General features: G+C 32.8%; 41 protein-coding genes (1 of these 41 only partly in view). 13 read left to right on the top strand and 28 right to left on the bottom strand.

All coding sequences use genetic code 11. From position 1 onward, the window contains the following. The 3 genes in view from QYZ68_RS04375 to QYZ68_RS04365 are tightly spaced (at most 24 nt apart) and all read left to right on the top strand, a layout consistent with a single transcriptional unit that may run on beyond the window. Positions 1–799 carry the 3' portion of a hypothetical protein gene (locus tag QYZ68_RS04375; RefSeq protein ID WP_301384339.1) on the top strand. Its footprint begins 788 nt before the window's first position, so 799 of the gene's 1,587 nt are visible here — the last part of the coding sequence; the start codon falls outside the window, past its left edge; the stop codon is at positions 797–799. 6 nt (positions 800–805) lie between these two features. Beyond that, complete coding sequence (locus tag QYZ68_RS04370; protein ID WP_301384338.1) at positions 806–1,399, top strand: ribonuclease H family protein; 594 nt, start codon at positions 806–808, stop codon at positions 1,397–1,399. A 24-nt stretch (positions 1,400–1,423) separates the two neighbouring features. Then, positions 1,424–1,960: a hypothetical protein gene (locus tag QYZ68_RS04365; RefSeq protein WP_301384337.1), complete on the top strand. Its 537-nt coding sequence runs from the start codon at positions 1,424–1,426 to the stop codon at positions 1,958–1,960. Positions 1,961–1,994: 34 nt separating this feature from the next. Here the strand turns inward: QYZ68_RS04365 and QYZ68_RS04360 are convergent, their stop codons facing one another. The 3 genes from QYZ68_RS04360 to uvrB are packed head-to-tail and all read right to left on the bottom strand — an operon-like array spanning position 1,995 to position 10,247. After that, the gene (locus QYZ68_RS04360) at positions 1,995–5,456 is read right to left on the bottom strand and encodes an LPS-assembly protein LptD (protein ID WP_301384336.1); all 3,462 of its coding nucleotides are present in this window, start codon (positions 5,454–5,456) and stop codon (positions 1,995–1,997) included. Beyond that, a complete protein-coding gene (gene uvrA, locus QYZ68_RS04355) occupies positions 5,411–8,254 on the bottom strand; it encodes an excinuclease ABC subunit UvrA (RefSeq protein WP_301384335.1) in 2,844 nt (947 codons plus the stop codon). Before uvrA ends, QYZ68_RS04360 begins: the two co-directional genes overlap by 46 nt. Before the next feature lie 28 nt (positions 8,255–8,282). Continuing rightward, positions 8,283–10,247 carry an excinuclease ABC subunit UvrB gene (gene uvrB, locus QYZ68_RS04350; RefSeq protein ID WP_301384334.1) on the bottom strand — a complete coding sequence of 655 codons (1,965 nt, stop codon included), beginning with the start codon at positions 10,245–10,247 and terminating at the stop codon, positions 8,283–8,285. A 115-nt stretch (positions 10,248–10,362) separates the two neighbouring features. Between uvrB and QYZ68_RS04345 the strand changes: the two genes are divergently transcribed. The 4 genes from QYZ68_RS04345 (at position 10,363) to QYZ68_RS04330 (ending at position 18,248) form a co-directional block, all read left to right on the top strand. Continuing rightward, positions 10,363–12,072: a phospho-sugar mutase gene (locus tag QYZ68_RS04345; RefSeq protein WP_301384333.1), complete on the top strand. Its 1,710-nt coding sequence runs from the start codon at positions 10,363–10,365 to the stop codon at positions 12,070–12,072. Between the two features lie 94 nt (positions 12,073–12,166). After that, positions 12,167–14,290 carry an AAA family ATPase gene (locus QYZ68_RS04340; RefSeq protein ID WP_301384332.1) on the top strand — a complete coding sequence of 708 codons (2,124 nt, stop codon included), beginning with the start codon at positions 12,167–12,169 and terminating at the stop codon, positions 14,288–14,290. Positions 14,291–14,301: 11 nt separating this feature from the next. After that, positions 14,302–17,442, top strand: a complete 3,141-nt coding sequence (ileS, locus tag QYZ68_RS04335) for an isoleucine--tRNA ligase (protein ID WP_301384331.1) — start codon at positions 14,302–14,304, stop codon at positions 17,440–17,442. Then, entirely contained in the window at positions 17,430–18,248 is an 819-nt protein-coding gene (locus QYZ68_RS04330) for a hypothetical protein (protein ID WP_301384330.1), read from the top strand. The genes ileS and QYZ68_RS04330 overlap by 13 nt, the downstream gene beginning before the upstream one ends. Before the next feature lie 12 nt (positions 18,249–18,260). On the opposite strand, the gene QYZ68_RS04325 is transcribed toward QYZ68_RS04330, so the two are convergent. Genes QYZ68_RS04325 through sbcD form a run of 5 tightly spaced genes read right to left on the bottom strand, consistent with a single transcriptional unit; the run spans position 18,261 to position 26,404 of the window. Beyond that, positions 18,261–20,711: a glycogen/starch/alpha-glucan phosphorylase gene (locus QYZ68_RS04325; RefSeq protein WP_301384329.1), complete on the bottom strand. Its 2,451-nt coding sequence runs from the start codon at positions 20,709–20,711 to the stop codon at positions 18,261–18,263. Between the two features lie 25 nt (positions 20,712–20,736). Next, entirely contained in the window at positions 20,737–21,357 is a 621-nt protein-coding gene (locus QYZ68_RS04320; RefSeq protein WP_301384328.1) for a copper homeostasis protein CutC, read from the bottom strand. Position 21,358: 1 nt separating this feature from the next. Beyond that, complete coding sequence (locus QYZ68_RS04315) at positions 21,359–22,297, bottom strand: ROK family protein (protein ID WP_301384327.1); 939 nt, start codon at positions 22,295–22,297, stop codon at positions 21,359–21,361. Between the two features lie 47 nt (positions 22,298–22,344). Further along, positions 22,345–25,272 (bottom strand): AAA family ATPase, encoded by a 2,928-nt coding sequence (locus tag QYZ68_RS04310; RefSeq protein WP_301384326.1) that lies wholly within the window; start codon positions 25,270–25,272, stop codon positions 22,345–22,347. Next, positions 25,172–26,404, bottom strand: a complete 1,233-nt coding sequence (sbcD, locus tag QYZ68_RS04305) for an exonuclease subunit SbcD (protein ID WP_301384325.1) — start codon at positions 26,402–26,404, stop codon at positions 25,172–25,174. The genes QYZ68_RS04310 and sbcD overlap by 101 nt, the downstream gene beginning before the upstream one ends. 83 nt (positions 26,405–26,487) lie before the next feature. On the opposite strand from sbcD, the gene topA reads away from it, so the two are divergent. The 4 genes from topA (at position 26,488) to QYZ68_RS04285 (ending at position 33,700) form a co-directional block, all read left to right on the top strand. Further along, entirely contained in the window at positions 26,488–29,037 is a 2,550-nt protein-coding gene (gene topA / locus QYZ68_RS04300) for a type I DNA topoisomerase (RefSeq protein WP_301384324.1), read from the top strand. 3 nt (positions 29,038–29,040) lie between these two features. Continuing rightward, positions 29,041–31,539: an ATP-dependent RNA helicase gene (locus tag QYZ68_RS04295; RefSeq protein WP_301384323.1), complete on the top strand. Its 2,499-nt coding sequence runs from the start codon at positions 29,041–29,043 to the stop codon at positions 31,537–31,539. 119 nt (positions 31,540–31,658) lie between these two features. Then, the gene (locus tag QYZ68_RS04290; protein ID WP_301384322.1) at positions 31,659–33,098 is read left to right on the top strand and encodes a PTS transporter subunit EIIC; all 1,440 of its coding nucleotides are present in this window, start codon (positions 31,659–31,661) and stop codon (positions 33,096–33,098) included. A gap of 89 nt (positions 33,099–33,187) precedes the next feature. Continuing rightward, positions 33,188–33,700: a hypothetical protein gene (locus tag QYZ68_RS04285; protein WP_301384321.1), complete on the top strand. Its 513-nt coding sequence runs from the start codon at positions 33,188–33,190 to the stop codon at positions 33,698–33,700. Between the two features lie 205 nt (positions 33,701–33,905). Here QYZ68_RS04285 and QYZ68_RS04280 read toward each other — a convergent pair whose 3' ends face one another. After that, complete coding sequence (locus QYZ68_RS04280) at positions 33,906–34,445, bottom strand: hypothetical protein (protein ID WP_301384320.1); 540 nt, start codon at positions 34,443–34,445, stop codon at positions 33,906–33,908. Between the two features lie 81 nt (positions 34,446–34,526). On the opposite strand from QYZ68_RS04280, the gene QYZ68_RS04275 reads away from it, so the two are divergent. After that, on the top strand, positions 34,527–34,886 hold the full coding sequence (locus QYZ68_RS04275; RefSeq protein WP_301384319.1) for a hypothetical protein: 360 nt from the start codon (positions 34,527–34,529) through the stop codon (positions 34,884–34,886). A 173-nt stretch (positions 34,887–35,059) separates the two neighbouring features. Here QYZ68_RS04275 and miaA read toward each other — a convergent pair whose 3' ends face one another. Genes miaA through panF form a run of 8 tightly spaced genes read right to left on the bottom strand, consistent with a single transcriptional unit; the run spans position 35,060 to position 42,294 of the window. Then, entirely contained in the window at positions 35,060–35,962 is a 903-nt protein-coding gene (miaA, locus tag QYZ68_RS04270; RefSeq protein ID WP_301384318.1) for a tRNA (adenosine(37)-N6)-dimethylallyltransferase MiaA, read from the bottom strand. After that, complete coding sequence (locus tag QYZ68_RS04265) at positions 35,949–36,146, bottom strand: DNA-directed RNA polymerase subunit omega (protein WP_301384317.1); 198 nt, start codon at positions 36,144–36,146, stop codon at positions 35,949–35,951. Before QYZ68_RS04265 ends, miaA begins: the two co-directional genes overlap by 14 nt. A gap of 31 nt (positions 36,147–36,177) precedes the next feature. Beyond that, positions 36,178–36,711, bottom strand: a complete 534-nt coding sequence (gene cmk / locus QYZ68_RS04260; RefSeq protein WP_301384316.1) for a (d)CMP kinase — start codon at positions 36,709–36,711, stop codon at positions 36,178–36,180. Then, a complete protein-coding gene (locus QYZ68_RS04255; protein WP_301384315.1) occupies positions 36,708–37,589 on the bottom strand; it encodes a YicC/YloC family endoribonuclease in 882 nt (293 codons plus the stop codon). The genes cmk and QYZ68_RS04255 overlap by 4 nt, the downstream gene beginning before the upstream one ends. Positions 37,590–37,600: 11 nt before the next feature. After that, positions 37,601–39,007 (bottom strand): UDP-N-acetylmuramate--L-alanine ligase, encoded by a 1,407-nt coding sequence (murC, locus tag QYZ68_RS04250; RefSeq protein ID WP_301384314.1) that lies wholly within the window; start codon positions 39,005–39,007, stop codon positions 37,601–37,603. A gap of 14 nt (positions 39,008–39,021) precedes the next feature. Continuing rightward, on the bottom strand, positions 39,022–39,945 hold the full coding sequence (locus tag QYZ68_RS04245) for a hypothetical protein (RefSeq protein ID WP_301384313.1): 924 nt from the start codon (positions 39,943–39,945) through the stop codon (positions 39,022–39,024). Then, entirely contained in the window at positions 39,917–40,870 is a 954-nt protein-coding gene (locus QYZ68_RS04240) for a pseudouridine synthase family protein (RefSeq protein WP_301384312.1), read from the bottom strand. Before QYZ68_RS04240 ends, QYZ68_RS04245 begins: the two co-directional genes overlap by 29 nt. A gap of 5 nt (positions 40,871–40,875) precedes the next feature. Beyond that, positions 40,876–42,294 carry a sodium/pantothenate symporter gene (gene panF / locus QYZ68_RS04235; RefSeq protein ID WP_301384311.1) on the bottom strand — a complete coding sequence of 473 codons (1,419 nt, stop codon included), beginning with the start codon at positions 42,292–42,294 and terminating at the stop codon, positions 40,876–40,878. A gap of 346 nt (positions 42,295–42,640) precedes the next feature. Between panF and coaBC the strand changes: the two genes are divergently transcribed. After that, positions 42,641–43,822 (top strand): bifunctional phosphopantothenoylcysteine decarboxylase/phosphopantothenate--cysteine ligase CoaBC, encoded by a 1,182-nt coding sequence (coaBC, locus tag QYZ68_RS04230; protein WP_301384310.1) that lies wholly within the window; start codon positions 42,641–42,643, stop codon positions 43,820–43,822. Here the strand turns inward: coaBC and QYZ68_RS04225 are convergent. From QYZ68_RS04225 to infB, 11 genes are all read right to left on the bottom strand, one after another. Further along, the gene (locus QYZ68_RS04225; protein ID WP_301384309.1) at positions 43,819–45,231 is read right to left on the bottom strand and encodes a HEAT repeat domain-containing protein; all 1,413 of its coding nucleotides are present in this window, start codon (positions 45,229–45,231) and stop codon (positions 43,819–43,821) included. The genes coaBC and QYZ68_RS04225 overlap by 4 nt on opposite strands. Continuing rightward, the gene (gene murJ, locus QYZ68_RS04220) at positions 45,228–46,748 is read right to left on the bottom strand and encodes a murein biosynthesis integral membrane protein MurJ (RefSeq protein ID WP_301384308.1); all 1,521 of its coding nucleotides are present in this window, start codon (positions 46,746–46,748) and stop codon (positions 45,228–45,230) included. Before murJ ends, QYZ68_RS04225 begins: the two co-directional genes overlap by 4 nt. After that, a complete protein-coding gene (tgt, locus tag QYZ68_RS04215; protein WP_301384307.1) occupies positions 46,741–47,868 on the bottom strand; it encodes a tRNA guanosine(34) transglycosylase Tgt in 1,128 nt (375 codons plus the stop codon). Before tgt ends, murJ begins: the two co-directional genes overlap by 8 nt. 16 nt (positions 47,869–47,884) lie before the next feature. Further along, the gene (locus tag QYZ68_RS04210; RefSeq protein ID WP_301384306.1) at positions 47,885–48,949 is read right to left on the bottom strand and encodes an LptF/LptG family permease; all 1,065 of its coding nucleotides are present in this window, start codon (positions 48,947–48,949) and stop codon (positions 47,885–47,887) included. Then, positions 48,946–50,235, bottom strand: a complete 1,290-nt coding sequence (locus tag QYZ68_RS04205) for an LptF/LptG family permease (protein ID WP_301384305.1) — start codon at positions 50,233–50,235, stop codon at positions 48,946–48,948. The genes QYZ68_RS04210 and QYZ68_RS04205 overlap by 4 nt, the downstream gene beginning before the upstream one ends. Continuing rightward, positions 50,210–51,688, bottom strand: a complete 1,479-nt coding sequence (locus QYZ68_RS04200; RefSeq protein ID WP_301384304.1) for a ligand-binding sensor domain-containing protein — start codon at positions 51,686–51,688, stop codon at positions 50,210–50,212. Before QYZ68_RS04200 ends, QYZ68_RS04205 begins: the two co-directional genes overlap by 26 nt. Positions 51,689–51,697: 9 nt before the next feature. Next, positions 51,698–53,848: a polyribonucleotide nucleotidyltransferase gene (pnp, locus tag QYZ68_RS04195; RefSeq protein ID WP_301384303.1), complete on the bottom strand. Its 2,151-nt coding sequence runs from the start codon at positions 53,846–53,848 to the stop codon at positions 51,698–51,700. Between the two features lie 13 nt (positions 53,849–53,861). Beyond that, positions 53,862–54,128 (bottom strand): 30S ribosomal protein S15, encoded by a 267-nt coding sequence (rpsO, locus tag QYZ68_RS04190; protein WP_301384302.1) that lies wholly within the window; start codon positions 54,126–54,128, stop codon positions 53,862–53,864. Between the two features lie 110 nt (positions 54,129–54,238). Beyond that, on the bottom strand, positions 54,239–55,084 hold the full coding sequence (gene truB / locus QYZ68_RS04185; protein WP_301384301.1) for a tRNA pseudouridine(55) synthase TruB: 846 nt from the start codon (positions 55,082–55,084) through the stop codon (positions 54,239–54,241). Between the two features lie 15 nt (positions 55,085–55,099). Beyond that, positions 55,100–55,453: a 30S ribosome-binding factor RbfA gene (gene rbfA / locus QYZ68_RS04180; RefSeq protein ID WP_301384300.1), complete on the bottom strand. Its 354-nt coding sequence runs from the start codon at positions 55,451–55,453 to the stop codon at positions 55,100–55,102. 21 nt (positions 55,454–55,474) lie between these two features. Beyond that, positions 55,475–57,671 (bottom strand): translation initiation factor IF-2 (infB, locus tag QYZ68_RS04175; protein ID WP_301384299.1); only part of this gene is annotated, 2,197 nt, incomplete at its 5' end.

The following is a 57,671-nucleotide window of genomic DNA, read 5'->3' as shown; positions in this document are numbered from 1 at the left end:
AAATGTAAAAAACAACAATAGCCTAATTCCCAACATCATAGATCCAGACACAGGTACAGAAATAACACCACACAAGTTAAGAGCCCTCTTATCAAATGGAGATATAATACTAATAAAACCAAAAATCGATTGGACTGAGTTTTTCTATTTTTGGCAACACGTAGGGGTATTCGATGCGGCCAAATATGACAGCACAAAAAAAATTATATTTAAAGGAGAAGACAGTTTTGATATAAAATCTGTAATTACAAGCAATCAAATTAAGTTTGAAACAGCCTCTGTCCAAGGGTCAGGATACGAGAAGCTTTCAACTTATGTGCAGGCAAGAATATTGAAAATATTATCACCTATAGCGGATAATAGAACCATCCAAAAGGCAATGAATTTTGGAAGAAATAGATATGTTGACAATAATTTCGGATACATGGTTCCCTTGCTATCTTCTAATATGTGGTCTGACTCATTTAATCTTGAAGAAATTCACCATAAAACTTATTGTTCATTAGTAGTTGAAAGAATATACAGAGCAGCTGGGCTTGATGTCTCGCGCAACTACGAAATATCTGGCTTGGTAACTCCTGGAGAAATAAATGCAGCTGCGTATGATTTTTATATGTCGTATACCATAGCAGGAATATTTCCAAGTGTATTACCCAAAAGAGTAATAGCCCCTACCCTTAAGGAAAAATTTATAGGATACAACAAAGAAATAATAGATAAAATAGAAATAAAACGTTCAAATGAAAAAATCTTTGGAAAACCCTGCAATGTAACTAATGTTTGGTGCTTAGGAGGTTAATTTAATATGGAAAAATACTATGCTTGTATTTTCCCCGACAAAAATGAAAAAACTATTTTTACATCTTGGGAGGAATGTAGAAACAGAATTATAGGGAAAAAAAATAAAATCAAAAGTTTTAAATCAAAAGAAGAAGCAGAAAATTGGTTAGAAAGAGACTCAAATAGCAACACCTATCCAGTAGGAATCTATTTTGACTCAGGTACTGGAAGAGGTAAAGGAGTAGAGGTTAGAGTTGTAAATGAGGAAGGAATCTCTATACTAAACAGAGTAATGGACCAGAGCTTGATTAATGACCATGATAATTATTATGTAAAAGATTTTGACGGAATTAGCAATAATTACGGAGAACTTCTTGGATTATATATTGCACTAAAAATAGCACTAAAAGAAGATGTAAAGAATATATTTGGAGATAGTAAATTAGTAATCGACTATTGGTCAAAAGGATTTTACAGTAGAAAAAAATTAAAAGAAACTACTATCAAGCTAGTCAAAAATGTAATCAAGCTAAGAAATGATTTTGAAAACAAAGGTGGCCAGGTGCTGTTTATCCCTGGAGATAATAACATTGCAGATCTTGGCTTTCACAAAAGATGAATTAGTATTTTTGTAAGTAAATCTATGCAGATAAAGACCATTATTAAAACAACGTTTTTGTTATCGTTAGTAGTTTCGTGCACTACAGTGGAATTCCAAAAAGAATACGAAACGAAGTTTGACATAGTAGAATCCACTGAGGACTATATTAATGTAGATGTCATTAGGGCAACAGACGAATATATTTGCATCCAAATCACAAATAGAAGTAATGAAATTGTAAAAATAGACTGGAAGAATACAAGTTTAAACTCAAAGAACATTGTTACAACAAAGGCAGATCTTACATTGATAAACAACCTAAAACAATACAACAAGAAATACAAAGAATTTTTTATTGGACCTGAGACCTCTCAAAAATTTACAATTTACTTACTAGACAGTCCTAATAAAAATATGCAAATCTCAACTAACAAAACAGAAAAAAACAGCTACTCACTCAACAAAATTAAATATCCAGCTGTCCTGAAACTTAGCATAGTAAAATCCCATGTTGACACAGTCAAACCCATCAACATCTTGATATCAAGAATTCCAAAGCCGTCCCTTAGCACAAGGTAAGTTCATTTTAAGAGCTTAACCCTTCACGATGATTCTACTTCTTAGTCTCGCGATTAATTAAAAGCTCATAATCCGTGCTTGAATTACTCTCAAATGAAGCCTTGACGGGTTCAAAGAAATTCCAGGAAATATAGATTGAAAAATTATTTCTCCATATAGAAGAATACTTACCACTGCTAGAATCCTTTAAAATATCAGGATTTAAATCATATTCTCCTACAAATTTCCAGTCATAAAAATTAAACTTAAAACCTGTACTGATCTTTTTAATCTTAAATAATGACTCCTTTCTATCCTGCACATCAAAAAAATTGAACGACTTGAGTAAATCTGAAAAAATGTTAACCGCTTCAAGATCAACCTGATTCATGTATCCTCCAAAATATTTAAAAGTCTTTGTGTTAATGGAGCGCGTAGAAAAGTACAATTCAAAAAACTCAGTATATTTAAACCTAAGACTAAATTCAGCCCAAAGTTCATTATCATCAACAAATCTTTGCAAGTTCATTTTCCACCCAGCATCTATTCCTAATCCAACTGAAAATTTTTCTTCAAAAAATTTGAAAGTATATAAATCCCTTTTATACCGAGAATCCAAAAGATATGGAACAAGCTTAGTAGTAGTCCCCACCTTTGAAAAATCACCCAGCATTTTATCATATCTATACTCAAATTCATCCTTCATTGCAAACGTGAGTTCAAAATCGTAAGCATTTAGCTTAAATGAAAGTTCAGAAACTCTATTAATCAAAGGGTCATAAGCAGCTAACAAGGCAATCTTAAAATAATCCAAATACTTTGGCTCTATTTTATAGTATAGTGCCGGACTCATCTCCAAACCCTTATAAGGAGAAGTTGGCCTTAAAGATTCCTCTGGACTAGTAGCTGACTTCGCAAGCCTAGATTTATCATCTTCCTTAAATTTTTTATCATACTTCACCCCAATGCCTACTTCCTGCAGTAAATAAGGAAACTCCAAAGAAAATTTAAGTTCAGAAGACGCATATATATTCTCAAAGGTATTCTTTAGCAAGCTAGAAAGACTAGTAGTAAAATACCTGTAATCGTAAATCAAGTTGACGTTTATCTCCTGATGAAAGGTTTCGGGGCTCTTCCAAAAAACACTACTACTCTTCCCATCCAAAATTTTAGCTTCCTTATCATATTTTTTATCAAATAAATAAAGAGTAATTTTGTTTTCCACCTTAACACTACTTCTAGAAAAAGCAGGATACATAATGAAAGGAAGCAATTCTAAATTTATTTTATTAATGACTGAATGCTCCCCCTTCTTTTCTTTATCCACTAAAGTGTAATCCTTGTCTAGAGGATTATACTCAGCAGTATTTAAATAGACAACTTCTTCAAAAGTAATAAGTCGGTTGTAAAAATCAGCATGAAGTTTTAAATCTATTTTATTTTTAATATCAAACAAATAGCTTTTTACATCATATTTAAATTCTTGGGGAGATTTAACTTTAGAATCATCAAAGAATATATTATTTTTAAAATAAGGATTAATTCCAAGTCTAATGTAGAAAGAATCTGGATTAGTAATGTCGTTTGACGATATTACTTCAGGAGACACATATAAATCCTTACTTAAATCACCCTTTTCTTTAATTTTCTTGGCTTCGTCTTTCTTTTTTTTATCCTGTACATCATCGCTCTCCTCTCCAATATTTTTGACCTCGGGAGTAATAATCATTTCTTTATCTTTATTACCAGCCAAAGGGGCCCAGCTATTGCTGTAAAGATCTTTTTGAAAATTGATGTCAACATAAGGAATATAAACCCTCTCTAGATAAAACCACTTCCTGGTCGGATCCATAATGTCCTTTGGTTTTACTAAAGGGTCCTTACTATAAAGGTTATCAGAATCTGCCAATTTAAAACTAAACCCGAGGTTATTTAGCTTATAATCAACGATGGTGTTATCATCAAAAGTTCGATTATAAAAAGAAGATAAATTCCAATCAAATGTCTTTATCATGTTTTCCGTTTCTGAATATTCTTTCTGAGATCCAAGCAGGGAAAGAAGTGTCGAATTTTCTAGCCTATTCTTAAAGTCAATTACCACATAAGGATCTGAATAGTGCTCAAAACCCACTGAAAGAAGCGCATCACTTATTAAAAATTCCGCCTTGGTTTTCAATAAATACCTAAAAGGAACCTCAAATCCAAATATGTCGCCCTTGTTTAAATTATCAAAATTAAAAATAGAATAATTTACACTTTGCTCTTCAAAAGGCCGATAAGCTCCAGTACTACTATGTTTGTATAAAGTCCTTGTAAACCCTAACCCAAAACTACCTTCAAAAGTCTTAAAATTGCCTAAAGTAGCACCGACATCAAAATCGAGACCCGAATAAAATCCTAAATTAGAATAAATATCAAAAATTAATTTAACATGTTCCTTGCCTACTTTAGAGGTAGCATCCTTAGAAAAAAAATAAGTCAAGTAACCGTTTCTAATATAAGGATCCTTACCCGAATTGTAAACTGAATTAAAGTCAAAATCTAGGAAAGAAGCATCTTCATTACTAACAGTCCTCTTTCCAAATAAATAGACAGTGTTAAAAAGAGTAAAACCCTTTCTTGAAGAATATCCCAAAGACGGATTGAAAAATAAACTATCACCCGGTTTAAAAAAGAATGGAATATATAATATGGGGACCTTGCCCATATAAAATAAGGCATTTACAACTCCAAAGTCTCCAGAAGGCAAGACCCATATTTTGGAAGCCCTAATAGAATAATAAGGATCTGGGATTTTACTAGTTGTAATGAATGCCCCTTCTAGTATATTTGTATCGTTATCCAATCTCTTTAAAACCTCTCCCCCAAATGAAACAATATGATTAATTAAATTTTTATGCATTCTCTTTTGAATAATTCCATTTTTTAGAAGAAAATTCTGGGAATCAAAATCAACAAACAATTCGCTACCGTAAAAATATAACTTCTCATCAGGGGTTAAATTAAGCGTATAGTCAACATTTCCACTAGCAAAGAGCTTTTTAGTATTCCTATTAAAAATAATTTGATCACCCTTGATGTTATGCTTTTTATTATCTTTAATATCCTCAATAACAAGATTAACTTTCCCCTTAAATACAATATTCTCATCCTTAGTAAGCTGGTATGTAAAATTTTCAAGATTGTCTGTACTCTTAATGATTATTTTATATCTGCCTCCATCTTGCCCTCCATCTTTTGAAAAAAAATTGGGAGACAACCCAAATTTTTTCAAGAGTAACTCTCGTATCCTAGAAACATCTTCTTCTTCAATACCCTCTTTTAAGGCCCACTTTTTTAAATCTTCATCACTAGAAAGTTCAAGCTCCTTCAAATTGGCTTTTTGCATTAAAGTTAACTTTTGATTCTCTGTTGATTTTCCCTTCTCGCTTTGAGCAAACAGAATAAAAGAATGAGCAATACTTAGTAATATTACAAAAGATTTTTTAAAAACATTCCTGTATAGGAACTCTTGCATTTTGAAACCTCTTCAGGGGTTCCTGATATAACAATACCACCCCCAGCCAATCCACCCTCAGGTCCTAAATCGATTATGTAATCTGCCTGTTTTATTACGTCTAAATTATGCTCTATAAGAACTACCGTATTTCCATTTTCAACAAGAAGCTGCAACACTTCCAACAATTTTCTTATGTCATCAAAATGCAAACCCGTTGTGGGTTCATCAATAATATAAAAAGTTTTCCCTGTGCTCCGCTTTACAAGTTCAAAAGCCAATTTAACGCGCTGAGCTTCCCCTCCCGAAAGAGTTGTTGATGATTGACCTAATTTAATATACTCAAGACCAACTTCCTTTAATATTTTCAAATAATGATTTACTTTTGGAATATTTTCAAAAAAATCTTTAGCTTCAATTACGCTCATTTCTAAAACATCATAAATATTTTTACCCTTGTATCTTATCTCTAGGGTTTCTTCATTAAATTTTCTACCCTTACACAAATCGCAAGGAATAAAAACATCCGGCAAAAAGTGCATTTGAATGTTTAAAGAGCCTGCCCCTTGACATTTTTCGCACCTGCCCCCCTTAACATTAAAAGAAAATCTTCCAGCCTTAAATCCCCTAGCCTTGGATTCTGGAAGCCTTGCAAAAAGTTCTCTTATTTCTGTAAAAAACCCAACATAAGTCGATGGATTTGACCTAGGCGTCTTACCTATTGGTTTCTGATTTATCTGAATGATCTTATCGACCTGTTCATACCCAGTAATATCTTTAAATCCATCAAAATAATTCACATTACCTTTTAACCTACTATCAAGCGCTGGGTATAATATCTCATTTAAAAGAGTACTCTTCCCACTCCCAGAAACTCCTGTTATTACAGTAAAAAGACCTAAAGGAACCATAACATCAATATTTTTTAAATTGTTTTTATTGGCTCCTAAGAGCACAATTTCTCCCTTCCCCGCTTTACGTCTTGCCTTTGGAACATCTATTTTAAGTAATCCACCTAAATACTTCCCAGTAAGACTATTTTCATTGTTTAAAACATCAGACAAAATCCCCCTAGCAACTATTTCACCTCCATGAATTCCAGCCCCAGGACCAATGTCGACAATATAATCAGCAGTACGCAGAGTTTGTTCATCGTGTTCTACAACGATTACTGTATTTCCAAGATTTTTTAAATTAATAAGAGTATTTATTAATTTTTCATTATCTCTTTGATGCAATCCAATACTAGGCTCATCAAGCACATAAAGGACCCCAGCAAGTGCTGAGCCTATTTGAGTAGCAAGCCTAATGCGTTGCGCTTCACCCCCCGAAAGGGTTCCAGATATTCTATCCAGATACAAATAAGAAAGCCCCACATCCACTAAAAATTTAAGTCTATTTTTAATTTCTTTTAAAATTTCCTTAGAAATTTTTGTATCGACCTCATCAAGATCAATAGTCTCAAAAAATGAATAAGAATCCGTAACAGAAAGATTGCTAAGCTCCTGAATGTCCTTCCCACATAACTTAACAGATAATGCCGCTATGCTTAGCCTCTTACCTTTGCATGCATTGCAAATCTTGCGAGACATTAAACCCTCATAAAAAAGCCTAGCACTCTCAGATTCCGTTGTAAGATAACGTCTCTTTAAAATAGAAAGAAGTCCCTCAAACTCCTTAGAATAATGAAACCCCCCGTCTATTTCCTTTCCCTCCACTTCCCTAGACTGATAAATAAATTCTATTTTTTCATTTGCCCCATACAAAATCTTTCTGAGAACATCTTCTGGGATATCCTTAACAGGTGTATCTAGGTTAAACCCATAATGATTGGAAAGCCCCCTAAAAATTGCCACAGCCCATGAGGAAGTAGTTTTAAATGTAATAAATGCATCATCATTAAAAGAAAGTTTCAAATTAGGACAAATCTTTTCAAAATCAAATTCAAGTGTAACTCCAAGACCAGAACACTCACTACAAGCCCCAAATGGACTGTTGAAAGAAAAAAGTCTTGGCTCTATTACGGGCAGAGAAAATCCACATAAAGGACAACTATTATGCTCTGTAAAGATCTTATCTATCTTTTCTAAACCATTTTCAATTTCTACCCGCAAATACCCACCAGAAACAGACAAAGCAGTTTCAATGGACTCTGAAAGTCTAATTCTTAAATCTCCAACTAATTTTATTCTATCTACTACGATTTCGATATTGTGCTTCTTATTTTTGTCTAAACTTAAACCAATAGCATCTTCTATTAAATAATCTTTAAAATCCACTCTTACTCTATTAAATCCTTGATTTAATATTCTCTCAAGCTCCTTTTTATGAGTACCCTTTGCTCCCATAACAATGGGCGCAAATAAGACAACTCTAGATCCTTCCTCAGCATAATTTACAACAGTATTGATTATTTTATCTAGAGATTGTTCTTCTATCAAACTCCCATCATTTGGACAATATGGCTTTCCAATTTTTGCAAACAATAATCTGTAATAGTCATAAATCTCAGTTATTGTTCCAACTGTTGATCTTGGATTATTACTTATTGTCCTCTGCTCAATAGAAATAGCAGGAGAGAGTCCACCTATGTAGTCAACGTTGGGCTTCTTCATTACTCCTAAAAATTGCCTTGCATAAGCCGACACAGACTCCATGTACCTTCTCTGCCCTTCTGCAAAAATCGTATCAAAAGCCAAAGAAGACTTTCCAGAACCACTCTTTCCAGATATTACCACCAAACTATTTCTTGGAATATCGATGTCAATATTCTTTAAATTGTGTTCCTTTGCACCTCTAACAGTAATTTTTTCATTCAAAAAATCACACTCCTAGCCTAAATAAATTTTAACCCTTAGTTAGTTCTTTTATTTTATCTCTTAAAAAGATGGCATCTTCAAATCTCTCATCACTAACTGCCTCTTCGAGTTTAAACTTAAGTTTACTGATAAGGTTCTTTTTGGATAATTTTTCATCTGAAACAATTCTTCTAATATCTTCACCAACAGTTTCTCTTTTTAATTCTTTTTCCAAAATACGTTGCACTTTCTTAACAATAGTCCTTGGAGTAATATTATTCCGTCTATTGTAATCTATTTGAATATTCCGTCTTCTATTAGTCTCATCAATAGCCTCTTGCATTGAAAAACTTACCTGATCATAGTACATAATAACACATCCATTTGAGTTTCTAGCGGCTCTCCCAATTATCTGGATTAGGGATGTAGAAGATCTTAAAAATCCCACTTTATCTGCATCCAGTATTGCCACAAGAGATACTTCCGGAATATCTAAACCCTCCCTTAACAAATTAATCCCTACAATAACATCAATCTCTGATTTCCTAAGCGATGTAATAACATCTACTCTCTCAATAGCGTTAAGTTCTGCATGTAAATACCTAGCTTTAACATCAAGACCCAGTAAATAATCAGTCAAATCTTCTGACATTTTTTTAGTTAAAGTCGTAATTAAAACTTTTTCGTTCAAAGCAACTCTTTTCTGTATTTCATTGTAAAGATCTTCCATTTGACCTTCCGAATTCTTAAGAATAATTTCTGGATCTACAAGTCCCGTAGGACGAATTATTTGCTCAATAACAACGCTACTCTTCTCCCTCTCTTCAGGCCCAGGAGTAGCTGAAATAAAAACAGCTTGATTAATAAGAGATTCAAATTCAGGATACCTAAGCGGCCTATTTTCAAGTGCCGATGGAAGCCTAAATCCAAAATTTACAAGATTAAGTTTCCTTGCATAATCTCCATTGTACATCCCTCTAACCTGCGGCAAAGTGACATGTGATTCATCAATGAAAAGCAAATAATCTTTAGGGAAGAAATCAAAAAGACAATAAGGCCTCCCTATTTCACTTCCGCTAAAATACTTAGAATAATTTTCTATACCTTGACACGTTCCCGTTTCCCTTAACATTTCAATATCATATTCCACCCTCTGTCTAAGCCTCTCAGCCTCAACAATCTTGCCGTTTTCTTTAAAATAATGATATTGAATCTTTAAGTCAGCATATATTTTAGGAAGAGCATCTAGTATATTCTCATAAGGAATAACGAAATACGACTTAGCAAAAAGAGTAAACTCATCAATGATACCTAAAACCTTTTTTGTAAGAGGACTAATTCTGCTAATTTTAACAACCTCATCAAAATCCAAATAAATCCTATAAGCAAAATTGTCATGTTCATTACTAGGCCATACTTCAACGATATCTCCCTTGATAGAAAATTTATCATGCTCAAGGTTCGTAAGAGTTCTTGCGTACTGCAATCTTACAAAAATATCTGCCATTTCCTTAATAGAAATTTTTTGTCCTACGAAAAAAGCATGAGCTGAGCTTTTAAAAAATTCTGGAGAGCCTAATGCATATATTGAAGATACTGTAGCTACTACTACAACGTCTCTCCTTCTAGAAAGAGATGTTACCGTTCTTATTCTCTTTATCTCAATCTCTTCATTAATGGTGGCTTCCTTTTCTATATACAAATCTCTTGCAGCAATATAAGATTCGGGTTGATAATAATCATAATAGGAAACAAAATACTCAACTGCATTCTCTGGAAAAAAATCCTTAAATTCTCTATAAAGCTGCGCAGCTAAAGTTTTATTATGACTGACTATCAAAGAAGGTCTATTTAAATCCCTAATAATATTAGCTACTGTAAAAGTTTTACCACTTCCCGTTACTCCCTTCAAAGTCTGATATTTATTGTGAGCCAAAATAGACCCTTTAATATCTTCAATTGCTCTTGGTTGATCGCCAGCAGGAGAATAGTCAGACTTTAAACAAAACTTCATTAAGACCTCAAATAAAATAGAAAATAAGAATTTAATTAGTTATTTTACATTCAAACTATAAAATAATATATATAATTTTATGTGAAGTTCTTTAATACAAAGTAAAGGAAATGGGATGAAAGACAACAAACTCTTAGAAAGAGTAAAAGAATATATCCTTCTTGAGAAAAACAAATACTTTAAAGATGAGGCGTTTAAATTACTCAATGGAAACAATGAAAGCGAACTACTCAATAGATTTTATAAAGACCTAGAATTTGGCACCGCCGGCATGAGAGGAATTATTGGAGCCGGAACTTGTTATATGAACACCTACAACGTCACAAAAGCAAGTCAAGGGATTGCTAACTACATTCTTAAAATAACTGAAACCCCTAAAGTTGCAATAAGCTATGACTCAAGGCATTTTTCAAAAGAATTTGCATACAATGCTGCTGAAGTTTTTGCATCAAATGGTATTAAAGTTTATATATATGGGAAGATGAAATCGACACCTCAGTTGTCTTATACAGTTATAAAACTGGGGTGCGATATTGGCATAATGATAACGGCAAGTCATAATCCAAAAGAATACAATGGATACAAAGTTTATTGGAAAGGTGGTGCTCAAATAATACCTCCCCATGACTCACTCATAGTATCTGAGATTCAAAAGACATCCAATATTTTGAATCTAGTTACAAAGGAAGAGGGAATTGATAATCAGTTAATCACAGAACTTAACGATGAGATTGATATTTTGTACGTAGAAAAAATAAATGAAGTATTTCCTAACTTTAATGAAAAAAGTAGGAAAACAAAGTTAAGAGTGGCATATACTCCCTTGCATGGAGTAGGAGGAATGACAATAAGAGAACTATTTAAAGGAAGTGAAATAGATTTATTGTCTGAACCATCCCAGATAAAACCTGATCCAGAATTTGCTACGGTGGAATATCCTAATCCTGAAGAACACGCCGCTATGTCTAGAGTAATAAAATTTGCAAAGGCAAAAGAATGCGATATCGCATTCGCAACTGATCCAGATGCAGATAGAATGGGCATTGCCTTTAAGGAAGGTGAAATATGGAAAATTTTAAACGGGAATCAAATCGCGTGTGTTTTGATGAACTACTTATTGTCCAAAGAAAATAACCCTCAGAACACATTTACAATAGCCTCTTTTGTTACAACTCCAATGTTGGATAAAATAGCTAAAAAATATAACTCAACACTATTTAGAACATATACAGGATTTAAATGGATAGGAAACTTGATCAACGAGATGAAAATCAAAGAACCAAACAAAAAATTTATTTTTGGTTGTGAAGAAAGTCATGGATACCTAATTGGGGATGGAGCCAGGGATAAGGACGCATTTTCTGCCATTAAAGGTTGTTGTGATTTAGTGCTTACTCTTAAAGAAAATAAGAGCACAATAGAAGAATATCTTCAAGAAATGTACAAGGAATTCGGGTACTATGAGGAAATTACAATCACTAAGACTCTCAAAGGAGCTACGGGAGCACATTTAAGGGAAAACCTAATGGCAAGGTTTAGAAGTGAAGAACAAAAAATGTTTGCAGGTATTAAGGTGATCAAAAAATTAGATTATGCAACATTAATAGAAAAAGATATTAACGGAAATATTCGTGCAATATCAGATTATAAATACCCTACAAATGCAATAAAGTTTTTATTAGAAAATGAAATAGTGGTAACTGTTAGACCCTCTGGAACAGAGCCTAAAATTAAGTTTTATGTATCTATACATTCAAGAGACGGACAAAAAAACAGTATTTTTGATATAATCAGTAGAGTAAACATGGAGATAGAGGAATATTAATATAGCAGGGAATCTAGTCAACTTAGTTGAGGTATCCGCTAAAGAAGTTGCTAGAAAGAATAAAAACAGAGAAGTTTCGATTTGGCATCTGTTAATGTCCATACTTATCCGACCTAAAAGGTCTGAGCTGGATAGCATAGACGCTAAAACCTTAAAGAGCATAAAACAAGATACTTTGTGTGAAATAGAAAAGTTGGAAAAAGTTCTGGCAAGCCCTAGTGAGATCATAATTCCGAAAATAAGCAGAGAAGTTTTCAGTCTTATTGAAAAGGCAAAAAAAGAGTTTAAACCTAAAACTTCAATAGGAATAAAAGAAATTTTTTATCTAATACTGAAAACAAAAAAACTGCTAAAGAAGTATAAACTCAATAAATTAAGTTTTGGGTTTAGTGAAGAGAATATAATAACGAACATAGATAAGATAAGACTAATTGAAACATATAAAGAATTTGAAGATGAAATAAGACTTGATACTGACCACTTTGAAGTTGGAAAATATGTTAAAAACTTAACAACACTTGCAAAGGAAAATAAGCTTGAGCCTCTAATTGGTCGAGAAAAAGAAATTCAGGCACTAATCAACATACTTGAAAGACGAAACAAGAATAGCACAATACTGATAGGAGAACCTGGAATCGGAAAGACAGCAATAGTTGAAGGACTTGCTATCAAAATTGCTAATAAAGAAATAAAAAGTAGATTAGAGAACAAGGTAATATTAAAGGTTGATACTTCTGACTTAGTATCGGGAACGAAATATAGGGGAGAATTCGAAGAAAGACTAAACAACTTAATTAAATCCATTAAAAATAAAGATACGATAATATTCATTGACGAAATACATACGCTGGTAGGTGCTGGAAACTCCGAGGGCGCTCTTGATGCATCAAATATTTTAAAGCCCGCCCTGTCTCGCTCTGAAATACAAATTATAGGTGCAACAACTCATGATGAATACAGGAAACACATCTCTAAAGACAAAGCATTTGTCCGAAGATTTCAAACAATATCAATAAAAGAACCCAATGAAAAGGAAACTCTGAACATACTTGATAATATAATAAAAAATTTCGAAGCTTATCATGGCGTCACCTACAAAAAGGAAGCCATCGAAAACGTCGTTACCCTATCATCAAAATACCTGATTAATAAAAGATTTCCTGACAAAGCAATCGATCTGATTGATATTGCTGGTGCTAGTAAAAAACAAGAGTCGATGCCTAGGATAGTCGATGCTGAAGACATTAAAAGAGCAACAGATGAAATATTGAATGTTAAAACAAAATCTAGCCTGAAAGAAGAAATTGATACACTTAAAGAAGCAGAAATACGATTAAGGGAAAAAATAGTTGGACAGGAACATGCTATAAATGAGATGCTTAAAGAAGTAGTTAAGACGAAACTTGAAATCCACGACAGTGATAAGCCTTTAACATCAATGTTACTCATAGGCCCAAGTGGATGCGGTAAGACAATGTTAGCAAACGAAATATCAAACACCATTATGGAAGATAAAAACTCAATATTCAAGTCGGATATGTCGGAATACAGAGAAGAAAATTCTATTTCAAAACTAATAGGAACAAATCCGGGGTACGTAGGATACACTGATGGAGGGCTGTTGACAAATAGACTGAAACACAGTCCTAAATCGTTTATCATACTCGAAAACATCGAAAATGCTCACAATTCAGTGCTCAATGTAATTGAACAAATAATTGAGAATGGCGCGCTTATTGACAGCCAGGAAAACAAGGTATCTTTTAAGAATGCCATTATAGTTCTTATTACATCCATTGGGTCTAAAGTACTTCTTGGACAAGTAAGCATTGGCTTTAATAAAACAGGCAGTGATTTAAACATTAAAAGCGAAATAAATAATGAACTTAAAAAAAGATTTAAGACAAAACTATTAGATAAAATACAGAAAAAAATAGTATTTAATGCCTTAGAGGAAGAAGAAATCAAAACAATATACGATAATTACTGCAAGGAACTTATTGCGAAGTTTTGCTCCAAAAATATTAAAATAGAGATTGATGCAACGCTTAAAAATCATATGGTTAAAAAATTTTATGACAGAAACTCTGGAGCAAGAAGTATTTTAAATGCAATAAGAGAAGAAATAGAAGAAAAAATTGTTAATAAGATCTTTGAAACCCCCGATATTGGTCTGATAAGAGTATATCTAGAGAAGGGCAATATAAAAATAAAATAAAAGGAAATTTTATGTTTAAGAATGTAGATAACAAAATAGATTTTCCTAGGATAGAAGAGGAGATATTAGAATTTTGGAAGAATAATGATATTTTTCAAAAATCTGTTCAGCAGCGAAAAGGATGCGCAGAGTTTATATTTTATGATGGGCCCCCTTTTGCGACAGGACTTCCCCACTTCGGTCATTTTGTTCCAAATACAATTAAAGACATAATTCCAAGGTACAAGACAATGAAAGGGAAATATGTTAAGAGAAATTTTGGATGGGATACTCATGGTTTACCCGTAGAATACGAGGTAGAAAAATCCTTAGGAATCTCTGGAAGACATGAAATAGAACAATATGGAATCGAAAAATTTAACGAAGAATGTAGAAATACTGTTCTCAAATATACAAAAGAATGGGAAAAGACTATTGTAAGATTAGGTCGTTGGGTAGACTTTGAAAAAAATTATAAAACAATGGACACAAGTTTCATGGAATCTGTATGGTGGGTGTTTAAGACTCTATACGATAAGGGGTTAATTTATGAGAGTTATTATGTACTACCTTACTCTCCAAAGCTCGCAACTCCTCTCTCAAATTTCGAGGTAAACCTTGGCGAGTACAAGGAAGTTAATGATCCATCACTTACTGTCAAGTTTAAAATAAAAGACAAGAATGAATACTTACTTGCATGGACAACAACTCCTTGGACACTACCTACGAACCTTGGAATTGCTGTTGGTAGTAATATAGAATATTCCAAAATATTTGATAAGGAGAGGAATGAAACCTTCCTGATTGGAACAAAGAGGCTGGCTCACTACTACAAGTGTGAAAAAGAATATACAATACTGGAACAATTCAAAGGTGAGCATATTGTTGGCGTGGAATACGAACCCGTATTTGCCTATTTTTTAAAACAACGAAACAAGGGCGCTTTTAGGATTCACGCAGCAAAATATGTTACAACTGATGAAGGTACTGGAATTGTGCATATTGCCCCCTTCGGAGAAGAAGATTATCAGATACTTAAACGCAATACAAAAGTCGACATAGTAACTCCCATGGACTCCGAGTGCAGATTCACAAACGAAGTAAAAGATTTTGAAGGCTTATTTGTTAAGGACGCAGACAAGAGAATAATAGATAAACTAAAATCGATGAATCTGATCTTTAAGAGAGAAAATTTTTTGCACAGATATCCATTTTGTTATAGAACAAACTCACCTTTAATTTATAGGCCTATAAGTTCATGGTTTGTGAACATTGAAGCAATAAAAGCAAAGCTCATAAAATCAAATGAAAAGATTAACTGGATGCCTGTTCATTTAAAAAGAGGAAGATTTGGTAAATGGCTAGAAAATGCAAAAGACTGGGCAATAAGCAGAAATAGATTTTGGGGAAACCCAATACCGGTTTGGGTTTGTTCGAAGACAGGAAACAAAATATGTATAGGCTCTAGAGAAGAACTTGAAAGACGTTCGGGACAAAATATAAATGATCTACACAAGGATAAAGTTGATAAAATAACTTGGCCCAGTGAGTATGGTGGGGTATATATTCGAACAAGTGAGGTTTTAGACTGCTGGTTTGAATCTGGTTCAATGCCTTACGCAAGTAAGCATTATCCATTTGCAAATACAGATGGAGCTAGCCTAGATAACATTTTCCCTGCAGACTTTGTTGCAGAAGGGCTAGATCAAACAAGAGGCTGGTTTTATACATTAACAATATTAGGGACAGCTCTTTTTGAAAGCACGGCTTTTAAAAATGTGATAGTCAATGGTCTTGTATTGTCTAGCGATGGGAAAAAAATGTCAAAATCCCTTAGAAATTACACAGATCCAATGGAGGTAATAAATACATTTGGAGCTGATGCTTTAAGACTTTACCTGGTAATGAGTCCTGTAGTAAGAGCCGATGATCTAAAATACAGTGATGATGGAGTTAAGGATGTGCTTAAGAACATTATCATACCTATTTGGAATGCTTACTCCTTCTTTGTAACTTATGCGATAATCGATAAATTTGAAGCTACTGATGACATCAATTTATCTAAAACTAGTATCCTTGATCAATGGATAATTAGTGAAATTGAAAGTTTAAAAAAAACATTAAATGAAGAAATAGATAAATATAATTTAACAAAAGCAATAGAAGAACTTCTTGAATTCATTGACAAATTAAATAATTGGTACATTAGAAGGTCAAGGAGAAGATTTTGGAAATCTGAGAATGATACTGATAAACGAGATGCTTACGAAACTCTATATTATGCACTGAAAAACTTAATTTTAATGCTTGCCCCATTTATTCCATTTTTAACAGAAAACATTTATCAAAATTTAAAGACAGAAAATGAAAAAGAATCTATTCACCTAAATGAATACCCAAAAGAAATTGAGGAATTTATAAAAAAAGATCTTGAAGACAAAATGAACTTTACGAGAAAAGTAGTATCAATTGCAAGAGCACTTAGAGCTTCACATGACATCAAAATACGAAAGCCTATTAGTGCAATCTACGTTGTAACTAAGAACCAAAAGGAAAAAGAAATACTAAATGAAATGCAAGAAATAATACTTGAAGAGATAAATGCGAAAGCAATAAAAATAAGATCAAACGAAGAAGAACTTGTTACTTATAAAGCAAAAGCTAATTTTAAAGAACTCGGTAGTAAGCTTGCAAAAGACATGAAAGCTGTATCGTCAAAAATAATGAAACTAACCAACGATGATATATTGCAAATAATAAAAGGCAACACACATACAATTAAAATAGAAAGTAATACGTATGGCATTACGATAAAGGACATAATATTGGAGAGAAAAGAAAAAGAAAACTTAAGGGTGATAAATGAAGACTCTATTACAATCGGATTGGATGCTCTAATAACAGAGGAGCTGCATCTAGAGGGTATGGCAAGAGAACTTATACGAAAGGTTCAAAATTTAAGAAAAGAAAATAAATTCAATGTTAGCGACCGAATAGTGTTATATACAAATAACAATGAAACATCAACCAAAATAGTGGATAAATTTGAAGACTATATTAAAGCTGAGACGTTGGCTCTAAAAATAGAAGCAAACGAAGAAAAGGCGATAACCAGGGTAGATCTTGATGATGACATAGAAATAATGATAGGCATTAAAAGATGCGCAAGTTAATTACTGAAGTTTTAATAGTTATTTTTTTCCTAGGATGTTCAACATTAACTTATCACTCACCTAAAAGCAAAATATCTTCGATCATGTTGCTCGATCCCTCATCTGATGTTTATGCATACGTAGATCTATCTAGAAACAGATTTATATATGATGACTTAAGTTTTAAATACAAAATCGGGGCCAATTCCATTGGCAATCTGTATGTAAGTTATACAAAAAATCCAGAAAGTTTTTCCTCGGTAATAACAGGAAATTTTCCTAAAAATATTTTCTGGGGGATGCAAAATAATTCAAGCTTTGTCCCTAAGGGAAACATACTGACAAATCCAAAATGGAAAATTAAAAACTCAAACACATATATTACTCCTACTAAGGACAAAATCGGAATTTTAATAAATCAAAGAGAAATAACACACAAAAACGAAAATATCTTAACAGAAAAAATCGATGTACTTGAGAAGAATGAAATGTTCCTTTGGATAAAGGATATAGCTTCGTTATTACCGAGCAGCATAAGCAAAAAAAATCTAATTCCCTTCAGTGGTGCCACTCTTGTTGCAAATAGCATAAACTCCGTTGACTATGATTTAAAAGCTTATTTAAAGACTAGCAACCCAGCAATTTTATCAATTCTATCAAAAAAATTGGTACCAACTCTCTTAGAAAGTACAACGAAAATAATCATTTCAAGCCCCATACTATCTAAGATACAAGACAAGGACACCGTAGAGCTTGAATTTAGAGTTAAGAAAACAAGCGTTAAAGACTTTGTGTCAACTCTGTTATCAAAAAAACAAGAAGAATAAAAGGAACAACTGCTAGTTAAGTCTTTTCAATTTCCATATATCTTGGACATAATCCTCAATAGTTCTATCTGATGAGAATACAGAGCTCTTAGCTATGTTGACTAAAGATGAGGAGAACCAAGAATCTGAATCCATATATTTAGATTCAACTAACTTTTGGGCACATACATAACTTCTAAAATCTTTTAATACAAAGTACCTATCTGGAGCTCCTCCATAAGACTCGTAAAGCAAACTATCATGTATTTCCTTATAAACCTCATAATGCCCCTTAAAAAGTCTTCCATCAACCAGACTACTAATAAGTTCAGAAAGCTCAGAGTCACTCTCTAAAACAGAACTGGGAACATAAGAATGATTTTTATCATATGTCATAACTTCATCTTTTCTTAAACCAAAGATAAATATATGCTCATCCCCTACCTGATCATAAATTTCGACATTAGCTCCATCCATAGTTCCTATAGTCAAAGCTCCATTCATCATAAATTTCATATTACTTGTCCCTGAAGCCTCTTTACCGGCCAAAGAAATCTGCTCAGAAACATCAGATGCTGCAATAATTTTTTCTGCCCAAGAAACGTTATAGTTTGGAATAAAAATAACCTTAATTTTGTCATTAACATCGGAATCATTATTAACTTTATTTGATATATCATTAATAAATTTGATAATATTTTTGGCCATTCTATACCCTGGTGCTGCCTTTGCTCCAAAAATAAAAGTTCGAGGATAAATGTAAAAATTCTTATCTTTTTTTAACTGATTGTAAAGATATAAGATATGCAAAGCATTTAAAACTTGCCTCTTATACTCATGTAGTCTTTTTATTTGAACGTCAAAAACTGAATTGGGATCTATTTTAATTCCCAATTCACGACAAATAAGATTAGAAAAGTCCACCTTATTCTCATGCCTTATCTTTTTCAAAGAAGAAATTACATCTTTATCATCCTTAAAGACTAGAAATTTTTCAATATCATCAAACTTTTTAATCCAAGAATTACCTATTCTAGAGCTTACTAACTTTGACAGTCTAGGATTTGAAAGCAATAACCATCTTCTCTGTGTCACCCCATTAGTTTTGTTATTAAATTTATCAGGATAAAGATCATACCAGTGTTTAAGCTCATTTCTTGTCAATATTTCTGTGTGTAATTTCGCAACTCCATTAACAGAAAAACATGAATGAATTGCAAGCCATGCCATATTAATGACACCACTATTTATTATTAAATAGTCATCATAAACAAAATTAGAACCCATTTTGTTTTTAGCTTCTATTTCTTCAAAAAATCTTTTGTTTATTTCCTGAATTATCTGATAAATTCGAGGCAAAAGTTCTGAAAACATACGTAAAGGCCACTTTTCAAGTGCCTCTGCCAAAATTGTATGATTAGTATAGGCAAAACACTGCCTTGTAATCTTCCATGCCAAATTCCAATCAAATTTTTCTCTGTCAATCAAAATTCTCATTAACTCAGGTATTGCAACAACAGGATGCGTATCATTTAGCTGAAAAACCACATATTCCGGCAGTCTTTTAAGATCACTACTATAGTTCTGCTTAAAATCATGTACTACATCTTGAATTGAAGCACTACAAAAGAAGTATTGTTGCCTTAGTCTTAAAAATTTGCCTGCAAGGTCTTCATCATTAGGATATAGTATTTTGGTAATATTTGATACTTCCATTTCCTTCTTAGATGCATCAAAATATTGCATATTGTTAAACAACCCCAAATCAAATCCATCCTTTGCATATGCTTCCCATAATCTTAAAGTATTTATGGTCTTTGACTCATAACCAACTATGGGTGCATCATAAGCTATTGCATTAACAATGTAGGGATTTTTATGTGTAAAAATTTCATTGCCAGCAAAATCACGCTCAATTTCAATATGGCCTCCAAAACTAATATCATAAACTCTACTTATATTTTTAATAACCCAAGGATATTCATATTCACTCCACTTATCAGGCTCCTCAACCTGATATCCATCAACAAAACTCTGTTTAAAAATTCCATACCTATACTTTATTCCATAACCCAAAGCAGGATAATCAAGTGTCGACAGAGATTCTAAAAAGCATGCTGCAAGCCTTCCAAGGCCGCCATTTCCCAAGCCTGCATCAATTTCTACATTCTCAAGCTCATTAAAATCAATACCAAGCTCTTCTGCTAATGACTTTACAACATCAAAAGAGCCCATGTTAATTAAAGTATTACTTAAAAATCTACCCACTAAAAACTCAGCAGAGAGATAGCACACTTTTTTTTTTCGTTTTTTATCAAATTCCAATTTAGTATCGGCCCAATCTTCTAAAAAGTAATCAACCACCGTTCTGGAAAAACAATTATAAAGCTCAATGCTAGATAAATTTTTAACACTTTCGACCTGATAATAACATTTCGAATTCCTATTAAATCTTACCTTAAAATCTTCCTTACTAATATGCATAACTAACTCAACCTCCACCTTAAAATTACAAATTTAAATCACCAACAATAAGTCTCCCATGATAAGCTCTAGCCCCTAAAATAGAATCAAGACCATAAATATTTTGCTCAGTCACCTTTCCACAGACAACAATTTCTAACTTATCTCCTGCAAGCAATATTAAGTCTTTCAATAAGGCAAGAGAATCCTCTGCTCTCAATGCCCCACCTGAAGTCAATATTCTATGAACGCCAATGTTCATAAGTTCTAATACAGAAGCCCTAATATCGCAAGTATTATCAATTGCCTTATGAAAAGTTACTTTTAAAGGCTTAGCCAAATTTAATAACTCTTCAGTTCTAGCAATATCAATTTCATAACCATCCAAAACTCCAAAAACAACACCCTCTACTCCAAGGGTCTTGCAAATCCTAATATCTTCTTTCATAGCTTGAAATTCCAGATTAGAATATACAAAATCCCCACACCTTGGTCTAATCATTACAGCAATAGGAATACTCAGCTCTTCCCTCAAAATCTTTATGGTACCGTAAGAAGGTGTAGTCCCCCCACAAGTCGTATTCTCACAAAGCTCAACCCTATCAGCACCAAGTCTAAAAGCATTTATAGCTTCCTCTATATTAAAAACGCATGCCTCCCTTATCATGCTAAATACCCAAATTGCATAGCAACTTATTTTCAACAAAATAATGATACAATGCCCCAATTTTGCCAGAATCATTATTAAATTTAGTAGTTTCAAGTTTTACAAGGTTTCTAATATCATTACCATAGATATTAGCCAATTCCAAAGACCATAAGTTCTCCAATTTCTCGTATATTCTACTCAATAAATCAGGCCTTGTGCTTATTCCTCCTCCGATTAAAATCTTTTCAGGATTTAAAATAAAAGTTAAATTGAAAATTCCAAATGATAAAGTTTCAAAAAATTTTTCTACCTCATTACTAGCATGAATATTCCCATTATCCGCAAGTTCAAAAATATATTCTCCAGAAATCCTACTCAAGTCCACTTCTAAACGCTCCGCTACTCTCCTCCTTAAAGCTGCAACAGAAGCTATAGATTCCCACCTGCAGTTAAAAGGAATATTATTGCCGAGCCCCCTAGTAATCATAAACCCGACCTCACCAGACATAAAGGAATATCCTCTTACAAGTTTTCCATTAACAAATAATCCAGAGCCAATTCCTGTTCCAAGCGTCAAAGCAATAAAATCGTTAGAATAAACAGCATTACCTTTGAATTTTTCAGCCAAAGCCACACAATTAGCATCATTTTCAATCTCAACGTTAACCCCTGTTACTGCTTCAAGCTTTTCTTTTAGAGGATAATTAATAAATCCCTTAATAGCATTTACTCTGATTACAATTCCTTTAGGATCAACAAAACCGGGCATGCAAATCGCAACACCTTTAATACCAATCTCTTTTTTATAATAATTAATTATATTGACTAAAATATCAACTTGTTCCTCAGGAGTGATACCCGAATTAATTTCATGTTTATCAAGAAAATTACCGCCACTATCTGCTAAAGAATACTTAGTACTAGTACCTCCAACATCAATTGCAACATAGTGCTCCATACAAACTCCATATTTTTAAAAACTTAAATTAAGTATATAACTAAAAATTAAAAACTTTCTATAGTAATTCTTGAAATTCTTGAAATTTTACTTACAATTATTTTTGCTCTAATATCTTCCTTCAAATAAGTAACATGAGAAATTACACCTATTTGACGCCCATCAGTACGTTGAAATTCAGAAATCTTTGGAATAACCATCTTTAAAGTATCCTCATCAAGGCTTCCAAACCCTTCATCAAGGAAAAACGCCTCTATTTTAAGTTCACTATCCCGTATCATGTCTGAAAACGCTAAAGAAAGTGATAAAGACACAAGAAACTTCTCACCACCCGAAAGGGTCTTTACATTACGAGTCATGTTTCCATCCCTTTTGCTTTTAATCAAAAAATCAAAGTCTCTACTATCTGCATCAATTTGAAGTTCAAACTCAGGAAGAATAACGCTTAAGTATCTTCTATTTGATATGCTTAAAATTTCTTCAATTAAAAAACTCTGAACATAATACTTTAAGCTAGGAGAAGCAATAACAACTTTCTTTAAAATTTCAATCTTCTCATTCCGTTCATTTATACTTCTCAATTCCCTCTGAATGTTCTTTAAATTACTCTTTTGTTTATAGAGTTCTTCATTCAAAACCTGCAAACTTGAAGAAGATGACTCATACCTACTAATATCCTTAGATAAAAGCTCAATTTTAGCCGTAAGATCAGATTTCAATTTTGAAAGATAATCTAAGCTATCTCTACTCGGTTTTAAAGAATCAGAAGAAAAGAACCTCCCTTGTACATCTAAATTATCCCCCACCGATTCTTTGAAACATAGAAAATTGATATTCAATCTCTTTGATTCCTCTTTAAGTTCTTCCCTTAAACTTGCTATGTTTTGATCCATAATCTCAATTTGACTTTCAAGTCCAAGTTTTAAGTTGTTCATATCATTCAAAATTGAATCTATTTCTAAATACTCATTCTCTAGTTTATTTCTATCCCTTAAAAAATTTTCAAACTCTTTCTCCAATAAAATAGGATTTTCCAAGCTTACATTTAAATCGGAACCAGACAATACAGTTTTTGCTTTATCTACATTTTCCTTAAGCTCCACTTCTTTTAAAGAGATTTTTGAATTTAAATCATTTAAAGTTGCTTCTAAATTTTCCAACTCCCTAATCTTACCTTCAAAAACCAAAATCTTATTTTCATCAGAATAATCCACATACCTATCGCATAGGTCGGGGCCGATTCTTTTTAAAATTTCTGCATCTCTTTTGTTAAATTCTATAACTTGACTTTCCCACCTGTTTTTATTCTCTCTCTCGTCTAATATGTCTGAATTAATAGTGTCTAATTTGGCCTGTAAGCCCTGAAGCCTTGTATTTAACTCTAAAAGATAACTTAAACTACTAGCTTTTAAGTGCTCCTTTCCCTGACGCATCTTATATGAATCCTCTAGAAACTTAAGACTCTCTATGTCCTTATCAATAGACTTTTTCTTATTGCTTAAATCTCCTAAGAGCTTCTCGTATAAACCTATCTTAACATCAAAATCTTGTAGCACGCCATCATTGGTTTTTAAGAATAACTCTAATTCACTCCTATATTTTAATATCAACTCATCATTAAAGCTCCCAAATAACTTTAATGCCTCATAATAAATATACTTATCAAAATCAAACGAAACATCTTCCAAAGTAATACTTTTAAGCTCTACGTTTTTTCTGGTCTGCTCCTCTAATAATTTTTCTTTTTCCTCTTCCATTTGTTTTCTTTCTAAATTCAATTTCTCATAAATGCTCTCATCAAAATCTAACTTAGAAAAAAGAATGTTTTCATAATACAATTCTTTTATGTAACCAAAATTAAGGCTACCTAACCTCAAACATTTTAATTCTTCTAAATCTGCCTGGACACTTGCCAGCTGTGATAAAAACCTATTTTTATCACAAAGAAGCTCGCTTTGCTTTTTAATAAAATCACCCAAATATGAGAATTCATAAGAATTGTATAATCTCAGACTTTTTTCTATATTAACCCTTTTATTTTCATGCAAAAAATATTCATGGTTCAGACTTTTTTTATTCTGAATTTTAGAATCTACTTTTGCCTCTAACTTATCTGTTCTACCCTGTATATCTAAATACTTCTGATTATTTTCTATCATTTGATCACACATAGGTATTAATTTATAAATTTCCTCAAGATTTCCTCTCAATTTTTCAATACCAACCAAATTTAGAAAATTAGTTAATTCATTTGACTTACTACTATTAATATTTATTCTATTTTTTTCTTCTGCTTCTACAAATTTCAATTTTTCTCTGTTCAAATTTGCAAATTCAAGTTCTCTCCTTAAAAAAATTTCTATATCATCATATTTTTTTAGATTGAAAATGTTATCAATTATTGCTGTCTTATTTTTTGGTTTCGAAGTTAAAAACTCCTGAAAATTACCCTGGGGTAATATAACCGTTTGACAAAACTGCTCAAAATTCAATCTACAAAGACTCTTTATATAAGCTAAAACATCCTCTCTATTCTCAATATAACTGCTATCACTAAGATTTGTTAACAGCATACTTTTAGGAGTCTCCTTTTGCTTTACGCTAAGCTCTATGAATGATTCATAAACTTTTTCAGAAACGGTGAATTTAAGCCTAACATAAGCACTTTCAAACCCCTTAGAAACTGCATCTGAAACATTCCTATCAAGCCTATACACTCGTGCATAAAGTGCAAGAGTTATGCAGTCAAGAATTGTACTCTTCCCAGATCCCGTATTTCCAGAAATTAAAAAAATTCCAGAATTTTTTAAAACAGGAATGTCGAAGTCTATCTCATATTCTCCTCTATAAGAAGCAATATTTTTAAATACAAGCTTATTTATTCTCATATTCTCCTGCTCTTCCCTTAAGTAATATTTCTTCAAAAAGAGCAACGAGTTCTTCTTCTTTAAATCTGACCCCTCGCCTAAAACCATTATTAATATCTCTTTTTAATTTTTCTTGAAAAAAATATTTCTCATCCTTGCTTAATACTTCATCTTTACTAATTAATCTTTTATCCCGAGCTGAAGTACTTTGATCTAGATCTGTTAACTGATAATTAATATCAAATATTTTAATCAAACTCGATTTTGATAACTCATAAATCTGCTCTTCAGACTCAGCATTTATTCTCTCACTAAGCTCAATTTTTAAGTAACAAAGACATGATAGTTTTTTTTTAATATCAGATAATTCACTCACAATTTCATTAAAAGAGCCCTTTAAAACCAGCAATTTACTAAATACAGGAAGTAAGACCTTGTCTTGTGCCACTAATTTACCGTTGTTGAAAAGCACAATATTGATATATTTTTTAATATTCTCATCGAATGAATACTGGATTGGAGACCCCGAATAAACAACATTAGTCTTCAATTTCCTAAAATCATGTATATGCCCAAGTGCAACATAAGAGAAAACATCGCCAAAAACACTCACGGGAAGAATAGAACTGCCTCCAATACTACAAACACTTCTGCTACTACAAAAAAAAGAATGCGCAATCAAAATCTTGGGAACATCATGATATTTAGCATCAACAGAACTAACAACATTCGCTATCTTATCTCTATACGCATTCTCAAGTTTTTCAAGAAACATATCACCATTAAGCTCTACATCTCCATATTTTTGACTTAAAATAAACCTCTCATTGATATGAGGAATGCAAATGACAACAAATTTAACATCGTTAAAGTCTTTTAAAAAGATTACCTGATCAACGGGTTCCTCTTCAGCAACTAAAAAGAAATTAAATCTTGAGAATATCTTTTTATTAATGTTTAAATAGTCTTTTTTATCATGGTTTCCAGCAATAACTACACACCACTTACAAGAAGTAAAAGATAGTTCGTAAAAAAAATCACTTATTAATATTTGCTCTTCGAGGCTAGGTTTTCTTGAATCATAAATATCACCTGCAACAAGCAAAAGATCAATCTTTTCATTTCTAATAAATTCCAATAAAAAATCTAAAAATTTCCGCTGATCGTCGATTCTAGAAAAACACCCAATCCTCTTCCCAATATGCCAATCAGAAGTATGTAAGGCCTTATATACATTCATAAATACTACACAATACTACATTATTTTATTTGCAATGACAATAACTCGTACATTATATTGTAATATAAAAACATAAGGAATTTATGCAACAAGAAAAATTGATAATAGTAGAGTCACCTACAAAAGCTACAACAATAAGGAAGTATCTTGATAATTCATTTCTGGTGGAAGCATGTGTAGGTCATATAAGGGATTTGCCAAATAGTGCTAAAGAAATACCTGAAGAATATAAAAAATTTGAATGGGCTACACTATCTATAGATTATAAAAATGATTTTAAGCCTCTTTATATCATTCCAAACAATAAGAAAATTGTAATTGAGAAGCTTAAAAATCTCATTAAAGGGAAAAATGAAATTTATCTTGCTACTGACCAGGACAGGGAAGGAGAAACAATTGCATTTCATCTAAAGGAAGTTTTAAAAATTAAAAATTATAAAAGAATGGTTTTTCATGAAATCACAAAAAGCGCAATAATCGATTCACTTCAAAATACAAGGGAAATTAATATGGACCTTGTCAACGCTGGGGAAACAAGAAGAATATTGGACAGGCTTTATGGATACACAATATCTCCTTTACTTTGGAAAAAAATTGCTTATGGACTCTCGGCAGGCAGAGTACAGTCTGTTGGACTTAAACTAATCGTAGAAAAAGAAACGACAAGGATCGATTTCAAGAAAGCCAATTATTATTCAATCTCACTTGAGTGTAAACATAGCAGAAACGATATACAAGTTGAAACAACAATAGACAAAATTGAGAATAAGAACGTAGCTGGAAGCAAAGATTTTGTCAATGATACAGGGTTCTTGCAAGATCCTGATAAGACAACTTTAATAGACAAAACCTTAATGATCAAGCTTGTAAGGGAACTAAAACAGACAAGTGAAATAGAGGTAATTTCAATTGAAACAAAAAAATTGAAACAAACTCCTCCAAAGCCATTTATTACGTCTTCGCTTCAACAAGAAGTAAATAGGCGACTTAAAATAAGTACTAAACAAATTATGAGTTATGCACAAAAGCTATATGAAAGCGGATACATAACCTATATGAGAACCGACTCTTATAACATCGCAAAAAGTGCAAGAGAAAAAATAAAAAATATTATAAAGGCAAAATATGGGGTGGAATATGTAGAAATGACTGACCGAATATACTCTAAGGCAAAAATGGCTCAGGATGCACATGAGGCCATAAGACCTTCTGAACTGTTTACTCCCCCTGAAAACATAAAAACAGAAAGTGAAACTGCTAGGGAAATATATAAAATAATATGGGACAGAACTATTGAATCAATGATGGCAGATGCCATTAAGGAAGTTATTAAAATAATATTTAAATATAAAGATCTAACTTTTAAATCAAGTTTTGTAAAAATAATCTTTGACGGATTTCTTAAAAATAGCAGAGAGCCCTACGAAAACAGCACTATAGATTTTTCTCTAATCAATGAAGGTGATAAGTTTGTGATTCTAGATATAAAACCAGAAGAACATGAAACAAAACCTCCATTCAGATATACAGAGGCATCGCTTGTGCAGAAGCTCGAAAAAGAGGGGATAGGTAGACCTTCAACATATTCCACGATTATCTCGACTCTCCTTGAAAGAGAATATGTATTTAAACAAAACAACACATTAATACCAACCATAAAAGGAGCCGCTGTTGTTAACCTTTTAGAAAAGTATTTTCCATTACTGATTGAATTAAACTTTACATCCCATATGGAAAAAAACTTAGATAAAATTGCAGTGGGTAAACTAGATAAAGTAAAATATTTAAGTCAATTCTATAATGGAGAAGAAGGGCTTAGGAGCATAGTAAACAAAATAGAGCCCATTATTGATTCTGGAGAATTTAGAACAGTTTATGAGCACAAAAATGACAAAGAAGATAATCAAAAATTTGACTATGCAATAAACATTGGGAAATTTGGTCCATATCTAATTTCTAACGGAAATAATTATCCTATAAATATCACAACTCCTCTGGAAAATCTTTATAAAGAAGAAGAAATCAAAAAAATAATAGAAGAAAAAGAAACACAGCCCAACATACTGGGCACTGATCCCGAGACAGGCCTTAATGTGTTATACAAGAATTCAAAATATGGAGGGATTATTCAACTCGGAGAGGATATCCATGCTCCACAAGAATTCACTAAGACTGGAAAGCCCAAAAAACCTAAAATAATTAAAGCCAAGAAAGTATCAACCAAAAACATAGAATACGAAAACATAAATTTAGACCTGGCACTCAAATTACTTTCACTTCCAAAAGTAATCGGAGAGTATCCAAAAACCAAGGAAAAAATAATTGCCACAACTGGAATTTTCGGAGATTACATTAAAACTGAAAACAATAGCATAATATGTCCACTAAAAAAAGACATAAAGGCGTATGAGATAACACTGGAAGAATCCATAAAGATTTTGGATGCAAAATTAGAAAAAAACGGACTTATTGTAAAATCAATACCCTTATCAAAAAATAAAGTTGGCAGTAAAATCTACATTTACAAACAAAACGATAAATTTTATGCTAAAATTAAGGGCAAGAAGGTTAATTTGCCCTCTGATGTTGATCTTGGGCAGATAGACTCGGCTTATGTTTTTGGATTAATGTAGAGAATGGATGATTTTAAGCTTCCCATTTATAGGTATAGAGATGAACTGATTCTGTTGTTAAGGTCAAATAATGTTCTAATAGTAGAGAGTCCCACGGGAAGCGGTAAGACCACACAAATACCAAGGATATTATACGAGGCGGGCTTTGCTAGACTTGGCAAAATTGGTATAACGCAGCCAAGAAGAATAGCTACCGTATCGATAGCAGAATATATTGCTAGGAGCATTGGGGTCGTTCTTGGGGAGGAAGTAGGCTACAAGATAAGATTTCAGGACGTTGTAAGCTCTAGAACCAAAATTAAGTTAATGACTGATGGAGTGCTCTTACAGGAGCTTAAAAAAGACACATTGCTTTATGAATATGATGTAATCGTAATAGACGAAGCACATGAGAGAAGTTTAAATATAGATTTCATACTAGGTCTTATCAAGGATATTTTGAAAAAGAGAAGCGATTTTAAAGTTATCATTTCATCTGCTACGATAAATACACAAATATTTTCAAACTACTTTAACAATGCACCGATACTTAACATTGCGACAATTACTTATCCTGTACAAATAATTTACAATCCTCCCTTAATTAACACATCAAAGGGAATGATACTTAAAATAAAGGAAATAATTAGTAGCATAATTAAAGGAAAACAAGATGGCGATATACTTATTTTCTTATCTGGAGAAAAGGAAATAAAAGAGACAGTCAAAGAAATTCATGATCTGAACTTAAGGAAAGACCTAATCATTTTACCCTTGTACGGAAGGATGGCAAAAGAGGCACAGGAGCAAATCTTTATGCCAACCCCCAAAAATAAGAGAAAAATCATAGTATCAACAAACATTGCGGAAACTTCAATTACAATTGAAAACATTAAAATAGTAATTGATAGCGGGAAAGTGAAGACAAACAAATTCCAGATGAAAACACATACTTATTCACTTCAAGAAGTACCAATTTCAAAATCATCCGCAACGCAGAGAGCAGGAAGAGCAGGTCGTCTTTCCAAAGGGACATGCTACAGATTATACAGAAGAGATGATTATCAGCTAAGGGATGAATATCAAAAGGAAGAAATATACAGAACAGATCTTTCTGAAGTAGTATTAAGGATGGCGGATATTGGAATTAAGAATTTCACAAAGTTCGACTTTATATCGAAACCTTCAATTAAGTCTATTCAAACAGCAAGTGATATACTGAAATCTCTAGATGCAATAAATGACAAAAACGAGCTTACAGAAATTGGAAAATATATGATCATGTTTCCTTTAATACCGATACATTCAAGGGCTTTAGTTGAGGCAATGATTAACTACCAACAAGCAATATATCCAACTACGATTGGTTTGTCATTCCTGTCTACAAGTGGGATTTTTTTATTGCCTCAAAACGAAGAAATAGAAGCTAGACAGGCTCATTTAAAATATAAAAATCCATTAGGAGACTTAATAGGCTTTCTTAAAATATTTGAAGATTATAAGAAGGCATTCAATAAAGAAGATTTTGCTCGGGAAAACTACTTGGATTTGCAAGGCCTTGAGGAAATTGTTAATGTTCAAAAACAACTTGAAAATATTGTAAGTGGCTTTAACATCCCAATAGTACGAAAACCTGGCATTGACACTAGTGAGGGTTATTTAAAATCTATAATGAAAGGGATGAAAGACTATATTTGCTTTAAAACTTCAAGAAATAAATACAAAACAATAAAGGCACAAAATGTAATAATACATCCTGGGTCCCTTATTAACGTAGACTCTGTAAAGTACTTTGTTGCAGGTGAAATAATAGAGACCACTAAGAGATATGCCAGATCAATTGGAGTACTTAAGAAAGAATGGATAAATGACATTGAATTTGAAGAAAATAAACGAAAAAGAAATTCTCAGGAAAATAGTGGTTTAAACAAAGATCACAAGTCCACATCGAAATCAAAACAAGAGAAAACCTTTTTACTAGAAAATGAGATAACTGTTGGAGAGAAGAAATTCAAAATTTGGAATGAAAACAACATTCAGTGTATGTCTATTACTTTAAAGGAAGCTAGGGAATTGGCTTTGAAAGGCTTAACAAATACAGAAGAACAGGCAACTAAAAAAATTCATATAAAATTAATACATAAAGATTTAATAATATTTAAAAGTAAAAAATTAATGGAAATAATCAACATAATAGCCAATATGGGGCCCGGTTGGACACTTTTGGAAAAATACGAAAGCACCAATGTCAATATTAACGAAGTTACTCTTGTTAGGAACATCTTGGAGTGCACCATGAATTTCGTACAACATCCAAATAAAAAATCTGTACTCTTTTTATCACTTAGGAGTGATCATTCTGACAATTTTTGGTTAAAACCTCAAAAGAGTTTCATAATAGCGATTGAAGAGTCAATGGATAGCATAAAAAGCATCATTGATAACCAATCATATATTAATAAACTTTCCACAATAAAAAGGACAATAAATAAAGTCTATAAAAAATTAAGTGCTTTTTTCTAAAATGCAAAAAACTCCTCAATTTCTGTTTTGTGAATAAAATATCGACACTGATCTGGTAATCACATTTAAGGTTAAGCTAAACTTTATCTAGCAGAGAATGCAAAATTAAGGAGAATATTATGATTAATGTAATGAAAAATTTACAAAACCTTGGAAAAGCAGTGCAAACCCCAGCAGCTGTCTTGCCAATTGCTGGAATTTTACTTGGATTTGGATATTTAATAATAGAAGCCACAGATCCCTCTGGAATCTTTAGACAAATTGGGAAATTAATGGAACAGTCAGGGGGGGCTATTCTTGGAAATTTACCAATACTATTTGCAATCGGAACTGGAATGGGCTTATCTAGAAATAACAAAGCCGCTGCAGCACTTGGGGGAGCGGTTGGTTATTTAATTCTGAACGCAGGACTGGCTACATTTACAATAACAATTAATGGGAAATTAGAACCTGTGAACATGTCTGTCTTGGGAGGTATCATTGCAGGTACAACTTCAGCTGCACTTAGCGATAAAGTGGTAAACTGGAAAATACCACAATTTTTAGGATTTTTCTCAGGCCAGAGACTGGTACCAATAACAAATGGATTACTATCTGCATTACTTGCAGTAGTTTTTGGTTTCCTATGGGCACCCTTGCAAATAGCGATTAATCAAGTCGGAAATTGGATGGTAGAAGCTGGTCATTTAGGATTATTTGTATTCGGATTCCTAAATAGATTACTAATAATAACAGGACTACATCAGCTCCTTAATACTTTAGTATATTTTGTATTCGGAGAATACACTGCAAATGATGGGAGCATAGTTCAAGGAGAAATTACAAGATATTTAAATGGAGACCCAAGTGCTGGAACTTTTACAGCAGGAATGTACCCTATGATGTTATTTGGGCTACCCGGAGCTTCTCTTGCCATGTACTTGACATCTAAAAAAGAGCGAAGGGGTGAGGTTGGAGGGCTTCTACTCTCAGCATCGCTTACTGTTTTCCTTACAGGAATTACAGAGCCAATAGAATATACATTCATGTTAGTAGCACCTTTACTTTACTTAATACATGCTGCTCTAACTGGTCTATCATTAATCATTACTAATATCTTTGGAGTACACATAGCATTTGCACTCTCAGCGGGTATAATAGACTATCTTTTAATGTTTCCAAAATCAACAAAGGCTTTGTTAATATTTCCAATAGGACTTGGCATTGGAACTGTTTACTTTATTATTTTCATAACATTGATAAAAATATTTAAAATAAAAACACCTGGACGCGAAGATGATAATGAAACAGAACTAATACCTCACAATCAATCCGATATTTTGGATGAAGTGGCTTTTGATTCAATTATTAATGCCTTCGGAGGCCTTAGCAATATAAAGAATGTTGATTCCTGCTTCACAAGACTTCGAGTCGATGTAGAAAATCCCAAATTAGTAAATAAGGACTTAATGAAAAATCTCGGAGCAAGTGGGACAATAATTGCATCAGGAAACCAAGCCCAAGCAATATTCGGAGCTAAATCTGAAAAAATTGCAACTTATATAAAATCTAAAATTTAAGTTTTAAAAACAAGAATAAGAAGGCTGTCTTTTAATTACACACCTTCTTATTCTTACTAAAAAAGTGTATATTATCTACAACGATCATCATGAATAAAATCTCGTTTAGACTTTTCTTGGTCTTTTTCTTAATGTCTTCCTCTACAACCAATTATGGTACAGATAAGGAAAATCTTGAAAAACTAAGTAAGCTATACATGCTATACGACTTAAATAATAATTTACCAAAAGAACTTGAAACAATAAATGAAATCAAGAATCTTGACTTAGAACTATATTATTTGCTTATGACAAAATACCTACTTAAAATAAAAAAATACGCAGAGGCTAATCTTTTTTTTAAAAAACTAAAAGAATCAAAAAATAAAAATATAGATAACGAAATTTTACTACTAAAACTCAGAATCAATGAAGATAAGATAAGCGAAGAAGAAATTAACGATACGCTAGGAAAACATAAAAAAACAGATGTAAGAATACTGTATCAGTTGTATCTTATTGCAAGAACAAAAAACAAAGCTATGTCTTTAAAAATTAAAAATATAATTCTAAGAAACTACCCTAAAAGTATTTATTCCTATAAAATAAAAGGAAATGGATAAAATTTTTTTCTTTATACAGTGTTAATTCTATTGCCCGGAGCTCTCGACATCAAAATCTATTAACTCAAGATAAGATTTCTGTTTTTAATCTTGACAATGACATAATCGTCTTGACACACGACACTGCTAACCCCATCAACCTAGACGGCAACCAGTACACTCGTCATAAAATTAAACAACTCACCCCATAAACTCGATTCTACACCTAATTGAGAAACTGCCAGCCAATATTAATCCCAAGTGTAACTTCCGTTGTCAAGGAAGAAAAGCCAAAAGAGGTAGAAGTAGGAGAAATCGAAAGCATTAATAAGGGCCTAATGTAGAGTCCCTTAACCTCAGGTACAAAAAGATCTGTAGCAAGTCCTAGAGACAGGAAAAACAGACTTTGCCTCGCAGAACTTAAATCAACCGCATACTTGACTCCAAAAAGAGGGAATAGTACTCTAACATACTCTTTAAAAACAATTGGATAAATCCCGTAAAGCCCAACACCAAGATATCTGCCGTTGTGTTCAGATACAAAAGCGTCTTTATAAGACATATCAAAAATAACATAATTAGCATCAAAAAACAAATTTAAATTTATTCCATTATCTCTTCTGTTAGTGTTTTGTGCAAATTTACTCACTGCACTTTTACTAGTATAATTTGTAAATTGATAAGAAAATCCCCCTCCAAAAGACAATGGATATGCCAGCAAATCATTAAAACAAAAAAACAACACCAGGCATACGTACTTTTTCATTAATATTCCTCAAACTTCATAGAAATATTATATTATATATAGTTGTATATCAAGTAAGTTATACAAGAAATTAAGAGAGTTATGAAAAGACAACTATTTCATGTAATATGCGCAATAATCATGTCGTGTAGCAAAAAATTAGAAATTCCCTTAACGGAAGGTTTCAGCCTACCCAAAAGTAGCATCTTAGGCTTTTCAAAAAAAGTAGGAATAGTGATAAAAGATTATGCCCTTTTAAACAATGAAATTAAAAAAAACAACACTAACTACGACTACTTAACAATAATTAAAAAAGACGAAATAGTAAGAATTGAAAAAATAATGCAAACAACAGAAAGATACGGACTCAAAGGCAACTGGATACTAGTAACACACAAAGGGAAAACAGGATACATCTTCAGCGGCGACATAAACATAATAGACAACATAATAATTGAATAAAGCAACTTACCTAAATGCTAGCCAAATGAACTAAGGCATCAACTAGCACCCCAATATCATTTCATTTATTCTTCTTTTTGTGTCTATTCTTTCTCCTCTTCTTCTTCCTCTTATGCGTAGATATTTTCTTTAGTTTTCTTTTTCTTCCACAGGGCACGCCTCATATCTCCTTATTAACCAAAAATTAAATCTAAAATACCCCCCAAATCATCCTCCGGATGACACCACAAAACATCAGGAATCCTACTAAAAAAAGTCATCTGCTTCTTTACATACAAAAACGAATTCCTACCTATCAGGTTCATTATATCATTTAACACGTAATAGGGTCTACTTTTCCACAATAAAAACTCACGATATCCTATCCCCTTAAAAGCTGGAGTTGCTTCATTGTATCCCTTTCCCAACAATTTTTTAATTTCTTCAATTAATCCACAATCAATCATATTATTTATCCTATTTACTATTCTAGCTCTAATCTCATCCATAGGCCTCTTTAAACCGATAAGCAAAACATTCTCAAGTTTCTGACCTCTTTGCAAAAACCGACTAATTGGAATACCTGTTTGATAATAGACCTCAAGAGATCTTTTAATTCTATAAATATCATTTTCACTTATTGCCTTATATCTTTCAAAGTCCACCTTTTTAAGTTTCTCCAGTAGGTAACCCTTACCTCTAGCCTTTAAAAGATCTTCAACATAACGTCTTATCTCAGAAGAAATGACCGGAGTACTAGGTAGGCCATATTGCAAATGTTTAAAATAAAAGGCAGACCCGCCTACAAATACAGGTAGCTTGCACTGACCTTTTAACTCTTTCATTACCCTCAAAGCTTCTTTATAAAAAACTCCAAGAGTATATTCTTCAGTCGGCTCCAAAAAATCCACCAAATGGTGCTTTATGTGAGTTCTCAATTGCACATTGGGTTTACAAGAGGCAATATCAAACTCCTTATATACTTGAATAGAATCAACATTAATCACCTCAGCCACACCTTGAGGAAAATTAAATAAAATATTGCTCTTACCTACAGCTGTGGGTCCAAATATAAAAACTACCTTATCTCTCTTCAATTGAATATGTAAACTTACCTCCTAAAATATCATTAAAAGCCCGTCCCACTATCTTCTCATCAGAGACAGAGTGCTCCGATATAGAAATTTCATCAATAATCTGCTCCATGCGCATTACGACAGCAGTAACAAGCTCATAATAATTACCATTAAAATCCTGTATTTTTTTTAAAGGCACTTTCATTCCTTAAACCTCCTTATTTCATCTATTCGATCTAACTCAAACCCCTCTTCTCTATCTCACCCCTTATCAACTCAAAGACTCTATTTGCAGTCCTACCGGTTGTGTCAACTATTAAATCAGCTACACACAAATAGCTATCAACATCTATGTCATACAAAGAGAGATACCTTTTAGAATCATTAAAATCTCTATTAAAAGTAGCACTTAAAATATCAGAATATATTCCACCCTCTCTATTAATTATTCTTTCTGCTCTGACCTCTATTTTAGCATAAAGATATATTTTCAAATCAGCGTTGTCTGATAGCCAAATTGCAAGACGAGAGGCAAGAACTGTATTATCCTCTTTAGCAAATTCCAATAACTTATTATCGAGATATCCATCCCAATAATAATCATTTCTACCAACGATTTCTTTCTCATAAAATAAATCAAAGGGCACACCCCTTTCTTTGGCTATGTCATGAAAAGTGTAATTAATAAGCTTTAAACCATAATATCTTGCAAGCATTCCACTAACAGTTGTGTTTCCACAACCACTCTTACCAGAAACAGCTAACCTCATTCAATATTCCTTACCTGTTCTTTTATCTTCTCCAAATTTAATTTCATATTTAAAACCAGGTTTCTAATATCAAGATCAATTGCCTTACAACTCATCGTTGTAATTTCTCTATGCATTTCCTGTGTAATAAACTCCAAAACTTTGCCACATACCTCACTTTCAAGATTTTTATAAAAATTATCTATATGTGAATATAGTCTAACTATTTCCTCATTAATATCTAGGCGAATAGCCATTTTAGCCGCCTCTTCTGCAATATTGACATCGCTAAAATCATCCATTAACTTTAATAAATTTTCCTTCAGGCTTAAGAAAAGCTTATTATTGATACTACTTTGAGATTTTTTCAAAAAATCCAAATCACCCTGTAACAAAACAAGAGTCGAAATTATATCTTGCTTTGTGTTCTCACCTTCAAATAACCTACTCTTGTCATAATTAATCAAAACTTCTTCTAATACACTCTTAAGAGAACTAAAAAGCATTCCTTGTTTTTCAACACCTCCTCCCCCATCATCAACAATTAAAGCTCCTTTGAAAGACAAAAAATCACCAAGACTTACTTCATCATTAATCTTTAAACTACACTTACTACGCAGTAGACTATCTTTAAGGCGAACCATAGACTCGATATAGTTAGGATTTAAAGTAAAATCAATAGCCGGGACAATCTCCTTGTACCCCACAGTAAGGAAAACATTCCCTCTACTGACATAGCTTGAAATGAGCTTCCTTATCTCAAACTCATAAGCATACAAAATCTCAGGTAATCTAAACTTAAAATCTAAAAATTTACCATTATAAGATTTTAAATTAACACTAAACATATAATTCTCTACGGTTTTTTCCAAATGAAAAAAACCAGTCATGCTCTTCATTAAAAATACCTTTACAAAAATTCATGTAAAATAAAATTATTACCAGCTCCCATGGTAATAAATAAGTCATCTTTTCTTAATAAACTTTTTATGAATTCAACGGAATCAAATACATCTTTGAAAAAATAAACATTTGGATTCACATCCCTAAGAGCCAGGTATAACTCAATAGAAAGCCCATCGGAATCAAGATCTTCTCTAGTCGAAAGATATATATTATGCAAAATTAATACATCAATACTACTTAACGCACGAACAAAGTCATTGAAAAGAATTTTTGTCCTTGTAACTGTATGTGGCATAAAATCTAAAACAATTCTCCTCCCCCTATAAAACCTCCTAAGCCCTGAAAGCGTATTTTCAATCTCCTTTGGATGATGTGCATAATCGTCAATATATACAACCCCACTTTTTTCCCTAATAAATTCCACTCTTCTTTTTATTCCCATATATTCTTTAGCTATCGCCTTTACTTGTTCGCCAAAATTAGGAATTAATTTTTCTTTTTCTTCTAAAGTTAATTTTAAAGCCAGAAGTGCAGATGCAAAATTTAAAGCATTATGGACCAAAGGGGTTTTTAGTTCAATATCAGGAATTCCTAAAAAATCAAATTTTAAAACCCCATCCATCACCTCAAGATTTTCAATCTTAAAATCGGCTGAAGAATTAATACCAAAACTAAAAATCCTAATATCCTTCCTTACAGTCTTATCTTTAAGTTTAACCAAACTAAATTCGTCAGAGTTTATAATCAGTATCCCATCATGCTTTAAATTATCAATATACTTTAAGAAAACAGCCTCAACTGCTTCATAATTTGGGAAAAAATCTACATGTTCATAATCAATATTGGTCAAGACAGCGATATCTGGATAAAAATGTAGAAAATGATTTCTGTACTCACAAGTCTCTGCAACAAATATATTGCTTCTACCAACAAGACTAGGCTTATCTCCAAAATCCTTGACGCTTGCACCAAGTATCACATTAGGATCAAGACCCAACTTGCTGAACAATATACCTAAAAATGCTGCTGTAGTAGTCTTACCATGAGAACCTGCAACCCCAATACTATAATATTTTTTCGATATCTCGCCAAGAAATTCAGGATAAGACAGCACGGGAATTTCAAATTCACAAGCCTCTTTTAAGACACACAGCTGATCTTTATTATAAGCTGGTGAATATATTAAAGCATCATACATCCCCTCATTTTCCTTTAATGAAAACTCATAAATATTTTCATAATAAGTTATATGACTATTATCAAGTAGATCATCCGTATAAAATTTGCAAGGGACATCGACCCCTTCTACTAGATACCCTTTGGCATGCAAAAAACAAGCAAGGGAACAAAGACCAGAGCCTTTAATTCCTACTAAAAAGAATTTACTTAAATTATCCAAATCAAGATTCATCCTTTTCTCCCAGATCACCCTTTACTGCTATAGAATTTGTGTATGATAACATCAATAGTAGACATATTAATTACAGTATACTTTAATACATTTGCCACAATATAGTTTCTAAGCATTTCTGCATTGTCAAGTAAATTATTCCCAAGCGGAACATCTAAAAAAAGCTTAAAAGAATAACTCCCCTTGTTTTTCTTAATCTTTAGATCATAAACAATATAATCTCTATTATATTCAGATACACAATGTTCAATAATTTGTCGTATCGCACTTTTAGAAACAGACAAAACCCCTTCCTCATGAAAATGAGGTTTAACAATAGAACGGATATAATTTTTTTTCCTAGAAAAAAACCATCTGCTTTTAAAAAAGACTCGAATTGAATCCAATAATAGACTCGGTTTAACAGAAGTTATCTCAAAAGCGGCCGCTGGAACAACATGTTCTCCCATCTGCCTTGAAATCCTAGCTTTCTCCATTTCCTGCTTAGTAGAAATATCTGTTATATAAATAATCTTAAAAGGACTAGGCAGAAAAAGCCTAGCCACTATTTTGTCTATCATTCGAATACTTGTCCCCAGTATCAATATCTTATGAAAATCTTCCCTACGAAGAGCCTCAACAATTTCATTCCTATGAAGATCATCCTCAAAAACAGAACGCCTTATCGCATTAAACACATTATCTTCAAATTTAGCAGAACTCCCTGCAATAATCTTCATATTCTTTATCAAAACACCATCATCAATTATTAAGGAAATAGCATATTTATCTGCTATTAAATGAGATCTAAAACTCTTACCAGTACCAGCCGCTCCCACTAAAGCATAAACCTTTGTCCTAACAAATTTATGCTTAACAATAGCCGAAACGCCTTTAATAGCATTCAAGACATTACCAAACATAAATTTACTAAATAAATTCTTTAAATTCATACACACCAAAAATATCGCTTACCCGTTGCAAAAAGTCTGATCTAGGCTCAACAAAAAACCCATTCTTTAAAAATAATGGCTCCCTAAATTCTACCAAAAAGGAATGTAAAAAGTAATTAGCTTTTCTATATTTAGAATGATATTTCTTATCATCAACTAAAGCATGACCATTAAAGGCACACTGTGCCCTTATTTGATGAGTAAAACCTGTTTCTATTGAAATCTCGGCAAGAGTAAAAAATTTAGAAATTAAAATTGGTTTAACATGAGTTACAGCATTAATCTTATCCGACTTTTCAAATACCAAGGTTTTTCTTGCAACTTTATCTCTGTACAAAAAATTTCTATAAACAGTGGCTGTCTTAATTTCGCCTTCTAGCAAGGCTATATACTTTTTAATAACACCACCACAACTAAAAGCCCTACTTAAAATCCTTGCAGAATCTAAATTTTTTGCAAAAATAATAATTCCTGAAGTATTCCTGTCAATTCTATGCACAGCCGAGGGTTTAAAACTAAGGGATTTAAGATTTTCATTTAAAAGATAAAAATTAACTAAAGCATCAAGCGAATTACCTCCATGAACTAAAATCCCTCTCTTTTTATTAATTACAAGCAAATCTTCATCCTCATAAACAATTCTTTCCCTAACCTCTCTTGTTACCATATCTTCCTCAACTCTGCCCGACCTCAAGTTGGTACTCAATTCTTGTATTAAAGGTTTGTATAGATAAATCTCATCGCCCTGAAAAACTCTATGAGAAAAAGGAACTTTCAATTTATTTAAAAGAATATCTCCATTTCTGATATGTTTCATTACCCTAGACTTAGAAAATTTTAAAAACTTTATTAATACTGAATCTAACCTCTTCCCATCATCATTCTTAAGAACATTAATGATATTATATTTTCCAACATTTAAAGCTCTCATAATTACTAAATATTACTATATCGCCTACAAATAAGATTAACTATCAAAAATGAAAATACAGCAATAAAAAAGGAGGGAACAACAGGATGGAAAGAATAACTATCCATTTCACAAAAAATTATGATTAAATAACTTAAAAGCCCTAAAAACTGAGAAACAAAAGCAGAAGTTTTACTTACAAACCTAAAGTAGAGTCCAAAAACAATAGTAGAAAAAAATGAAACTTCTAAGGCTCCAATCGCAAAAATATTCACAAAAAGCAAAAAATCCGGTGGCCTTAAAGAAAAGAGCACTATTACTACAACAAAGCAAGCATTAGAAATAACAGTAACTAAACTGATTCTGTCTTTATCCACAATTTTTTTATTCAAAGCAATCACTGTATTTACCCAAATTGATGAAACAAAAAGAAAGCCTGTGTCTATTGTGGACATTATTGCCGATAGAAGCCCAATAAAAAATAAAAAAAACAACCTAGACCCTAATACCTCTAAGGCCACGCTTATTATAACCTTATCATTTGGCTCGAAATTGGGAAAGATAACAAGAGAGAAAAAACCTATCAAATGCATAATGACTACTAAAAATCCTATCAAAAAAGTAGCAACAGGAAGAGCCAATCTAATATCTCTATTGTGTTTAAATGCTATAAAGTTGTTAACAAGTTGTGGCAATCCCAATGTACCAACTCCCGTTAATATCCAAAAAGAAATTATATATTCGATTCGCAAATCTGAATTTGAAGGCGATAGCAAGTTACTTTCAAGTTTCAAGATTGACTCCTTAAAGATATTGTCAATCCCACCTCCCAAATTGATTAATCTTAAAAATAAAATCACAGACGCTACAATCATAAAAATTCCTTGAATTAAATCCGTATACGCCACCATCTTAAATCCTCCTAGGCAGACATATAAGAAGACAAATAAAGAGAAAAAAATAAGAGAATCACGATAATCAAGTTTTAAAAAAAACTCTAAAAGCCTAGCCCCTCCAATAAGTTGAGCCGAGATCAAGAATAAAGAGAAAAAAATTATTACAAAACTACTAAAAAGAGCTAAAGAATTGCTGTTATATCTATGTCTAATATAGTCAACAATATTTATCGCATTAATCTTCCTAGCCTCTATATTCAATCTCTCTCCAACAATAGTAAACGAAATTATACCTGCAGGGATTTGAATAACTGCCAAAAGGACAAAAGACATTCCATACTTATAAACAGCTGAAGGCCCTGAAATAAAACTACTGGCACTAATGTAACTAGAAGCAATAACTAGTGCCATTACAAAAAAGTTTATACCCCGATTAGCAAGAAAATAATTATGTAAAAATGAAATTCCCTCCCTCTGTCTCTTGCCAAAAATACCAAAAATACAATAAAGAATTAAAAAGATAAAAAGTAAAAAAAACCCTCTACTCATCCTTTAAGAAATATACAAAAATACAAACCAGTGATAAGCTTAAGCCAGGAAACAAGATACATGATAAGAAAAACCAAAGAGGAATATTGAACACCGTAACAGAGAAGATAAAAAAACGATAGGACGAAAACCAACAAAGGAACAAAAATAAGTATATCAAACTTGAAAAAAATACCTTATTTTTCACATTTATATGTATATCATACAAATCGTATATTTAGTCATAATAAATTATATATTTAGATTATTTTATTATAATATCACAACCACATATGTTATATGTAAATAACATATATAATAATTTACTCTAATTATATAATTTAGAATATTTTATATAATATTACATATGAAATTCAAACTGAATAAAAACATACTAGTAGGAGTGTGTGGGGGTATTGCAGCCTATAAATCGGCCTACATTGTATCACATTTAGTAAAGCTGGGATACGCTGTCAGGGTTGTAATGACAAAAAATGCCACTAAATTTATTACTCCGCTAACACTAGAGACTGTTTCGAAACACAATGTAGTCTGCAATCTATGGGAAACACCCCATGAAAAAGTAGAACACATTAATCTAGCAAGATGGGCAGACTTAATACTGATCCTCCCTGCTACCTACAATATTATCTCCAAAATTGCAACGGGCATTGCCGATGACGCTTTAAGCACAATAATATCTGCCAGCACTGCCCCCACTTATTTTGCAGTAGCAATGAATAACATGATGTATATGAATCCCATTTTAGAAGAGAATATCCAAAAATTAAAGAAATATAATTATAAATTTATTGAACCCGACGAAGGATTTCTGGCTTGCTCTTCAAATGCCATTGGACGTCTTAGGGATGAAAATGATATTTTAAGAATAATACTAGGTGAGTTTAAGGCATATTCGCCACTACAGAATAAAAAAATATTAATAACCGCCTCTAGAACTGAAGAAGCACTAGATCCAATTCGCCACTTTTCAAATAAATCAACCGGACAAATGGGATTTAATCTAGGAATTGAAGCAAAAAATCTAGGTGCTGATGTAACGATAGTTTCAGGCCCTAGTAAAGAAAGAACACCTGATGGAATAAATGTTATTAGAGTAAAAACAGCAGCAGAGATGTATGAGGAAACAACAAAAATATATCAAAAATTTGATGTAATCATTGGGGCTGCTGCTATTGCAGATTTTAAACCTGAAAAAATTTACGCAAACAAAATTAAAAAAAATGAGTTAGAAAATCTCCATATTAAGCTCATAAAAAATCCAGACATCATAAAACATATCGGTAGAAATAAAACCAAAAACCAAATTATTATTGGATTTTGTGCCCAAAAACCTGAAAATCTAATAGATGAAGCTAAAAAAAAACTCAAAACAAAAAACTTAGATTATATCATTGCCAATGACTTAAAATATTTCGGATCAAATTTAAACAAAATTCACATAATAGACAATAAAAATAACATTCAAGAAATTCCTGAAATGTCAAAAAAAGAAATAGCAACAGAGATTTTAAAAATTCTATACTAATAATTTTGTAAGAGTCTTTTTAAGTACTCCGAAGTTGCTGTCTCTTTTATCTCCTTAAGCCTACTTGCGAGTGTGGAAGACTTGTTGTAAACAGCGCCCTTAATTGCAAGATTTCTTAAATCAACATCTTTGCTATTAATAATCTTAGAATAAAAATTATCGAAATTACCCTTTCTAGCAGCAAGTAACGCAGCTACTTCTGTTAAAATCTTTGAGGGTTTATTGATATTTTCCTTTTTCAAAAGATCTAGTGCAGCTAAAAGTGCGAAACCCACATTCTTATCCAAAAGATAACCAAACATAGTAAGTTTAAAATTATTTTCAATAGCAGGTTCTAATATAATATTTTTTATTTCTTGATAACCAGAACCCATATCAACTAGGGCCTTACCGGACGCTTCCCTAACCCTAAAAGAAGGATCGCTTTTAACCTTGTAAACCAATGCTTCTTTAGCAGAAATATCACCATGCCCCTTAATAGCATTCACAGCTTTAACCCTAAGTGCTTCATCTGAATCCCTTAAAAAATCCTGCAAAATCTCTTTCGATTTCTCAGATACATCCCTTGACAGTGCTTCAATAATGGCAATCTTAATATTAGAATTGTTATTGTTGTCTTGAAGATATAACTCGGCATTTTCTGTTATTTTTTCAGGGACAAGGTAAGATAGCGCTCTGATTGCAGAGGCCTTTATTGTTGGGCTTTCATACCTATCCATAGAAATCTCATATATTTTATCCCCATACTCAAAAGCATTAGATTTCCCTAATGCAACAAGTATTGCAGATCTAACCCCGTCGTTCCCAGAGTATTTATCATAAACATCCATCATATTCTTCGAATATTCAACAGCAGAAATCTCACCAAGATAATGCGCTGCAATAGATACAATATTCCCTTCTTTATTTTCAAGTATGTCAACAAGAACTTTCTTCAAATCATCCTTGCTACTAAGTTCCTTAAGGTATAAAAGCGCTCCATTAATTAGCTGGTTAGGATATCTCCTAGTTTCATAATTATCAAGAATATAATTAGCAACGCTAACACCACCTTTATGTTTAAGAGATAGAAACAAATCAAGAATTGCTCCCTTAAGTTCAACATTAAAAGTTTTTTGTAATCTTTTCTCAAGTAAAGAATTGTACTCACCATCACCCGACTTCTTAAGTCTCTTAACAATCTCAATCACTTGAACATCAAGTCCATAAGCAATAATATTCCTTACTTGATTAATATCTTGCACACTAGACCTTTTAGTAGAATTACTATCGGGACTATTTTGAATATCTTTATCTGAATTAAACTCAGGAAGATTAGGCTCTACAGGCTCTATTGGCAACAAAGGATCGTCAACAGCAAAAGTATCCAACACAACAAAGTACAAAATAATAAATAACAAATACTTCATACAAGCTCCCTATTGGCTAACTTAAAAAAGTTCATAACTCCAAGAAAATAATAACACACCACTAAAATAACAATACTGATAATACCTGCAAAGCTTAAAAGAAAAAAATTATTAAAACTAAAACCCATATCCCACCCAAAACCCTTAAAAGCCATATAAACTAAATACAGAGGAACAAGAGATGAACATGCCTTCATAAAGGCTACAACAGATCTAGCAATCTCAAGTTTCATACCTCTTCTTAATCCAACAAAATAAAAAATAACAACACAAAGGGCAAAAGAAACTGATTGTGCAAGAGGCAAAATATCCACCTTAAAGAGGTTAATGCCAAAAACTGAAATAAGAATATCAATAACAGAAAAAAGAATATTAAAATAAAGAGGGGTTCCTGAATCACGGATAGAAAAATAATATTTCTGAAAAAATCCAAAAATAGAAGAAAATGTCAATCCAACCAAAAAATACCGCAATACACTAACCGTCCTCTGCGTGTCATGTATGGAAAATCTACCTCCTGTAAGCAATAAGTTTAAAATAGGACCAGCCCAAGTGTACATCAAAAATGATATTGGAACTAAAAGCAGAATCAAAATCTCTATCCCCCGATTTAAAATATCATTTAACTTCTTTCTGCTACCCAAGGATGCATATTCTGCCATTTTAGGGAAAATAACTGTGGAAATGGAAACATAAAAAATACCAACAGGCAGTTGATAATAAACAATTGCGTTACTTAAAACAGAAACACTCCCAACTTCCAGAGTTGACGCTAACGCGAATGAAATTTGCTGAGTAAATATAGAAAGCGAAGCCGATAAAATCATATATGACCATCTCTTTAAAAATCTCAAAAATGCGGGATTATTAAAACTAAAAACTGGTACATATGTGACTCCAATAAAAATACAATTTATTAATTGAATTAAAAATTGTAAAACACCCCCAACAAGCACTCCAACAACGGCACTATATATCCCATACTGCTCATAAAACAAAAATATACTTAATATGGCACTAATGGAAAGCATAATGGGCGCAATGGATGGAATAAAAAAAACCTTATACGAATTGAGCACCGATGCAAATATTGCCGCCAAACTTACGAGTAAGATGTAGAGTATCAAGTAATTAAACATACGACTAGCTAGCTCTAAATCTCCATTCCTATAGAAGGAAACATAGTGTATAATCTGTCTGGAAAACATAATCATAATAAAGCTAATAAAACTAATACTTATGATATTAAAAGTAGCAACGCTCCTGAAAAAAGAAATAGCATGTCTACTAGATTTATTTCTTTCATGAGTAAACTCAGGCATAAAAGCCGAAGTCATTGCACCTTCTGAAATGATCTTTCTTAAATTATTTGGAATGTTGAAAACATAATTGAAAATATCTGCTTCAAGATTTGCCCCGAAATAGTAAGAAAATACTTTTATTTTCACAAAACCCATTATTCTTGACAAAAAGACAGAAATCATAACAACAATTGTTGAGATAACATCTTTATTCATAAAAATTACCTTCATCATATCTTTGTAGATAAAGTTTTCTAAACCTTGCAAAATCATCATTCATAATTGCATCCCTAGCCTTTTCAATAAGCCTAAACATGTAGCATATATTATGCTCACTAGCCAACATTATTCCAAGGGTTTCTTCTGATTTTATTAAATGCCTCAAATAGCCTCTTGAATACCTTGTACACAAAGTACACACACAATTTTTCTCAACAGGAGAAGTATCGTTACTAAATTCAGATCTCTTAATACGCAATATTCCATCATCAGTTAAAAGTGATCCATGTCTAGCAATTCTTGCAGGATTAACGCAATCAAAAATATCAATACCATAATATATGGCATCCAATATATAGTGAGGTGTACCAATTCCCATTACATACTTTGGCTTATCTTCGGGTATTAAGAAAGAATTGTATTCAAGAATTTCTAGATATTTATCCCTTGGTTCCCCAACAGAAATCCCTCCTATCGCAACACCTGGGCTATTTAATTCCAAAATCTCTTCCGTACTCCTTTTTCTTAAATCTTTAAAAAAATTACCCTGAGTTATTAAAAATAAAAGACCACCATATCCTTCTTTTCTGTTCTCATAAGCACTAAATGTACGACGCGCCCAAGAAGTTGTAATATTTGTATACAAATTTGCATCATTGTATTCAATACCATACGGACTACAAATATCGAGTGCCATGATAATATCACTTTTAAAAATTTCTTGCATGCTAAATACGCTCTCAGGTGTAAAATAATGCCTAGAGCCATCAATATGCGATTGAAAATGTATCCCCTCAGTTTCAATTTTTCGAAGCTTAGATAAAGAAAAAACTTGAAACCCACCAGAATCTGTTAAAAAATTTTTATCCCAGGCCGTAAATTTATGCAAACCTCCGTATTTCTTTATTATGTCCACACCAGGTCTTAAATAAAGATGATATGTGTTTGCAAGAATCAAATTACAACCCAATTTCTCAAGTACATCGTGTTTTAAAGCTTTCATTGCACCCAAAGTTCCAACTGGCATGAAACATGGGGTATTGACTCTTCCATGAGGAAGATTAAGCACACCAATCCGTGCACTAGAACTGTTATCATTTTTAACAATACTAAACATAAACTCCTCAAACTTACTACTTACGCACAAACTTATAAATAACAAGATTAGTAACAAGAAACAAAACAGTAGTAAATGAACTTGCAACTGTTATAGGTAAATAACCAAGATCAGCTAGAAAATTAAAAATCACAATTGAAATAACATATATAACTGCAAATGCAATACTATTTAGCAAACTGAGTATAAAAATATTTTTCCTTAAAGCAAGACTTATGAAACCAACAGTGAAACTCAGTAGTATTAATCTAAATGAAAAAAATATCCTATTTAAAAAATCAAATAAAGCCTCAGAATAATCCAAATTCTCCGCCTTAAGAGATCTAATCCAACTAGTAAGTTTTGAAAAATTCAGTGTTTTTGAAGACAACATCACTATCTTAATATACTCAGGTTCCAGATTAACAATACCCTGGCCGTCAAGAACCTCATGAAAATTTTCTACAATTTCCCTTCCAACCTTAATAAACTCTCTCACCTCATAAAGATTCCACTTATGATCAACCCACACAGCCTTACCCACATCATATCTTTTACTAAAAGTATCATTACTATCCCTTAAAATAATTATTAAATTAGAAATAGCATCATCATCGACATCGTAATATCTAATGTTGTAAATTTCTCTTGCAAAATCTCTTATTATCACAGTTCCATTGCTGGACCCTTTCCCCATGCTATTTTTAAGAAAAGAGTCTCTTTGGGTAATAGTGTCTATGACCAAATAATTATCAAAAAAGAAGAGAATTACCGATATTCCAACACTAATTACAATTATTGGTCTTAATATCCTAGACAGAGAGATCCCACAACTAAAAAGTCCTATTATTTCATTTCTCATGGAAAGATTACCAATAAGATTAGAAACAGAAAAAAGAAAAGACAAAGCAACACCATCTGAAAAAGATTTAGGAAGATATAAATAATAAATGTAAATGATATCACTAACACTAAGTTTATTATCAAGATAACTTAAAAGATTGACAAACAGATCCCCAAGCACAATCAAAATCATGAAGAGAAAATTCATAAACAAAAAGGTTAATGTTATATTCTTTACAAAAAGTTTATCTACTCTCATTTCCTCAAAAGTCTCAAAAAAAGCATCGCTCCTGCAAAGATTAATAACACATTTGGGAAGACAGCAACAAGAAAAGGATTTGGTGCATTCTGCACCGTATACACTTTTCCACCAATAAACATTACCCAATAGGCAACACAAATAAGAATTGAAATTACAAGCTCAAGGATAATAGAATACTTTTTATTTGAATACATACCCATACCAAAAGCTAAAAAGATAAAAAATAAAACAGATAATGGTAGGCTAATTTTTTGATAAAGCTCCAGAGAAAAAAGAGCATAATTCTTTTTAACTGCCATATCCTCATAAGGACTATAATTTAAATTTAGACTATACATGTAATCCACATTCTCAAGAATAGACCTATCATCTAATATCTTACTTTTATCATACAAATAATTTAAATAGCTATTTGAAAAATTTAAATTCAGCAGATCTTCTTCTAAATCATTCTGTACATCTAAATCTTCAATTAACCTAGTTTGCTTATCAACAAGTTTAATAACATCTCTTATGCTCATTTGAGAAGGAGTTATGTAGTTTAGCAAAAACCCATCGCTAAATGTAACTTGATCAATTGAATATTTCATTAGATCCGCATAAAAATAATCATAAAACCCACTCGCATCATCTGTTAAGGCAATTGACAATACTTCGTTTAAGATGAAATATACCTGATAATTCTCCTTTTGGATATTAAGATTCTTAGCAATAAATACCCTATCGTACCCTTTAAGTCTAGTATTATCAAAAAAAGTAACATTTTTATACCCTGTATCCGATTTTTCCCCAGACACAAATATTAAATCTCCATATTGCTTACTCGAATAAGGCTTTAACACTAAATGAGGAACTTCTTCTTTTATTTCATTAAAAATTTTTAACCTACCAATAGAACCAAGAGGAAGTAAAAAATCATTTGAAACAAACGAAATAAACGCTATAACTACCCCCAATTTCAAAAAAGGAACTAATAAATTCAAAATAGATATTCCAATTGATCTGAATGCTAATATTTCATTATTAAGCTTAAACCTATGAACGGTAAGTACAACTGAGATTAAAGCCGCAAAGGGCGGCGAAAGTGCAATAACCATTGGAAGAGAATATACAACAAAAATAAAAGCCTTCAAAAATGGAACATAATTCTGAAGAAGTATCCTCATGAAAAAAAGTATTTGATTGATGAAGAACACAAAGAAAAAAAATAAAAAAGTAATTAAAAAATACTTAAAAAACTCAGCAATTATGTAAGATTCATAATTGTTTTTTGATACTTTCATCTACAAAAACCAAACCATTATTGAGAGTACCAAGTATTACATAGTTATTAAAACTTAAAACTTTAACCAAATTTAAATTGAGAAGCCCATCTCGAGGCCCCAAATAATCCCAACTATTACTCACAGTATCATAGATCACTAAACCATGTTCAAAAGTAGCAAACAATAATTTACTACCCCTAACCTCCATATCAAGGAAATACTCAACACCAAAACTACTGTCAATACCGTATTTCACACATGTCTTATCCTCTAAATTTAGTACAAAAAGACCCTCTCCATATGTCCCCACATAATAAAGACCGTTATATCTCTTTATAAAATTAATATTCTTCTCACTATCTTTACTACTAAAGAAATCCAAATGCCTAACATCTTTCAAGTTAGCAAGATTAACAGTATAAATGCCATTATCAGTCGTTCCCACAAACAATATACCTTTTTCCTCTTCTAAGTACATCGAAGATATACTACTAGAATCAAGCTTGACATAAGTCCACTCACCTAAGTCAGAATAAAACCACAATCCAGAATCCCGAGTTCCAACAAATATACCATCCCTAACACTCATTAAAACCTGTATATTGTTCAGCTTAACCCCTAAAGGTATTTTAACCTGCTTGACAGCCCCTTCAAGGTCTTCAATATAATAAAGAACATTGCCCCCACCAATGTATATAACACCCTTACGTTCTGCAAATCCTTTAAGTCCATTTAAAACAATACTTTTCTTATCTTTAATATAAACCCTGTAGTCATTACTATTAATGTCATATCTTAAAAGACCCCCAAATATATTTGAAACAAAAACATTATTTTTAAAAATAAACATATCGAATATACTGTTATCTGTGAACCCCAAAGTCTCCAAATTTAAGTAATTTACCCCAAATTTATTACTTAAGAAATAATAAATCCCCCTATCGTAATCTGATAAAATGGAAGATTCATCAACATCCCTTAACGCAGAAATCGCCCCCACTCTATCTTTAGAAAAATATTTCAATTCAGAAACCCTAAGACTCGCATGGGAATACTTATAACACTTCAAAAAACAATCAAAATTGTACTCAGAAAGGCTGTAAGCACCTCTACCATAATTTACGTAGCCAAAAAACAAATTGGCCTTAAAAAATAATTCATTATCATGGCCTTCCTCATCAGTTAATATCTTACTCAAATAAAAACTAGTCATCCCAAAATCTTCTTGTGCATAACTCTGCCTCGCACTAACAAAACGAGGATTATCTTCCTTTAAAAAAGCATCGCTTAAAAAAAAAGACTCATTATCCTGCAGCCCTGCCAAATACCCCCTCTTATCAATTCCCTGTCTACCCTCCACAAGACCAAGATACAAACCAGCATCCCCCTCAGTAGTATGACACGAGAACAGTAGAAACAAACCCAAAAAGACAAGTTTATTCCTACAAACAACACTTGATATAAGCTTCATAAGTGCCTACTAATCCCCAACGAATTCAAGCTCAATCTTACCAAATTTATCTATCTCAGTTATCTTAACCTTAATTTTTTGCCCCTCCTCTAATCTTGGAGGGCGAGTCCCCATATTCCGCCTGCTATCGCCATACTTAATATTTTTACTGTCGCCATACCTAGAACCTCTTCCACCTCCGTATCTATCATCTCTAGTTCTTACCCGAGTACTTAAAAATCCTTCCTTTGCAGGAGTAAGCTCAACGAAGGCTCCGAAACTGTTAATCTTCTTTACAACTCCTTCATAAATTTCACCAACCTTGGGCTCCTTAACAATACTCTCTATCCTCTCTTTTGCTTTCTGCATCTTTAAACTATCATCCCCAAAAATGACAATTTTTCCATCTTGCTCAATTTGCACCCTAACTTCAAACTCCTCCGTAATTGCCTTAACTGTCTTGCCAGTAGATCCAATAACAAGAGAAATTTTATCAATATCAATCTGTAACTGAAGAATCTTAGGCGCATTGTCAGATATATCCACTCTCGCCTTTGAAATTACAGAATCCATAATAGATAAAATATGCATTCTGCCTACACGAGCCTGCTCAAGTGCATCCCTCATCAACTGCCTTGTAACATTTGAAATCTTAATATCCATTTGAAAACCAGTAATCCCGTTTTTAGTTCCTGCAACCTTAAAATCCATATCACCTAAATGGTCCTCTTCACCTAAAATATCACTTAAAATAACATACCTATCGCCTTCACTAATAAGACCCATGGCAATTCCTGCAACCTGTTCCTTAGCAGGAACCCCAGCGGCCATCAAAGACATACTACCAGAACATACTGTAGCCATTGACGATGAACCATTTGATTCCAACACCTCAGATACCACCCTAATAGTGTACGGAAAATCATCCTTCCTAGGCAACATAGCTTCCAAAGACCTTTGAGCCAGATGACCATGACCAATCTCGCGCCTTCCAGTCATAAGCCTACCTGTTTCCCCGACAGAAAAGGGAGGAAAATTATAATGAAGCATAAAATTAAGTCGCTTATCCCCATCAATATCATCCATTATCTGCTCATCAATACTTGTCCCCAAAGTAGTCACAGCCAAAGCCTGAGTCTCACCCCTTGTAAAAAGAGCAGATCCATGCGTTCTATTTAAAAGATCAACTTCTGCAAAAATATTTCTTATCTCCACAGGAGTACGACCATCTGTCCTAATATTATCTTCAAGGATTGATTTTCTAACAATTTCCTGCTCAAAGTCATCAAAAGCCCTAATGAAAAGACTTTCATTTTCGTCATTTAACTTACCAACAGAAGAGAAATGTTCATGTGCCCTTTTCTTTACTAACTTTATAGCCCTTTCCCTATTAAGCTTCCCCAAAACAAAACAAGCCTCCTTAAGTTCGGCATAAATTAAGTCTCTAAGCTCATCCTTAAATTCAAACACCCTCTCATCATAGGCAAGTGGCAACTTTTCCCTACACCCAACAATAGATTCAAACTCTTTTTGCATCTCGCATATTTGTTTAATATATTCATGAGCCTTATCTATTGCAACGAGCAATATCTCCTCACTAACCTCACTAGCACCACCCTCAACCATAGTAATCCCATCTAAACTCCCCGCAACAACAATATCGAGCGAAGAATCTTGAATCTCTTCAAAAGAGGGATTGACTATAAATTCATCATTCAAATATGCTATCCTAACAGCCGAAATTGGACCATCAAATGGGATATCTGACAAAAAGACCGCCGTAAAAGCAGCATTCATACCAACAATATCAGGAGGATTCATCTGATCCGTAGATAGAGTTGTCGGCACAACCTGAATATCCCTGCCAAACCTTTTATCAAAAAGAGGCCTCATAGGCCTGTCTATTAGTCTAGAAACAAGCACTTCCTTATCCTTGGGCTTACCCTCTCTTTTAATAAACCCCCCAGGAATTTTCCCAGCAGCATAATACTTTTCGTTATATTCAACCGAAAGCGGTACAAAATCCAAATCTTCACGCACCGAATCTGAACAACAAACCGTAGCAAGCACAGTAGACCCACCATAAGTGGCAAGAACCGCACCATTTGCCTGCCTAGCCAGCAACCCCGTCTCCAACACTAGCTCTTCTCTTCCTATTTTCAACTTCAAAACTTTTTTCAAAATCAACCCCTTACTACTTTCTAAGTCCAAGTCTAGCTATCAAAGTTCTGTAAGCCTCCAAATTTTTATTCTGATAATACCTTAACAAGCTCCTTCTCTGCCCAACCAACTTCAACAAACCTCTCTTCGAGCTATAATCCTTCTTATTTACTTTTAAATGTTCCGTTAAATACTTTATTCTACTCGTAATTAAAGCTACCTGAACCTCAACAGAACCTGTATCATCCGCACTCCTGCCAAATTCCGAAACTATCTTTTGTTTCTGTTCCTTACTAATCACAACTGACTCCTAATACCATCATAGCAAAGTACAAACATACCACTTGCTATAATTAAAACCTTCACACCAAATTATAATATTTTTTCAACAAAATAACAAAAATATTAAACTTAAAATATAATGACATATCTGTATTTATTTAACCCGGTACCACGCACAACCGCTAATGTCTGCTCATCCCTGCTCTTAAATATCTTAAACTCATCTAAATCAATAACAATATTAATATAAACACCATTCTTAACGGATTTAACCAAGCAAGTATCAACATACATTACTTCAAAAAGACTTAACGATTCTAAACTCATCAAAGAATTATTATTTAGATTTTCACAAAAGCAAGCACTATCCAATCTGAAATCCCCAACACATACTCTTTCAAGACTCCTAACATAAGCACACGAACTCAAAGAAAAAGCCAAATCTCTTGCAATACTTCTAACATATGTTCCCTTAGAACATTTTATTTTTAGCTTTAAAATACGAGAATCAATATTGTAGTCCAAGATTTGTATATCATAAATCTTAACTTTTCTAGGTTGAATTTCAAAATTTTCTCCTCTGAGAGCCAATTTATAAGCTCTATTTCCATTAACATGCACTGAAGAAAATTTAGGAGGGACTTGATAAAGCTCACCTACGAAAGACTCAAGTCCAAGACTTAATTCTTCCAAACTTGGAATATAGTTTACTCTGTTTGTTATTCTACCACTAGGATCAAGGGTGTCTGTCTCAACTCCAAACTCAAACTCTGCAACATACTCTTTACTCAAAGATGTAATATAACTTGAAAGATTAGTATATTTCCCAACAAGAACAACCAAAAGCCCACTAGCAAACTTGTCAAGAGTCCCTGTATGCCCAATGCGACTCCCAGCATAATACTTCTTCAAAGGAGACAGAGCCTCAAAAGAAGTCACACCACTTCTCTTATTTAATAAGATAATCCCATTCATGAAATCTACTATTCTTTACTTAATATTTAAATTATCAATTATTTTATTAACATAAAAAGCCCTAGCAATAGTATCATCCCTGAAAAAACTTAATTTTGGAGTATTTCTAACCTTAATTCTCTTTACAATCTCTCCCTGGATAAAGCCCTTAGCGTTATTTAAAGCCTTGATAGCATTATCAAGAGAGGCACCTTCCTTAACAGACCCAATAAATACCTTTGCATTGATCAAATCACCTGAAACCTCAACCCTCACAACAGTCAAAAATTCATGAACCCTTGGATCCTTTATACCCTTCGTTACTATTAAATTACCAATTTCCTGACCTAACAAACTCTCAAGCTTTGTCTTTCTTATTCCTTTTTCCATATTCAAAAATGAAGCAAATACTTAAGACCCAAAGCGTCTTTTTACCTTCTTAATCTCAAATGCTTCAATGATATCTCCTTCCTTAATATTAGAATAATTATCAATTATGATCCCACACTCATACTGTGCACCAACTTCCTTAACATCGTCCTTAAATCTCTTAAGTGAAGATATTTTACCAGAATGTATCTGAAACCCTTCTCTCATAACATTAGTAACAGCATCTCTTTTTATTAATCCTTGTGAAACATAACAACCAGCAACCACCCCAACTTTAGGCACGCTAATAACAGCCCGAACCTCGGCAAATCCAATAAACTTTTGCTCAATATCTGGTTCAAGCATTCCCTCAAGAACTGATTTAATATCATTTATTGCGTCATAAATTATATTATATTTTCTAATTTCAACTTTTTCTTGATCAGCTAACATCTGAGCCTTTGCAGTAGGTCTTACATGAAAACCAATAATAATAGCCTCACTTGCAGCCGCGAAACTAATATCAGTTTCCGTTATTGCTCCTGCTGATGAATGAATAACCCTTACCCTAAGTTCATCATTAGTCAATTTTTCAAGAGAATACTTTAAAGCCTCAACAGAACCCTGCACATCAGCCTTTAAAATTATCTTAAGTTCTTTCAACTCTCCTTCTTTGATTGAATCATAAAGATTTGATATAGTGATCTTTTTAACATTTTGAGCATTTTCATATTTCTTAAGATCCTGCCTTCTAGAACTAATGAATTTAGCTTCCTTCTCCGTCTTTGTTGTCTGAAACGGATCCCCAGCCTGCGGAATAGAAGAGAAACCCAAAACACTAACTGCCTTAGCAGGTCCAATGCTCTTCACAGACACACCCCTCTCATTTATCAATGCCCTAACCTTACCGTGATATATTCCACCTACAAAAGAGTCACCCACAGAAAGAGTCCCATCTTCGATAATCACAGAACAAATTATCCCACGCCCCAAATCAACCCTAGCATCAAGTATCCTACCAACAGCCCTCTTATTCGGATTCGCCTTCAACGCCATTACTTCAGATTGTAAAATAATCATATCAAGAAGTTTAGAAATACCAATATTCTTAAGAGCTGAAATTGAAACAAAAATCGTATTTCCTCCCCATTCTTCGGGAACAAGTTCATATTCCGAAAGTTGATGCTTAACCCTATCCAAATTAGCTTCTGGCAAATCTATTTTACTAATCGCAACGATAATTGGCACCTTCGCTTCCTTTGCATGATTAATAGCCTCAACTGTCTGAGGCATCACACCATCCACCGAAGAGACAACAAGAACCACGATGTCTGTAACCCGAGCCCCTCGACTCCTCATCATAGTAAAAGCTTCATGCCCTGGCGTATCTAAAAATGTTATCTCATGTTTGTTATAACTAATGGTATAAGCACCAATATGCTGGGTAATCCCTCCAGCTTCCATTCGATTTATATCAATTTTTTGTAAAACCGATAAAAGCTTAGTCTTTCCATGATCAACATGCCCCATTACAGTAATAACAGGTGGTTTCTCAACTCTCTGACTCTCGTCATCCTCCTCTTCCTCTATAACCGTTTCATCATAAATTGAAACCACATTAACCCTAGCCCCGTATTCTTCAACTAAAATAGTAGCCGTATCAGAGTCAAGCTTCTCATTAATGGTTGCCATTACGCCTAAAGACATCAATTTAGTAATTAAATCTGAAGATTTCAAATTCATCTTCTTTGCCAGCTCTGCTACAGTGATAGTTCCCATAATATCAATTGACTTAGGTATTGGATTTGCCAAATTTTCTTTCTTTTTTTTCTGAAGCTGTTCAAAGACTTTCTGTTCTATTGTCTTAATATCAGTTTCTTCCTTCTTTCTCTTATAGCTCTTTTGGCTCTCCTGTTGTTGCTTCTTTTTCTCTCCAAGTTTTCTATTAATTCCCTTATTATCAGAATCAACAGGTGCCGGTGCACTAGGCACAACCTTGGCCCTTATTACTCGTCTGAAAGTCTGAGACTGAACCCCACCGCTAGATTCCCTGTTATGAGTGTAATTCCTACCAGTATATCTCCCCCTGCCTCCTTGCTGTTGTTGCCCCCCCAAAAAATTATCCCTACTAAATGTCCCCCTCACACTAGAAGCTCTATCCCCCCCCGCCCCTCTCATATTGCCACTACCGTAAGAATGACCTCCACTAGATTCCCTGTTATGAGTGTAATTCCTACCA

Source organism: Borrelia sp. P9F1 (genome assembly GCF_030436115.1).
Classification (GTDB): Bacteria; Spirochaetota; Spirochaetia; order Borreliales; family Borreliaceae; genus Borrelia.
This window is presented reverse-complemented; position numbering and strand designations above follow the sequence as displayed.

What these genes read in the sequence shown, in the direction of transcription:
- tgt (WP_301384307.1), bottom strand. Translation starts at nt 47,868, where the DNA reads ATGTTTAGTATTGTTAAAAATGATAACAGTTCTAGTGCACGGATTGGT.
- QYZ68_RS04320 (WP_301384328.1), bottom strand. Translation starts at nt 21,357, where the DNA reads ATGATAAGGGAGGCATGCGTTTTTAATATAGAGGAAGCTATAAATGCT.
- panF (WP_301384311.1), bottom strand. Translation starts at nt 42,294, where the DNA reads ATGAGTAGAGGGTTTTTTTTACTTTTTATCTTTTTAATTCTTTATTGT.
- murJ (WP_301384308.1), bottom strand. Translation starts at nt 46,748, where the DNA reads ATGAATAAAGATGTTATCTCAACAATTGTTGTTATGATTTCTGTCTTT.
- QYZ68_RS04225 (WP_301384309.1), bottom strand. Translation starts at nt 45,231, where the DNA reads ATGAAGTATTTGTTATTTATTATTTTGTACTTTGTTGTGTTGGATACT.
- sbcD (WP_301384325.1), bottom strand. Translation starts at nt 26,404, where the DNA reads ATGAATGTATATAAGGCCTTACATACTTCTGATTGGCATATTGGGAAG.
- QYZ68_RS04285 (WP_301384321.1), top strand. Translation starts at nt 33,188, where the DNA reads ATGAATAAAATCTCGTTTAGACTTTTCTTGGTCTTTTTCTTAATGTCT.
- QYZ68_RS04370 (WP_301384338.1), top strand. Translation starts at nt 806, where the DNA reads ATGGAAAAATACTATGCTTGTATTTTCCCCGACAAAAATGAAAAAACT.
- uvrB (WP_301384334.1), bottom strand. Translation starts at nt 10,247, where the DNA reads ATGAAGTTTTGTTTAAAGTCTGACTATTCTCCTGCTGGCGATCAACCA.
- coaBC (WP_301384310.1), top strand. Translation starts at nt 42,641, where the DNA reads ATGAAATTCAAACTGAATAAAAACATACTAGTAGGAGTGTGTGGGGGT.
- QYZ68_RS04210 (WP_301384306.1), bottom strand. Translation starts at nt 48,949, where the DNA reads ATGAGAGTAGATAAACTTTTTGTAAAGAATATAACATTAACCTTTTTG.
- QYZ68_RS04200 (WP_301384304.1), bottom strand. Translation starts at nt 51,688, where the DNA reads ATGAAGCTTATATCAAGTGTTGTTTGTAGGAATAAACTTGTCTTTTTG.
- QYZ68_RS04310 (WP_301384326.1), bottom strand. Translation starts at nt 25,272, where the DNA reads ATGGTTTTAGGCGAGGGGTCAGATTTAAAGAAGAAGAACTCGTTGCTC.
- QYZ68_RS04330 (WP_301384330.1), top strand. Translation starts at nt 17,430, where the DNA reads ATGCGCAAGTTAATTACTGAAGTTTTAATAGTTATTTTTTTCCTAGGA.
- truB (WP_301384301.1), bottom strand. Translation starts at nt 55,084, where the DNA reads ATGAATGGGATTATCTTATTAAATAAGAGAAGTGGTGTGACTTCTTTT.
- QYZ68_RS04280 (WP_301384320.1), bottom strand. Translation starts at nt 34,445, where the DNA reads ATGAAAAAGTACGTATGCCTGGTGTTGTTTTTTTGTTTTAATGATTTG.
- QYZ68_RS04275 (WP_301384319.1), top strand. Translation starts at nt 34,527, where the DNA reads ATGAAAAGACAACTATTTCATGTAATATGCGCAATAATCATGTCGTGT.
- QYZ68_RS04365 (WP_301384337.1), top strand. Translation starts at nt 1,424, where the DNA reads ATGCAGATAAAGACCATTATTAAAACAACGTTTTTGTTATCGTTAGTA.
- QYZ68_RS04205 (WP_301384305.1), bottom strand. Translation starts at nt 50,235, where the DNA reads ATGAAAGTATCAAAAAACAATTATGAATCTTACATAATTGCTGAGTTT.
- QYZ68_RS04360 (WP_301384336.1), bottom strand. Translation starts at nt 5,456, where the DNA reads ATGCAAGAGTTCCTATACAGGAATGTTTTTAAAAAATCTTTTGTAATA.
- QYZ68_RS04315 (WP_301384327.1), bottom strand. Translation starts at nt 22,297, where the DNA reads ATGGAGCACTATGTTGCAATTGATGTTGGAGGTACTAGTACTAAGTAT.
- QYZ68_RS04325 (WP_301384329.1), bottom strand. Translation starts at nt 20,711, where the DNA reads ATGCATATTAGTAAGGAAGATTTTAAGGTAAGATTTAATAGGAATTCG.
- QYZ68_RS04340 (WP_301384332.1), top strand. Translation starts at nt 12,167, where the DNA reads ATGTCCATACTTATCCGACCTAAAAGGTCTGAGCTGGATAGCATAGAC.
- murC (WP_301384314.1), bottom strand. Translation starts at nt 39,007, where the DNA reads ATGAATCTTGATTTGGATAATTTAAGTAAATTCTTTTTAGTAGGAATT.
- cmk (WP_301384316.1), bottom strand. Translation starts at nt 36,711, where the DNA reads ATGAGGTTAGCTGTTTCTGGTAAGAGTGGTTGTGGAAACACAACTGTT.
- ileS (WP_301384331.1), top strand. Translation starts at nt 14,302, where the DNA reads ATGTTTAAGAATGTAGATAACAAAATAGATTTTCCTAGGATAGAAGAG.
- QYZ68_RS04265 (WP_301384317.1), bottom strand. Translation starts at nt 36,146, where the DNA reads ATGAAAGTGCCTTTAAAAAAAATACAGGATTTTAATGGTAATTATTAT.
- QYZ68_RS04295 (WP_301384323.1), top strand. Translation starts at nt 29,041, where the DNA reads ATGGATGATTTTAAGCTTCCCATTTATAGGTATAGAGATGAACTGATT.
- QYZ68_RS04255 (WP_301384315.1), bottom strand. Translation starts at nt 37,589, where the DNA reads ATGAAGAGCATGACTGGTTTTTTTCATTTGGAAAAAACCGTAGAGAAT.
- rbfA (WP_301384300.1), bottom strand. Translation starts at nt 55,453, where the DNA reads ATGGAAAAAGGAATAAGAAAGACAAAGCTTGAGAGTTTGTTAGGTCAG.
- QYZ68_RS04345 (WP_301384333.1), top strand. Translation starts at nt 10,363, where the DNA reads ATGAAAGACAACAAACTCTTAGAAAGAGTAAAAGAATATATCCTTCTT.
- topA (WP_301384324.1), top strand. Translation starts at nt 26,488, where the DNA reads ATGCAACAAGAAAAATTGATAATAGTAGAGTCACCTACAAAAGCTACA.
- QYZ68_RS04290 (WP_301384322.1), top strand. Translation starts at nt 31,659, where the DNA reads ATGATTAATGTAATGAAAAATTTACAAAACCTTGGAAAAGCAGTGCAA.
- QYZ68_RS04240 (WP_301384312.1), bottom strand. Translation starts at nt 40,870, where the DNA reads ATGAGAGCTTTAAATGTTGGAAAATATAATATCATTAATGTTCTTAAG.